Consider the following 54,854-nt stretch of genomic DNA (forward strand, 5'->3'; position numbering starts at 1 on the left):
CGTTGCGCACGCCCTGGCGCAGCCTTTCCAGGCCGGGGGGTAAAAGGGGGTCAGACATGCGAAGGTGTGTCCTTGAGTGCGCGTTGGTGAGCGGCCAGTTGCTGGCCCTGCGACGTGACCCAAGTGGCGAACAACGGCTTGAGGTAGAAGTGGCGCCCGAAAGTGATCGCCAGCAGGATGTGCCCCAGCATTGGGTTGGGGCGCCAGAGCATGAACAGCACGGGCTGTTCGAGCAGTTGGCCGAAGACGAAGCCGTCTTCTTCGCTAATCCGCTCAAGGCTGAGTTGGAACGGGGCGCTCAGGCCCTCGTCGAGGGGGAAGGGCAGCAGTTCGAAAATGAGTGGCTGGCAGCTGTAATGCAGGTCGGGTTGGCTGGGCATGCGAAGTCCTTGTCCGCCGTTTCGAGGTACCGAGCGTGCTCCGCAGAGGTTCCCTATTGCGGAGGCGTGCCGGTCGAAATGTCCAAGCCAATCTCAGGGTTGGCATGGCTGAAGGCTCGAATACTAGGCGGCGAAGTCCCAATGGACGTGCCATTAACTTCCCAAGAGTGCGTAGGAAACTTCTCTGCTTTTAATGTCTGGATTTTTCAAAGGCGGGGCGGTGTGCACGCATGAACGTGCACACTTGCTCATTGCGGTGATGGTGTCTGCTATGCGGGTAAGCCAGCGCGACCTAATGCGCAGTACCTGTGGGCCAGCTTGCCATCGATGGCGCCAGCCCAGGCACCCTCGAATTCAGCGCATCATTCCCAGCTCCGCATCGTCCATCAGCGCTTTGGCCAGCGCTGCCAAGTAGTACGACGCCCAAATCAGCTGGGGCTTGTCTTCCATTACCCCCGTGATGGTCATATCGCGCACGTACCCCATCAACTCCGAAGCCTGTTCGCGGGCGTATCGGCAAGGGATACCGGGTTCGATGCAAAACAGCGGGTCTGTCAGGCCTTTGCCCTGATAGAACTTTGTCTTGCCGACAGTCGTTTTGGCCCTGGTGTCATCTGTGGTCATTGCTCAATCTCCCTGAAATGGCCGGTGCTCATCCTCCGTCGCTGGGATGATCATGTTTTCGAGAGAGTGGGGGCGGGGTGGGTCGGGGACGATCTTCAACATCACGATTTTTCCTCTATGACGCGGCCACCTGCCTGCTGTCAAACAGAAGGGTGGCAGCTGTACGTGGGTTGACAGACCGGCGAAAATCGTAAAATTCCGGCGCACGCAAGCGTGCCCGCACGTACAGCCGCCATAAAGGGCGAGCCGTATACGATTTCCGTCACAGCCTGTCAAAGCTGTATCGTTGATGTGCAACGACTCGCCGAGACTAGAGCGCTGCCAGGGCGACCGCAACGGAAAAAAGGCGGCAGGAGTATGTTTGGGAAATGGACTACAGGGAAGGTGTTAAATCTGATTTTTTACTGTTTCACACCGGTCCTTCGGCCAGCCCTAACTATCAAGCAGCGCTCGGCCGTTACCCTATAAAACGTCAATCCCAAATACACCCTCGCTGGTTTCCAAATCCCCACCCCTAAGCAATCGACTCCGGCTCCAAGAACGCCGCCTCCAGCAACTGCCGGGTATACGGATGCTGCGGCGCATGAAAGATCGCCTGCGCATCCCCCTGTTCCACCACATGCCCATGCTTGATCACCATCAACTGGTGACTCAGCGCCTTGACCACCGCCAGGTCATGGCTGATGAACAGGTACGTGAGGTTGTACTTGCGTTGCAGGTTGCGCAGCAGCTCCACCACCTGCCGCTGTACCGTGCGATCCAGCGCCGAGGTGGGTTCGTCGAGGAGGATCAGCGCCGGCTTGAGCACCAGGGCGCGGGCAATGGCGATGCGCTGGCGCTGGCCGCCGGAAAATTCATGGGGGTAACGATGGCGGGTGCGTGGGTCGAGCCCCACTTCCTCGAGCGCCGCGATGATCGCTGCCTCCTGCTCCGCCGGTGTGCCGATGCGGTGGATGCGCAGGCCCTCGCCGACGATGTCGGCCACGCACATGCGCGGGCTGAGGCTGCCGAACGGGTCCTGGAACACCACCTGCATTTCACGGCGTAGCGGCCGCACTTGCTTCTGGTTGAGCCCTTCCAGCGCCTGGCCGTGGAAGCGGATGCCGCCCTGGCTGGAAATCAGCCGCAGGATGGCCAGGCCGAGGGTGGACTTGCCCGAACCACTTTCGCCGACGATGCCCAGGGTCTGGCCCTGGGGCAGGCTGAAGTCGATGCCGTCCACGGCCTTCACATGGTCGACGGTGCGCCGCAGCAGGCCTTTCTTGATCGGGAACCACACCCGCAGGTCAGAGACTTCCAGCAGCGGTGCGCCGACCGGGTTGTCCGCGGGGCCGCCGCTGGGTTCGGCGTTGATCAGCATCTGCGTGTAGGGGTGCTGGGGCGCGCCGAACAGGGTGGCGCAATCGGCCTGCTCGACGATCTTGCCGCTCTGCATCACGCACACCCGGTGGGCGATGCGCCGTACCAGGTTGAGGTCGTGGCTGATCAGCAGCAGGGCCATGCCCAGGCGTGCCTGCAGTTCCTTGAGCAGGTCGAGGATCTTCAGCTGCACGGTGACGTCCAGCGCCGTGGTGGGCTCGTCGGCGATCAGCAGTTCTGGCTCGTTGGCCAGCGCCATGGCGATCATCACCCGCTGGCGCTGGCCGCCGGACAGTTCGTGGGGCAGGGCCTTGAGGCGCTTGCGCGGCTCGGGGATACCGACCATCTCGAGCAGTTCCAGGGTGCGTGCGGTGGCTTCCTTGCCCGTCAGGCCCTTGTGCAGCAGGAGGATCTCGTTGATCTGCTTCTCGATGCTGTGCAGCGGGTTCAGCGAGGTCATCGGCTCCTGGAAGATCATCGCGATACGGTTGCCGCGGATATGCTGCATGGGCTTCTCGCCCAGTTGCAGCAGGTCCTTGCCGGCGTAGCGGATGCTGCCGCTGGGGTGGCGCGCCAGGGGGTAGGGCAGCAGGCGCAGGATCGAGTGGGCGGTGACCGACTTGCCCGAGCCGCTCTCGCCGACCAGGGCCAGGGTCTCGCCTTGGCGGATGTCGAAGCTGATGCCGTCGACCACGCGATTGACCTGCTCGCCGGTGACGAACTCCACCGCCAGATCACGGACTTCGATCAGGTTCTGTTCGCTCATGTCATTTCCTCGGGTCGAAGGCATCGCGGGCGGATTCGCCGATGAACACCAGCAGGCTCAGCATGATCGCCAGCACGGCGAAGGCGCTGATGCCCAGCCAGGGGGCCTGCAGGTTGGACTTGCCCTGGGCCACCAGCTCGCCCAGCGACGGTGCGCCCGGGGGCAGGCCGAAGCCGAGGAAGTCCAGGGCGGTGAGGGTGCCGATGGCACCGGTGAGGATGAAGGGCATGAAGGTCATGGTCGAGATCATGGCGTTGGGCAGGATGTGCCGGTACATGATCGCTCCGTTGCGCATGCCCAGGGCCCGGGCGGCACGCACGTACTCCAGGTTGCGGCCCCGCAGGAACTCGGCGCGCACCACGTCCACCAGGCTCATCCAGGAGAACAGCAGCATGATCCCCAGCAGCCACCAGAAGTTCGGCTGCACGAAACTGGCCAGGATGATCAGCAGGTACAGCACCGGCAGGCCCGACCAGATTTCCAGGAAGCGCTGGCCGGCCAGGTCCACCCAGCCGCCGTAGAACCCCTGCAGGGCACCGGCGATGACGCCGACGATGGAGCTGAGCACGGTCAGCGTCAGGGCGAACAGCACCGACACGCGAAACCCGTAGATCACCCGTGCGAGCACGTCGCGGCCCTGGTCGTCGGTGCCCAGCCAGTTGTCCGCCGAGGGCGGCGCCGGGGCCGGGACCTTGAGGTCGTAGTTGATGCTCTGGTAGCTGAACGGGATCGGTGCCCATAGCACCCAGCTGTCTTTCTGCGCCAGCAGCTCGCGGATGTACGGGCTCTTGTAGTTGGCCTCCAACGGGAACTCGCCGCCGAAGGTGGTTTCTGGGTAGCGCTTGAACGCCGGGAAGTACCATTGGCCGTCGTAGCGCACGGCGATCGGCTTGTCGTTGGCGATCAGTTCGGCGCCCAGGCTCAGGCCGAACAGCACGATGAAGATCCACAGCGACCACCAGCCGCGGCGGTTGGCCTTGAAGCGCTCGAAGCGCCGGCGATTGAGAGGGGACAGGGCCATGTCAGTGCTCCCGGCTGGCGAAGTCGATGCGCGGGTCGACCAGGGTGTAGGTCAGGTCGCCGATCAGTTTCACCACCAGCCCCAGCAGGGTGAAGATGAACAGGGTGCCGAAGACCACCGGATAGTCGCGGTTGATCGCCGCTTCGAAGCTCATCAGGCCCAGGCCGTCGAGGGAGAAGATCACCTCGATGAGCAGCGAGCCGGTGAAGAAGATGCCGATGAACGCCGAGGGGAAGCCGGCGATGACCAGCAGCATGGCGTTGCGGAACACGTGCCCGTACAGCACCCGTTGCCGGCTCAGGCCCTTGGCCTTGGCGGTGATCACGTATTGCTTGTTGATCTCGTCGAGAAAGCTGTTCTTGGTCAGCAGGGTCATGGTGGCGAAGTTGCCGATCACCAGCGCGGTGATCGGCAATACCAGGTGCCAGAAGTAATCGAGAATCTTGCCGGTGGTGGACAGCTCGTCGAAGTTGTTCGAGGTCAGCCCGCGCAGCGGGAACCAGTCGAAGTAGCTGCCGCCGGCGAACAGCACGATCAGCAGGATGGCGAACAGGAACGCAGGGATGGCATAGCCGACGATGATCGCCGAACTGGTCCAGACGTCGAAGTGGCTGCCATGGCGCACGGCCTTGGCGATCCCCAGGGGGATCGATACCAGGTACATGATCAGCGTGCTCCATAGCCCGAGGGAGATGGACACCGGCATTTTCTCGGCGATCAGGTCGATGACCTTGGCATCGCGGAAGAAGCTCTCGCCGAAGTCCAGGTGGGCGTAGTTCTTGATCATGATCCACAGGCGTTCCGGCGCCGACTTGTCGAAGCCGTACATGCGTTCGATCTCGGCGATCAGCGCCGGGTCCAGGCCCTGGGCGCCCCGGTAGTTGGAACCGGCCACCGAGACTTCGGCGCCGCCGCCGGCGATGCGGCTGGTGGCGCCCTCGAAACCCTCGAGCTTGGCGATCATCTGCTCCACTGGGCCGCCGGGCGCGGCCTGGACGATGATGAAGTTGATGATCAGGATGCCGAACAGGGTCGGCACGATCAGCAGCAGGCGCCGCAGGATGTAGGCCAGCATGTCAGTTGGCCTCGTCCTGTGCCGGGTCTTGGCTCGCTACCGGCGTGGCGGGCTTGACCTCGGGCTTGATCCACCAGGTGTCGATGCCGATGTCGTACTTGGGCGATACCTCGGGATGGCCGATGTGGTTCCAGTACGCCACGCGCCAGGTCTTGATGTGCCAGTTGGGGATCACGTAGTAACCCCATAGCAGCACGCGGTCCAGGGCGCGGGTGTGGGCGATCAGGCTCTGGCGCGAGTCGGCGTTGATCAGTGCCTCGACCAACTGGTCTATGGCCGGGTCGCGCAGGCCGATGAAGTTGCGGCTGCCGGGATTGTCGGCGGCGGCGCTGGACCAGAACTCGCGCTGCTCGTTGCCCGGCGAGTTGGACTGCGGGAAGCCGCTGACGATCATGTCGAAGTCGCGCGAGCGCAGGCGGTTGATGTACTGGGAAACGTCGACCCGGCGGATGTTCAGGTCGATGCCCAGGTCGGCGAGGTTGCGCTTGAACGGCAACAGGATGCGCTCGAACTCGGTCTGGGCCAGGAGGAACTCGATGGACACCGGCTTGCCTTGGGTGTCGGTCATCTTGTCGTCGACGATCTTCCAGCCGGCCTCCTGCAGCAGCCGGTAGGCCTTGCGCTGCTGGTCGCGGATCATGCCGCTGCCGTCGCTGACCGGGTTGCGGAATTCTTCGTTGAAGACCTGTTCGGGGATCTTGCCGCGCAAGGGCTCGAGGATCTTCAGCTCCTCGGCGCTGGGCAGGCCGCGGGCAGCCATCTCGGAGTTCTCGAAGTAGCTGCCGGTACGGGTGTAGGCGCCGTTGAACAGTTGCTTGTTGGTCCACTCGTAGTCCAGCAGCAGGCTCAGTGCCTCGCGCACACGCACGTCCTGGAACACCGGCCGGCGCAGGTTGAAGATGAAGCCCTGCATGCCGGTGGGGTTGCCGTTGGGCAGTTCCTCGCGGATCAGCCGGCCGTCGCGCACGGCAGGCACGTTGTAGGCGGTGGCCCAGTTCTTCGCGCTGGTCTCCAGCCAGTAGTCGAATTGCCCGGCCTTGAGCGCCTCCAGGGCGACGGTGTTGTCGCGGTAGGCGTCGAAGGTCATGACGTCGAAGTTGTAGAAGCCCCGGTTGATGGGCAGGTCCTTGGCCCAGTAGTCCTCGACCCGCTCGTAGCGGATCGAGCGGCCGGCCTTGACCCGGGCGATCTTGTACGGGCCGCTGCCTAGCGGGATCTCCAGGTTGCCACGGGTGAAATCGCGGCTCTCCCACCAGTGCTTGGGCAGCACCGGCAACTGGCCGAGGATCAGCGGCAGCTCGCGGTTGTTCTTGTGCTTGAACCTGAACAGCACGCGCAGTGGGTCTTCGGCGACCACCTCGGCAACGTCCGCGTAGTACTGGCGGTACAGCGGCGCCCCTTGCTTGATCAAGGTCTCGAAGGTGAACACCACGTCCTCGGCGCGAATCGGGTGGCCATCATGGAAGCGTGCTTGCGGGCGCAGGTAGAAGCGCACCCAGCTGTTGTCCGGTGCCTTCTCGATCTTGCCGGCCACCAGGCCGTACTCGGTGAAGGGCTCGTCCAGGCTCTGGCGCATCAGGGTGTCGTAGATGATGCTGACGTTCTCGGCCGACACGCCCTTGTTGATGAACGGGTTGAGGCTGTCGAAGCCGCCGAAGCTGGACTGGCGGAAGGTGCCACCCTTGGGGGCGTCCGGGTTGACGTAGGCGAAGTGCTTGAAGTCGGCCGGGTATTTCGGCGGCTCGTCGTACAGGGTCAGGGCATGTTGCGGCGCGGCGAGGGCGGGCAGGCTCAGGCAGGCGAGCAGCAGGCCGCAGGCCAGGCGCAGGCGGTGCGTTGGCATCATTTGGCTTTCTCCGAAGACTTGAGCCACCAGGTGTTCAGGCCCAGGGTGTAGGGCGGGGTGGTGACGAAGGCGAATCGGTTGCGATACGCCAGGCGGTGATTGTCGAGATACCAGTTGGGGATCATGTAGTGCTGCCAGAGCAGCACCCGGTCCAGGGCGCGGGCGGCGGCCACCTGGTCGTCGCGGGTGCGGGCGGCCAGCAGGGTGTCGAGCAGGTGGTCGACCACCGGGTCCTTGACCCCTGCATAGTTCTTGCTGCCCTTGGTCGAGGCCTGGCTGGAGTGGAAGTACAGCCACTGCTCCAGGCCCGGGCTGAGGGTCTGGCCCAGGGTCATGAGGATCATGTCGAAGTCGAACTGGTCCAGGCGCTGCTTGTACTGTGCGCGGTCCACGGTGCGCAGGCGCGCGTCGATACCGATGCTGACCAGGTTTTCCACGTACGGCTGGAGGATGCGCTCAAGGTTGGGGTTGACCAGCAGCAGTTCCAGGCGGAACTGCCGGCCCTTGGCATCCACCAGGCGCTGGCCGTCGAGCTTCCAGCCAGCCTGGGCGAGCAGGGCCAGGGCCTGGCGCAAGGTCTGGCGGCTGATGCCACGGCCCTCGGTGTGGCTGACCTGGTAGGGTTCGGTGAACAGCTTGGCCGGCAGCTCATCGCGAAAGGGCGCCAGCAGCAACCATTCCTTGCCCGTGGGCAGGCCGGTGGCGGCGAACTCGCTATTGGGGTAGTAGCTGGTCGAGCGGCGATAGGCGCTGCTGAACAGGGCGCGGTTGGTCCATTCGAAGTCGAACATCAGGCCCAGGGCCTGGCGCACCCGTGGGTCGCTGAAGCTGGTGCGGCGGCTGTTCATGAACAGGCCTTGGGTCTGGGTCGGGATGCGGTGCGGGATCTGCACCTTGATCACCTGGCCACGGCGTACCGCCGGGAAGTTGTAGCCGTTGGCCCAGTTCTTGGCCTGGTGCTCGATGTAGATGTCGAATTCGCCGGCCTTGAACGCTTCGAAGGCCACCGTGGCGTCGCGGTAGAACTCGTACTCGACCCGGTTGAAGTTGTACTTGCCGCGGTTGACTGCCAGGTCCTTGCCCCAATAGTTCTTCACCCGCTCGAACACCAGGCGCCTGCCCGGCTGCACCTCGGCGATGCGGTAGGGGCCGCTGCCCAGGGGCGGTTCGAAGGTGGTGGCCTTGAAGTCGCGGCCTTGCCAGTAGTGCTTGGGCAGCACCGGCATCTCGCCCAGGCGCAGGATCAGCAGCGGGTTGCCGGCGCGCTTGAAGACGAAGCGGATGCGCAGCGGGCCGAGGATGTCGACCCGCTGCACTTCCTGCAGGTTGGTGCGGTAGATGGGGTGGCCGTCCTTGAGCAGGGTGCGGTAGGAGAAGGCCACGTCCGCCGAAGTGATCGGCCGGCCATCGTGGAAGCGTGCCTCGGGGCGCAGGTTGAACACGACCCAGCTGCGGTCCTCGCTGTACTCCACCGAGCGGGCGATCAGGCCGTAGCTGGCGGTCGGCTCGTCGCCGGACGGGTCGTACTGGCCGGTGCCGACCATCAGCGGCTCGTTCAGCTCGTTGACCCCGTACTGGAGGAAGTTCGGCGTGGTCACCGGGCTGGTGCCCTTGAAGGTATAGGGGTTGAGCGTGTCGAAGGTGCCGAATGCCATGGCCCGCAAGGTGCCGCCCTTGGGCGCTTGCGGGTTGACCCAGTCGAAGTGGGTGAATGTAGCTGGATACTTGAGCGTGCCGAACTGCGCGTAACCGTGGCTTTCGCTCACCATCGCGCCTGCGGGAAAGCTCAAGGCCAGGCTGAGGGACAGCAGGAGGGGACGTATCAAGTCGGCATCCGATCCAGGGGCGTTGGGCTTTGGTCGGGCTACAGTAACAGCTTGTCAGGGATGGAAAAAGAGTGGGAAGCAGACGGCCTGGTTACGGGGCAAGTATGCGCTTGCGCAGGCGTGCAGAGGCCATATTTCGTGGCGGGGGCAGGCGGGCTTCAGGTCGGTCTTTGAGCGGCGTCTTGGGGGCTGCACAGCAGCCCCAATGATGCGTCGGATCAATGTGGCAGGTAGACGGTCAATGTCTGGCCCGGCTTGAGGGCATGGCCGCTGCGCGGGTTCCAGCGCTTGAGGTGCTTCATCTCGACGTTGAAGCGCTTGGCCACCAGGTACAACGAGTCGCCCTTGCGCACTTTGTACTGGGTCGAGCGCTGCTTGGACGCCGCCACCCGGTTGGCCGATGCGCTGCCGCCGCGCAGGGCGAGGACCTGGCCGGCCTTCAGGCGAGTACCGGACAGGCGGTTCCAGCGCTGGATGTCACGCACCGAGACCCGGTGCGCCCTGGCGATGCTGCTCAGGTTGTCGCCACGCTTGACCCGGTAGCTGCGTGCCGCCGGTGCCTTGGCCTCGGCCAGGGCGGCCTGGAACACGGCCTTGTTCGGCTGCAGGCTGAGCAGTTGCTCGGGCTTGAGGTTGGACAGGCTGTCGGACAGCAACTGCGCCTTGGCGGTCGGCACCAGCAACTGCTTGGGGCCGTCCACGGTCATGCGTTTCTTGAACGCCGGGTTGAGCTGGATCAGCTCGTCCTCGTCGATGTTGGCGAAGGCCGCGACCCGCGAAAGGTCCAGGCGGTCATTGATGGCGACGGCCTCGAAGTAGGGCTCGTTGGCGATCGGGTTGAGGTTCACGCCATAGGCCTGTGGGGTCATCACCACCTGCGACAGGGCCAGCAGCTTGGGCACGTAGTCGCGGGTTTCCTGGGGCAGGGGCAGGTTCCAGTAGTCGGTGGGCAGGCCGAGGCGCTCGTTGCGCTCGATGGCCCGGCTGACGGTGCCTTCGCCGGCATTGTAGGCCGCCAGGGCCAGTAGCCAGTCACCATTGAACATGTCGTGCAGGCGGCTCAGGTAGTCCAGCGCGGCGTTGGTCGAGGCGGTGATGTCGCGGCGGCCGTCGTAGAAATTGGTCTGGCGCAGCTTGAAGTGACGCCCGGTGGACGGGATGAACTGCCACAGGCCGACCGCGTGGGCGCGGGAGTAGGCCATCGGGTTGTAGGCGCTCTCGATGGCCGGCAGCAGGGCCAGCTCCAGCGGCATGTCGCGTTCTTCGAGGCGCTCGACGATGTAGTGCAGGTAGAGGCTGCCGCGTTCGCCGGCGTTCTCCAGGAACGACGGGTTGCTGGCGAACCACAGGCGCTGCTGCTCGATGCGCGGGTTGACGTCGATGCTGTCCTGCAGGGCGAAGCCCTGGCGCATGCGGTCCCAGACATCCTCGGGCGCCTGCTCGACCGGCTTGACCACCAGCGGGGCGGGCTTGGGCTTGATCCGCGCCTGGTAGTTGTGTGCGCGAACGCTGTCGGACGCGTCGAGCTGACGGGTGCTCTGGCAGCCCACCAGGGTGGTGGCCAGGGCCAGCGCACCGACCTGGGCCAGGCGCGTCAGGGCAACGGAATGAGAGGTTCTGCGGCTACGGGAAGACATCGGCTGGGACAGGTTTCCAGGCAAAAAATTTTCGCGATTCTAGAAACCGGTCCCCCCTCGGTCAACCTTTGATCACCCTTTGCGATATATCTTGGGGTTATCAGAAACTATCCTTCCAAGACCTCAAGGCAGCAAAAACAGCGGCTTGGCCGGTATTGGAATACCCCTTCCATTCGTCTGCTTTTTGTTTAACGGATGTTTCAGTCGTGCGCAGAAAGGGGTTGGTGAGGCACTCGAGGCCGATCGTTGATGGCAATGTGATGCGATCTTGCGCGCGCAATCGGGTAACGTCGGCGAACCGTTGGGCAACGTGCGGGTTGTCCGGCTCGACGGCCTTGGCAAAACGCAGGTTGCCCAGGGTGTATTCATGGGCGCAGAACACCTGGGTCGCGGCCGGCAGCGCGGCCAGCCGCTGCAGCGAGTGGTGCATCTGCTCCGGCGTGCCTTCGAACAGGCGCCCGCAGCCTGCGGCGAACAGGGTGTCGCCGCAGAACAGCAGCGGGGGCTGGGCCTGGCCGCAGTAGTAGGCGATGTGGCCGAGGGTATGGCCGGGCACGGCGATGACCTCGAAATCCAGGCCCAGTACCCGGACCTGCGCGCCATCGTCCAGCGCCAGGTCGCGGGCGGGGATGCGCTCGTTGGCCGGGCCGCAGACCCGCGCGCCGGTGGCGTGCCTGAGCGTTTCCACCCCGCCTACGTGGTCGTGGTGGTGGTGGGTCACGAGGATGTCTTCGAGCACCCAGCCGGGATTGGCTGCGAGCCAATCCAGCACGGGGCGGGCGTCACCCGGATCGACCACCGCGCAACGGCGTTTGGCAGTATCCTGTAACAGCCAGATGTAATTGTCGGAGAAAGCGGGAAGAGCATCGATCTGTATCATGGTGCGGAACCGAATCGCCTGGCGTGGACATGAAGGCATCTTAGCCGTGATGGCGCGGGCGGAGAACCTTCGAGGGAGATCGCAATGACCGACAAAGCCTTTGCCCAGGCCGATCCCGACTGGGTCGAACTGATCAGCCTGGCCCGCGAGTGGTTCGACGGACCGCTCGGGCAATTGATGTTGCGTGAGGAGCAAGCGCTGCTCGAGGACGAGCTGGGCCGCTTCTTCGGCGGCTTCCTGGTGCATTATGGCCCCTGCGCGCAGGTGCCTCCCAGCGCTCCCCAGGTGCAGCGCAACGTGCGCCTGGGTGCGCCGTTGCCGGGGGTGGAGATCGTCTGCGAGGAGCAGGCCTGGCCGCTTTCCGAGCATGCCGCCGACGTGGTGGTGCTGCAGCATGGCCTGGACTTCAGCCTGTCGCCCCACGGCCTGTTGCGCGAGGCCGCCAGCGCGGTGCGCCCCGGCGGGCACCTGCTGATCGTCGGGATCAACCCTTGGAGCAGTTGGGGCATGCGGCATTTCTTCAGCCACGGGGCCCTGCGCAAGGCGCGCTGCATCTCGCCGTCGCGGGTTGGCGACTGGCTCAACCTGCTGGGCTTCGCGCTGGAGAAACGCCGCTTCGGGTGCTATCGTCCGCCGCTTGCCTCGCCGGCCTGGCAACAGCGCCTGGCTGGCTGGGAGCGGATGGCCGCGGGCTGGCAAGGTGCTGGCGGCGGTGTCTACCTGCTGGTGGCGCGCAAGATGGTGGTCGGCCTGCGGCCGCTGCGCCTGGAACGCCGCGAGCCGATGGGCAAGCTGCTGCCGTTGCCGCTGGCCAAGGTCAACCGTCGGCGCAGCGAGCCGTGAGCCGTCATCCACGGTCGATAATACAGAGCGAAAAGGCGGTACATGAGCGATAGCGTCGAGATCTACACCGATGGTGCCTGCAAGGGCAATCCCGGCCCAGGTGGGTGGGGGGTGCTGATGGTCTACAAGGGCGTCGAGAAGGAGCTGTGGGGCGGCGAGCGCGAAACCACCAACAACCGCATGGAACTGATGGCGGCGATCCAGGGGCTGATGGCCCTCAAGCGCGAATGCGAGGTGCTGCTGGTCACCGACTCGCAGTACGTGATGAAGGGCATCAACGAGTGGATGGCCAACTGGAAGAAGCGTGGTTGGAAGACCGCCGCCAAGGAGCCGGTGAAGAATGCCGACCTCTGGCAGCAGCTCGACGAGCAGGTCAACCGTCACAAGGTGACCTGGAAATGGGTGCGCGGGCATATTGGCCACCCCGGCAACGAGCGTGCCGACCAACTGGCCAACCGAGGCGTCGACGAGGTCCGCGCCAAGCGGTGACGGGGAGGGCGGCTACAAGCTGCAAGTAAGAACAGGGCGTGCGCCAGTGCGTCGGTGCTTTTTCTTGCCGCTTGAAGCTTGTCGCTTGAGTTACAATCCCCGTTTTCCCTTAGATAGATGCAAAGTTGGAGCCCCCGCGTGGAGCAGCAGAACAACAGACTGGTCGTTCTGGATACCGAAACCACCGGTATGCCAGTCAGCGAAGGCCACCGGATCATCGAGATCGGTTGCGTCGAGGTCATCGGCCGGCGCCTGACCGGGCGTAATTTCCACGTCTACCTGCAGCCGGACCGCGAGAGCGACGAGGGCGCCATCGGCGTCCACGGCATCACCGATGCCTTCCTGGTCGACAAGCCGCGCTTCGCCGATGTCGCCGAGGAGTTCTTCGAGTACATCCGCGGTGCCCAGCTGGTCATCCACAACGCGGCGTTCGACGTCGGCTTCATCAACAACGAGTTCGCCCTGCTGGGCCAGCACGACCGCGCCGACATCTCGCAACACTGCACCATCCTCGATACCCTGATGCTCGCCCGGGCTCGCCACCCGGGGCAGCGCAACAGCCTCGACGCGTTGTGCAAACGCTACGGCATCGATAACTCCGGCCGTGACCTGCACGGCGCCTTGCTCGACTCGGAGCTGCTGGCAGACGTCTACCTGGCGATGACTGGCGGCCAGACCAGCCTGTCGCTGGCTGGGCACGGTGCCGACGAGGAAGACGGGCAAGGCGGGACCGGCAGCGAGATCCGCCGCATCGTCGGGCGCCAGCCGGGCCGGGTCATCCTGGCTTCGGCCGAAGAGCTGGAGGCCCATGCCGAGCGCTTGGCGGCGATCGCCAAGTCGGCGGGGGCGCCGGCGATGTGGCAGGCGTTGAGCGAGGGCTGACCTGCTTCGATGGCCGCATTGGGGCCGCTTCGCGGCCCATCGCCGGCAAGCCGGCTTCCACAGATCGCACTGCTCTTGAGGTCGGCGCCGAACCTGTGGAGCGACCACGGCAAAAAAACGCACCCGCGCCCTGCAGCTTCTACCCTGAAAGGACGGACCCGTCCTTCGGAGGTAGTGCCGAGCCATGTACAAGGACCTGAAGTTTCCCATCCTCATCGTGCATCGTGCGATCAAGGCCGACAGCGTCGCCGGTGAGCGGGTGCGTGGCATCGCCGAGGAGCTGGCCCAGGACGGCTTCGCCATCCTCGCCGCAGCGGACCATGCCGAGGCGCGCCTGGTGGCTGCCACCCACCATGGGCTGGCCTGCATGCTGATCGCTGCCGAAGGCGCCGGCGAGAACACCCACCTGCTGCAGAACATGGCGGAGTTGATCCGCCTGGCCCGCCTGCGCGCACCGAACCTGCCGATCTTCGCCCTGGGCGAGCAGGTGACCCTGGAAAACGCGCCCGCCGAGGCCATGAGCGAGCTGAACCAACTCCGCGGCATCCTCTACCTGTTCGAGGACACCGTGCCCTTTCTCGCCCGCCAGGTGGCCCGGGCCGCGCACAACTACCTGGACGGCCTGCTGCCGCCGTTCTTCAAGGCCCTGGTGCAGCACACCGCGCAATCCAATTATTCCTGGCACACGCCGGGCCACGGCGGTGGCGTGGCCTACCGCAAGAGCCCGGTGGGCCAGGCCTTCCACCAGTTCTTCGGCGAGAACACCCTGCGCTCGGACCTGTCCGTGTCGGTGCCCGAACTCGGCTCGCTGCTCGACCACACAGGCCCCCTGGCCGAGGCCGAAGCCCGGGCGGCGCGCAACTTCGGCGCCGACCACACCTTCTTCGTGATCAACGGCACCTCCACGGCCAACAAGATCGTCTGGCATGCCATGGTCGGCCGCGACGACCTGGTGCTGGTGGACCGCAACTGCCACAAGTCGGTGGTCCACGCGATCGTCATGACCGGCGCCATCCCTCTTTACCTGTGCCCGGAACGCAACGAGCTGGGCATCATCGGGCCGATCCCGCTCAGCGAGTTCAGCCCGGTATCGATCCAGGCGAAGATCGACGCCAATCCGCTGACCCGTGGGCGTAAGCCGCGGATCCGCATGGCGGTGGTGACCAACTCCACCTACGACGGCTTGTGCTATCACGCCGGGTTGATCAAGCAGATGCTCGGCAGCAGCGTCGAGGTGCTGCATTTCGACGAGGCCTGGTTCGCCTATGCGGCGTTCCATGACTTCTTTGCCGATCGCTACGCCATGGGCACCGCGCGCAGTGACGACAGCCCACTGTTGTTCAGCACCCATTCCACCCACAAGCTGCTGGCGGCGTTCAGCCAGGCGTCGATGATCCACGTGCAGGACGGCAGTCAGCGGCAACTGGACCGCGATCGTTTCAACGAAGCGTTCATGATGCATATCTCCACCTCGCCGCAGTACAGCATCCTGGCCTCGCTGGATGTGGCCTCGACCATGATGGAAGGGCCGGCCGGGCGCTCGCTGCTGCAGGAGATGTTCGACGAGGCCCTGAGCTTTCGCCGTGCCCTGGCCAACCTGCGCGAACACATTGCCGCGCATGACTGGTGGTTCAGTATCTGGCAGCCGCCTGCGACGGAAGGGGTCCATCGCCTGTCGGCGCAGGACTGGCTGTTGCAGCCGGGCGCCGAATGGCATGGCTTTGGTGATGTGGAGCAGGACTACGTGCTGCTAGACCCGCTCAAGGTCACCCTGGTGATGCCTGGGTTGACGGCGGATGGGGCGTTGGGCGAGCACGGCATCCCGGCGGCCGTGGTGAGCAAGTTCCTCTGGGAGCGTGGGCTGGTGGTGGAGAAGACTGGGCTCTACAGCTTCCTGGTGCTGTTCTCCATGGGCATCACTAAGGGCAAGTGGAGCACCTTGCTCACCGAATTGCTGGAGTTCAAGCGGCACTACGATGGCAATACCGCCTTGGCCCAGTGCCTGCCCAGTGTGATGGCGGTGGACCCGCTGCGTTACCAGGGGTTGGGGCTGCGCGAGCTGTGCCAGCAGTTGCACGACTGCTACCGGGCCAATGCCACGGCCAAGCAGCTCAAGCGCCTGTTCACGCGTTTGCCGGAGGTGGCCATGAGCCCAGCCCAGGCCTATGACCGCCTGGTGCGTGGCGAGGTGGAGGCGGTGCCGATCGAGGCCCTGCTGGGCCGGGTCGCGGCGGTGATGCTGGTGCCTTATCCGCCGGGCATTCCCTTGATCATGCCGGGCGAGCGCTTTACCGAGGCCACCCGTTCGATCATCGACTACCTGGCCTTCGCCCGGGCCTTCGACAGCGGCTTCCCGGGCTTCGTCGCCGATGTCCATGGTCTGCAGAGCGAGGATCATGGCCAGGGGCGGGTCTACACCGTCGATTGCATCAAGGAATGCGGATGAGCTCCACGCCGCTGTGCGCCAGCTCGAAGCGGTCATCGCCCAGGTGCTTGACCCGGTCACCGACAGGCAGGCGGTAGGTCACGATCGGCTCGCCGAGGCAGCTACCGTCGGCCTGGAGGGTGGACTCCTGGTATTCATGCACGGGATAGATCCGACCTTCGGCGTCACGTGCGTGGAATTGGCCGACCAGTATTGCTGCCATTTGAGCGAAAACCTCTGAAATTTGGGGAAATATCTGTAGGCATAGACCAGCGGAGCAGGGGGGAAGTTTTCCGCAATCAGGAAAAAAACTCTGGGGGCAGGACGCAGTCATCTATAACTACAACGTCTTATTTCCAGCAGAGGTTGCAAATCGCCATGAGTCAGGTCTATTCGGTAGCGGTCGTCGTCGGTAGCTTGCGCAAGGACTCCTACAACCGCAAGGTCGCCCGTGCCCTTGCAGAGCTTGCACCCTCCAGCCTTGCCCTGAAAATCGTCGAGATCGGCGACCTGCCGCTGTACAACGAGGATGTCGAGGCCAATGCGCCCGATGCCTGGAAGCGTTTTCGCGAGGAGATCCGCCGCAGCGACGCGGTGCTGTTCGTCACGCCCGAATACAACCGTTCCGTACCCGGGGGCCTGAAGAACGCCATCGACGTGGGGTCGCGACCCTATGGGCAGAGTGCCTGGAGCGGCAAGCCGGCGGCGGTGGTGAGTGTCTCGCCGGGCGCCATTGGCGGTTTCGGTGCCAACCATGCCGTGCGCCAGTCGCTGGTGTTCCTAGACATGCCGTGCATGCAGATGCCCGAGGCGTACATTGGTGGGGCGGCCAGCCTGTTCGAGGATTCCGGCAAGCTCAACGACAAGACCCGGCCGTTCCTGCAGGCGTTCATCGACAAGTTCGCAGCCTGGGTGAAGCTCAATCGCGCGGTCTGACTGGCTCAGGCTGCTGGGGCCGCTTTGCGGCCCCGGCATGCCTTGCGACGCTTACGACGCCTGCGGCATCTCGCCCTTGGCCAGGCGCCGGTTGATGTCGGCGATCACCTCGGGCAGCTCATTGATGGTGTCGATCAGGTAGTGCGGGCGCGAGCCTTCGAACAGCGCGTGGATGCGCTTGCGCTCGCTCTCCAGTTTTTCCGCGCTCAGGGCCCGGTAGCCTTCCCAGGTCAGGCCCAGGGCATTGCCCGAGCACACCAGGGCCACAGTCCACATGCCCGCGCGACGGCCTTCGAGGATGCCCGGCACGGTGTCGTCGACCTTGACGCAGGCGGCCACGTCGTCGATGCCCAGGGCGATCACGTTGGCCAGGGCCTGGGCCGGCCAAGGGCGGCCGTTCGGGGTTTCGTCGGTGGCCACCACGTGGTCGGCGACATAGCCGTTCTGCTTGGCCAGTTCCACCACCTTGTCCATCACCACCTTCGGGTAGCCCGAGCAGGAGCCGATCTTCAGGCCGTCCTTGCGCAGGCCGGTGAGGGTCTCCAGGGCGCCAGGGATCAGCGCCGAGTGCACGGCGATCTTCTCGATCTGCAAGGGCATGAAGCGTTCGTAGATGGCGGTGACGTCATCGTCGGTCGGGGTGCGGCCGAACACCTTGCGGTAGCGTTCGGCGATTTCCGGCTGGTTGCACAGGGTACGGATGTGGTCCCACTTGCCCATGCCCATCGGGCCGCGAGCTTCGTCGATGGAGACTTCGACATCGAACTCGGCGAAGGCCTCGACGAAGATCTGGGTCGGGGCGAAGGAGCCGAAGTCGACCACGGTGCCGGCCCAGTCGAGGATGGCGGCTTGCAGCTGGGTGGGGTTGCTGTAGTTCATGTGCGCGATTTCCTTGGGGTTCGGGTCGAGGGCGAAACTCAGATGTCCAGTACTTCCATTTCCCGCAGCACTTCGGCCACGGCATCGACGGCGGCCTGCATGCCATCGGGCCCGACCACGCCGATGCAACCGACGCGGAAGGTTTCCACCTGGGTCAGCTTGCCCGGATAGAGAATGAAGCCCTTGGCCTTGACCCGCTCGTAGAAGTCCTTGAACTGGTAGCGGGCATCGCGCGGGGCATGGAAGGTGACGATGATCGGGGCCTGGATCTCGGCCGGCAGGAAGCTGCGCAGACCAAGCTGGGCCATGCCGTCGAGCAGGGTCTTGCAGTTGTCGGCGTAGCGCTGGTGGCGGGCCGGCAGGCCGCCTTCCTCGCTGTACTGCAGCAGGGCCTCGTGCAGGGCGGCGACCACGTGGGTCGGCGGGGTGAAGCGCCACTGGCCGGTCTTGGCCATGTACGCCTGCTGGTCCTGCAGGTCCATCGCCAGGGAGTGGGCGTTGCCTTCGGCGGCGGCCAGCGCGTTCTTCTCGGCGAAGACGAAGCCCATGCCCGGTACGCCTTCCAGGCATTTGCCGGAGGCAGCGATCAGCGCCTCGAACGGCACCTCGCGGGCATCGATCGGCAGGGCGCCGAAGGAGCTCATGGCGTCGATGACAAGGCGCTTGCCGTGGCGCTGGACTACCTGGGCGATCTCGGGCAGCGGGTTGAGGATGCCGGTGCTGGTCTCGCAGTGGATCAGCGCCACGTGGGTCACGGCAGGGTCGGCGGCCAGCAGGCGGTCGACGTCGGCAGCGGTGGTGGGTTGATCCTCGGCGGTCTCGAAGGTGCTGTAGGCGCGGCCCAGGACTTTGCAGATCTTCGCCAGGCGCTGGCCGTAGGCACCGTTGATCAGCACCAGGACCTTGCCGTCACGCGGTACCAGGGTACCGATCGCCGCTTCCACGGCGAAGGTGCCGCTGCCTTGCAGGGGGACGCAGTGGTGGCTGGCACTGCCGTTGATGATGGCCAGCAACTGCTCGCAGACGCTGGCGGTCAGTTGGTTGAAGTCGCGGTCCCAGGAACCCCAGTCCACCAGCATGGCTTGGCGGGTGCGGGACGAGGTGGTCAGTGGGCCGGGGGTCAGCAGGATCGGGGCATTGCTCATTCCGTTTTTCCTCGCAAGCGGGTGGGCTGAATCTACGGTGTGTAAGTTGCAATTTGCCGCCCCATCATTCAAATTGTTTGTCGTTATGCCAGCCATAAGTCAGGCCGATAGATATGAACTTGTTCCAGTTGCGTGCCTTCGATGCCGTGGCCCGCGAGGGCAGCTTCACCCGCGCTGCGGCGCGCTTGTTCATCAGCCAGCCGGCGGTGACCGGGCACGTCAAGGCCCTGGAAGAGCACTACCAGATCACCTTGCTGCGGCGCACCGCGCGCCGGGTCGAGCTTACCGAAGAGGGTACGCGGCTGGCGGCCATCACCCGCGCCATGTTCAGCCTGGCCGAGGAGGCCCAGGCCATGCTCGAGGCCAATCGCCAATTGCTCACCGGACGCCTGGAAGTCGCCGCTGATGGCCCGCACTGGATCATGTCGATGCTCGGCCTGCTGCGGGCGCGTTACCCGGGCATCACCGTCAACCTGCGCCTGGGCAATGCCCAGGAGACCCTGGCCGCATTGCTTTCGGAGCATGCCGACGTGGCCGTGCTGACCGAGGCCGAGCCGCGCAAGGGGCTGTACCTGCAGAGCCTGGGCGAGTCGCGCCTGTGTGCCCAACTGCCGGTCGGGCATCCCTGGGCGAGCGAGACGGGCGATCTGCCCATGGCTGAGCTGGATCGGCAGATCATGGTGTTGCGCGAGCCCAGCTCCATCACCCGGCGGACCTTCGACCAGGCCTGCGCACTGGCCAAGGTGCAGCCGCGGGTGCTGCTGGAGCTGGACAGCCGCGAAGCGGTCACCGAGGCGGTGGCGGCGCAGCTCGGTATCGGCATCGTCTCGTCGGTGGAGGTGGCCCATGATCCGCGGGTGGTGGCGCGGCCGCTGGCGGGCGATGGGCTGGTCAACCGGCACATGATCGGTTGCCTGGAGCGGCGTCGTGAACTGCGCTTGATCCAGACGTTCCTGGGGTTGGCTGCCAGCCTGTGAAGTGCCTGCAAGAGCGTGTGTGAGTGGACTTGCCCCAATGAGTGACACTGGGGCGCGGCTCCAGAGCACTCACCGGCTGGCGTTTTTCCATGGCGGGCCTAAGATGGCCGGCTGAAACCACTGGCGCTGGATGGCCGATGAGCGAGAAAGACACCATTTCCATGCAACTGGTGCGTGAAGCCCTGTTGCAGACCTGCCCGGCGGGGCAAGCCGATGCGCCGCTGCTGGCCAGGGCGGGCATCGATGCATCCCTGCTCGACCTGCCCGAGGCGCGGGTGAGCGCCGAGGCCTATGCCCGGCTCTGGCGCTTGCTGGCGCGGCGCTGCAATGACGAATTCTTCGCCATGGACCCGCGTGGCCTGCGCAGTGGCAGCCTGGCCTTCCTGTGCCGTGCGAGCATGGCCCAAGCGACCCTCGGCGAGGGCCTGGAAACGGCCCTGGCGTTTCTCTCGCTGATGCTCGAGGACCTGCAGCCAAGCCTGGTGCGCCAACAGAGCCTGGCCGAGATCGTCATCGGCGAGCCTCGCGATACGCCGCGCCGCGCTTTCACTTACTTCACCCTGTGGATGATCATCCATGGCGTGACCTGCTGGCTGGCCGGGCGCCGTATCCCGATCCTCGCCATCGACCTGCGTTGCGCCGAGCCGCCGTTCTGCGACGACTACCGGGTGATGTTTTCCGAGAACCTGCAGTTCGACCGCCCACGCACACGCATGATCATCAGTGCCGACTGCCTGGGCCTGCCGCTGCGGCGCACCCAGGAGGAGCTGCAGCGTTTCCTCGCCGAGGCGCCCGGCAACATCCTGGTCAAGTACCGCGACCCGGCCAGCCTGGCCTGGCGCATCCGTGAGCAACTGCGGCGCGCCGACCCAGGCGCCTGGCCCGATGCCGAAGGCCAGGCCAGCGCCTTGTGCATCTCGGTCTCGACCCTGCGCCGTCGCCTGGGCGAGGAAGGCCAGACCTACCAAGGGCTCAAGGACAGCGTGCGGCGCGAGTTGGCCATCGCCTGGCTGGCCGATGTCGACCTGGGGCTTACCGAGATAGCCGAGCGTCTCGGCTTCGCCGACAGCAGCTCGTTCTACAAGGCCTTTCGCAAGTGGTTCGGTTGCAATCCTGGCCACTACCGTCATGTGATCCTGCAGGGGACTGCGCCCTAGGCCTGGCCGAGGATGTTCCCTTTCCCTCTGCTGCGCAGTGGGCGATTGCATCAGTGTCGAGCCTCCTTCGACCTGCGAGGATGCAGACATGACGCAACCCACTCCACCTTCACTTCCGCCAGCGCTTGCCAGCAAGCTGGCTTCCGCCACCGATGATTTCATCGCCGCGAAACTGCCGGACTGGTTGAAACGCGCATCCGCCGCACAGATCAATGCATTGCGCGATTGCTTCGAGGCCCACCGCCATAGCCAGGCGCAGGTGGCGGCGGCAACCGCCGGCCTGGTATCGCCACGGCAGTTCGCTGCCCAGCGGTTCACGGCCCTGTTGGCGGCCGATATCCCGCCGGGGTTCTCCCTCGATGATCTTGAATGGCTGGATGTAAGGCGTCGCTTCACGGTGAGCCCGGGCGGTGGCCTGCCCGAGGATGAGCCGCGTTATGTCCGCTTCCCGGCGTTGTTGCGACTGATGCAGGGCTTTCCCTCGGGCAACCCTTTCTACGAGGGCAGCGGCCTTGTCAAGAAGGGCGAAGAGACCGTGCTTTTCAGCTCGCTGGAGGATTTCACGCAACGTTGCCATGCCGAGGACGTGGGCAAGCAGTACCACGACCTGCTCGAGCGTCTGTTCACCCCGGTAGCCCAGCGGGCCCTGGCCCGCCACCAGCGTACGGCCTTCGCCCTGGCATGCGAGTTCGCCTCGCTCAAGGCACAGCTCGAGACGGTGCACCTGGCCGCCTTGCGGCGGTTGCTGGACGATGGGGCTGGCCAGGAGGAAGGGCTCGCACAGGCGTATGCCGGTGAGCTGCACATGTTGGGGGCCTCCGTTGCGCAGAGCTTGAAGATCCAGTTGCGCAGTGCCGATGGGGATAGTCTCGGGGTCGTGCTCTACCTGCCGAGTGACACTGAGCAGCCCCTTCGCCATTTCGACTCGGTGTCAGGGATGAACGATTTCCTGGCGGCCGAGTTGCTCAAGGCGGATGGCCGCCAACGTTTCGCACGACTGATCGCCTTGAAGGACCGCCCAGGGTTCCTGGGGACGCTCGACAAGCGCCTGCTCGACGATGAGCCCGACCTGCAGTTGGAAGGTACGGTGGTCCATGGCGATATCTTCGCCACACTGGCGGCAAGCCAGGTCAAACGCATCGAGGACGATGTCCGCCTGCAGCTCGTTTCGAGCGCGGATGCCGATCATCTCGCCGCCGAAGCACGGCTCAACCAATGGAAGGAGATCGGCCTGGTCGCGCTGGGGCTGGCGGGTTTGGCCATTCCTGCGGTGGGCATGGTGCTGTTCGGCGAGTTGGTCGTGCAGACCCTCGGCCACGTCTACGAAGGGGCCGTCGATTGGCATGAAGGGCACCAGCACGAGGCGCTGGAGCATATGCTCGGGGTCGCGGAGGCCGTCGTCGTCACGGCGGCAACGGTTGCTGGTGTGAGCCTGGTGGCGCGCGGGTTCGCCCGCAGTGCTTTCGTCGACGCACTGGAGCCGGTGGGCACCGGGGAGGAGTCATCGCGCCTGTGGCATCGTGACTTGCAGGTCTACGCGTCGACCCCGGAAGACGCCACCCTTGGGGATGATGGGCTCTATGCCAGCGATACGCGCCGCTGGCTGCGTGTGGGCCAATGCTACTACGAGGCCCATCGCCCCGACGAGCACCAGGCCTGGCGTTTGCGCCATCCGCGAGGCGACGACGCCTTCGGGCCGCAGCTCGCGTTCAATGGCGAGCGTGCCTGGCGTCTTCGCCTCGAGCAGCCCAGGCAGTGGGATGACCGTGCCGACATGCTCGATCGCCTGTGGCCGCAGGACCCGCCCTTGGCTCCAGCCCGGGCCGAGCAGGTGTTGCGTGTGGCGGGCGTCGACAAGGAGGAATTGCGGGGTGTGCTGGTGGAGATGCGGCCTGCGCCGTTCAACCTGCGTGACACCTTGCTGCGATTCGCTGCGGATGCCCGGATCAGCCGCGAGCTCGATGCCCTCGATCAATCCGGCGGAGCTATCCAGGATCCGGCCATTCACCAGTGGTGCGTGGCGCATCCGCAAGCGCAAGGGCTGGACGAGCAGGCGCTGGGCGCCTGGCTACGGGGGGACGCCTCGCACCTGCGAGGTGAATTGCTGGAGCACCTGGCGGCGCCTCTGTCGGCACAAGACGCCTTGGTGACGCTGGTTCGGCGCGATTTCCCCGGGCTCCCCGAGCGCTATGCCCGGGAGGCGGTACGTGACGTGGATCCCGCCCTGCGCGAAGTGGCCCAGGTCGAGGCGCGTGTGCCACTGGCGGTCGCCAGGAAGGCACGGACCCTGCTGCGGCTGACCAGGGTGAACCGCGCCTTGGAGGGCCTGTTCCTGCGCAGCACCTACACCAATGGCACCGGGGAACTGGTCATCGCCTTGCTGCGGCGACTGTCCAGATGGCCGCGCGCGATCAACCTCGAGTTGCGTGAAGGGTCGGAGAGTGGCCGTCTTTTGGCCGTACTGAACCCTCAAGGCGCACCCGAGGGGCGCGTGGTCCTGGTTCACCGGCAAGGCCGCTTCCACCTTTACGACAGCCATGGGCTGGAGCATGAAGCGCAGGTAGGCGAGCCTGCGGGCATCTTCCAGGCATTGGTGGCACTGCTGCGCCCGACCGACCTGCAGCGGTTGGGCCTTTCTGGCGACGACCCGGCAGAAGGCTTGCGGTTGAAGCTGATCGAAGGCTTGCCCGGCGAACGCAAGGATATTCTGAACCTGCTTGGCTGGCGCGACGGCACGCCTTGGTTCAACCCCGGCAAGCGCCTGCCCGATGGGCGCGTGGGTTATCCGCTCGGCGGCAATGTATCGAGACGGGAAACCTCTACCAGTGTGCTCAGGGGCCGCATCCGTGCCCTTTACCCACGGCTCAATGACCGGGAGGTCGATCGCTACCTGGAAAGGCTGCTGTTGCAAAGTGGCTCGCCTTTCGAGAGCTTGCTTGCCCAGGAGCGCAACTACGCGCAGCTCGAAAGTGCCTTGTCGCAGTGGATGGCGGATGGGCGCACAGCGGAGCGGTATGCCTCGCGGCGGCAGTTCGCGGCTCGCCTGCTGGCGGCGTGGCGCTACGAGGGGGCCGGTGGGCTGGCCAGCGACATGACCCTGGAACTGAGCGGTTGGCACATTGGCCAGTTGCCGGAATTACCGGCGGGCAGCGACTTTTCCCATATCACCGAATTGGTGATGGCGGGGGCGGCGCTGGAAGAGGTTCCCGCGGGTTTCCTGCAGTGCTTCACCTCCTTGCGCACTTTGAGCCTGGGCAACAACCGTTTGACCTCCATCCCCTCGGCCATTGGCCAACTGACCCAATTGCGTACGTTGCGCCTGATGTCCAATCGAATCCGCATGAGCCCCTCTGGCGCCGATGCCTTGTCTGCGTTACCGAACCTGCGCGTGCTCGACCTGAGTCGCAACCCTTTGCGTTCAGCGGCACTGCGCTTCCAGTCGTTGCCCAACCTGTCGGTACTGCGTTTGAAACACTGCCGGTTGATCAGCGTGCCCAGGGGGCTGGAGCGGTGCAGGCTGTTGACGGTCGTCGACCTCAGCGACAACGAGATCGATACATTGCCACCTGAGCTGCTGCAAGCGCCCTGGTCTTTCAGAAGCCGCTTCAACCTGCTGCGCAATCCCTTGGCGCACCAGGAGTACGCGCGGTTGTATACGAGCGACCCGTATGACGCTGTCCGGGCCAGCGAAGTGGACGTGGCCAGCGCCAGGAGCCTGTGGCTTGCCGTCGGCGATCCCGACCAGTTCGCGGCACGTTCGGCGCTGTGGAACCGCTTGGTGCAAGACCCCGACAGCACGGACCTGCTGCAGTTGCTGGCCAATCTCACCCAAACCAGCGACTTCACCCACGCCAGGGCCTACCTCACCGAGCAAGTCTGGGGTGTGCTTGACGCCGTGGAACAGGATACCGACCTTCGCCAGGCGGTGTTCGCCCACGCTCGCGAGCAACTGGGTTGCCATGACAGTACCGCGGAGCGCTTCAGCCGCGTGCAACTGCAGATCCTGGTGCACAACGCCAACCTGCAGGGCGCTGCCGGACGATCGGGGCAAGGATTGCTGGACCTGGGGCGGCGTCTGTTTCGCCTGGAGGCCTTGGAAGGCTTCGCTCACCAGGATGCCGCGCAGCGGCTGGCGAGCGACCCGGATACCGATGTCCTGGAGGTCATCCTCGGCTACCGGGTGCGTCTGGCCCATGCCCTCGACCTGCCTTCCCAGCCGCGTACGATGAGGTTCGAGCGCCTTGCCGAAATCACTCCCGAACTCGAGCAGGCAGCGCTCGCCTCGGTCCGGGGCGCGGAGGCGACCGATGCCCTGGCCGAAAGCATCGCTGAACGGGACTTCTGGCGTACCTACCTGGAGCGACGGCACGCGGCAGCCTTCGCTGCGATCGGCGAGGACTTCGCCGCGCGGGGTTCCGAGCTCGACAGCCTGAGCACGGCCCTGACGAGCCAGGACTACACGGATCGATGGCAGGTACTGATGATGGAGCGGCAATCGGCCGAGCATCGCCTGGTCCTGCAACTGACCCGTGAGGCCCTGGAGGAGGGCGTGCCCGAGGCAGGCCAATTCGCTCAAGCCGTTTGACAGCTTTGGCCATTGCCCCCAGCGCCGACCGGCGCGAACATCGTCAGACCGAGGGTGCCACTCCAACAATAAGAAACCAGGAGTCTGACGATGCGCGATTACGCCGAGGCCGTCCGTTCGTTCAACCATCGCAGTGCCGTCGAGGCGGCACTGCATGGCACGCTGGACGCGCTCAATGCCTGTGTCGAATGCTGCGACCGCCATGCCGGCAGTGGCCGGGTCGCGCTGATCTGGGAAGACCGCGAGGGTAACAGCACACGCTACACCTTCGAGCAACTGCAAGGGCTGGCGGCGCGCTTCGCCAATGTGCTTGGCCAGCAAGGCGTAGGCCCCGGCGACCGAGTTGCCGGCCTCATGCCACGCACTCCAGAGCTGCTGGTGACCATCCTTGCCACCTGGCGCCTGGGTGCGGTGTACCAGCCGCTGTTCACCGCCTTCGGCCCCAAGGCCATCGAGCACCGGCTCGAACAGTCCCATGCGCGCGTGGTGGTCACCGACCGCGGCAACCGCCACAAGCTCGACCAGGTCACGGGGTGCCCGACCCTCATCACCGTCGGGGCCAGCGCTGGCGAGCTGGACTTCCACCAGGCGCTGGAGAGTGCTGACAGCACATGCGAGCCCGTGCCACGCAAGGGCGACGATCCCTTCCTGCTGATGTTCACCTCGGGTACCACCGGGCCTGCCAAGCCACTCGAGGTACCGCTCAAGGCCATCGTCGCCTTCCAGGGCTACATGCGCGATGCCATCGACCTGCGTCCCGAGGACAACTTCTGGAACCTGGCCGACCCGGGATGGGCCTACGGGCTTTATTACGCCGTCACCGGCCCGTTGTCCCTGGGCCACGCCACCACCTTCTACGACGGGCCGTTCAACGTCGAGAGCTGCGCGCGGATCATCGACAAGCTGAACATCAGCAACCTGGCCGGATCGCCTACCGCCTACCGTCTGCTGATCGCCGCCGGCAGCGAGTTCTCGACACCGATCAAGGGCCGCCTGCGGGTGGTCAGCAGCGCCGGCGAGCCGCTCAACCCGGAAGTGATCCGCTGGTTCGCCGACGAGCTGGGGGTGACCATCCATGACCATTACGGCCAGACCGAACTGGGCATGGTCTTGTGCAACCATCATGGCCTGAAGCACCCGGTGCACCTGGGTTCGGCCGGCTTCGCCATTCCCGGCCACCGCATCGTCGTGCTGGACGAGCAGGCCAACGAACTGTCCGCCGGGCAGCCGGGCATCCTCGCGGTGGACCGCGAGCAATCGCCGCTGTGCTGGTTCGCGGGTTACCACGGGCTGCCGACCAAGGCCTTCGTCGGCAAGTACTACCTCAGCGGCGATACCGTCGAGCTCAACGATGACGGCAGCATCAGCTTCGTCGGCCGCAGCGACGACGTGATCACCACCTCTGGCTACCGGGTCGGGCCGTTCGATGTGGAAAGTGCGTTGATCGAGCACCCGGCGGTGATCGAGGCGGCGGTGATCGGCAAGCCCGATCCGGAGCGCACCGAGCTGATCAAGGCCTTCGTGGTGCTCGCCCCGGGCCATGTCGGCAGCGCCGAGCTGGAAGAGACCCTGCGCCAGCATGTCCGCCAGCGCCTCTATGCCCACGCCTATCCCAGGGAAATCGAATTCGTCAGCGACTTGCCCAAGACCCCGAGCGGCAAGCTGCAACGCTTCATCCTGCGCAACCAGGAAATCGCCAAACAACAGGACGCGCCGGCCCCGCGTGCCAGCGCCTGAAGGAAAAACATCATGCAGATAGCCAACAAACATTTCATCGTCAGCGGCGCGGCCTCCGGGCTTGGCGCTGCCACCGCGCAGATGCTGGTCGAGGCCGGCGCCAAGGTGATGCTGGTCGACCTCAATGCTGCGGCAGTCGAGGCCAAGGCCCGCGAGCTGGGTGAACAGGCGCGTTTCGCCGTGGCCGACATCAGCGACGAACAGGCCGCCCAGGCGGCGGTGGATGCCGCCGTCAGCGCGTTCGGCAGCCTGCACGGGCTGGTCAACTGCGCCGGCATCGTCGGCGCCGAGAAGGTTCTGGGCAAACAAGGACCCCATGGCTTGGCGAGTTTCGCCAAGGTCATCAATGTCAACCTGCTGGGCAGCTTCAACCTGCTGCGCCTGGCGGCGGCAGCCATGGCCGAAGGCGCGGCCGACGAGGAGGGCGAGCGCGGCGTGATCATCAACACCGCGTCCATCGCCGCCTACGACGGGCAGATCGGCCAGGCTGCCTATGCCGCCTCCAAGGGCGCCATCGCCAGCCTGACCCTGCCGGTGGCGCGGGAGCTGGCGCGTTTCGGCATCCGCGTGATGACCATCGCCCCAGGCATCTTCGAGACGCCGATGATGGCTGGCATGCCCCAGGAGGTGCGTGACTCCCTGGCCGCCGGCGTACCGTTCCCGCCGCGTTTGGGCCGTGCGCAGGAGTACGCCGCGCTGGCCCGTCATATCATCGAGAACAGCATGCTCAACGGCGAGGTGATCCGCCTCGACGGTGCCCTGCGCATGGCTGCCAAGTAAGGAGTAAGCGAACATGACTCTCGCCAACGACCCGATCGTCATCGTCAGCGCCGTGCGCACGCCCATGGGTGGCCTGCAGGGCGACCTGAAAAGCCTGAGCGCCCCGCAACTGGGCGCCGCCGCCATCCGTGCCGCGGTCGAGCGTGCCGGCATCGACGCCGGCAGCGTCGAGCAGGTGCTGTTCGGCTGCGTGCTGCCGGCCGGCCTCGGCCAGGCACCGGCGCGCCAGGCCGCCCTGGGCGCGGGCTTGGACAAGCACACCACCTGCACCACCCTGAACAAGATGTGCGGCTCGGGCATGCAGGCGGCGATCATGGCCCATGACCTGCTGCTGGCCGGCAGTGCCGAGGTGGTGGTGGCCGGCGGCATGGAAAGCATGACCAACGCGCCTTACCTGCTGGACAAGGCCCGTGGCGGATACCGCATGGGCCATGGCAAGATCATCGACCACATGTTCATGGACGGCCTGGAGGACGCCTACGACAAGGGTCGCCTGATGGGCACCTTCGCCGAGGATTGCGCCCAGGCCAACGGCTTCAGCCGCCAGGCCCAGGACCAGTTCGCCATCGCCTCGCTGACCCGCGCCCAGGAGGCGATCAGCAGCGGCCGTTTCGCCGCCGAGATCGTCCCGGTGGAAGTCACCGAAGGCAAGGACAAGCGCATCGTCAAGGATGACGAGCAGCCACCGAAGGCGCGCCTGGACAAGATCCCGCAACTGCGCCCGGCCTTTCGCGAAGGTGGCACGGTCACGGCGGCCAACTCCAGCTCCATTTCCGACGGCGCCGCGGCGCTGGTGCTGATGCGCCGCTCGCACGCCGAGCAGCGTGGCCTCACGCCCCTGGCGGTGATCCACGGCCATGCGGCTTTCGCCGACGCACCGGCGCTGTTCCCCACCGCCCCCATCGGAGCCATCGACAAGCTGGTCAAGCGCGTCGGCTGGAACCTGTCGCAGGTGGACCTGTTCGAGATCAACGAGGCCTTCGCCGTGGTCACCCTGGCCGCGATGAAGCACCTCGACCTGCCCCACGAGAAGGTCAACATCCACGGCGGCGCCTGCGCCCTGGGCCACCCGATCGGCGCCTCGGGTGCACGGATCCTGGTGACCCTGCTTTCGGCCCTGCGCCAGAACAACCTGCGCCGTGGCGTGGCGGCCATCTGCATCGGCGGTGGCGAGGCCACGGCCATGGCCGTCGAATGCCTGTATTGAGGTGAGACCATGCTGGTATCTGACGAACAACAACAGATCGCCGACGCCGTTCGCGCCTTCGCCCAGGCGCGCCTGAAACCGTTTGCCGAGCAATGGGACAAGGCGCACAGCTTCCCTCGCGAGGCCATCCGGGAAATGGCCGATATGGGCCTGTTCGGCATGCTGGTGCCGGAGCAGTGGGGCGGCAGCGACACCGGCTACGTGGCCTATGCCATGGCCCTTGAAGAGATCGCCGCGGGCGACGGCGCCTGCTCGACCATCATGAGCGTGCACAACTCGGTGGGGTGCGTGCCGATCCTGCGCTTTGGCAGCGACCAACAGAAGGCGACCTTCCTCGCCCCGTTGGCCAGCGGCGCGATGCTCGGTGCCTTCGCCCTGACCGAGCCCCAGGCCGGCTCCGATGCCAGCAGCCTGAAGACCCGGGCGCGTCTGGACGGTGACCACTACGTGCTCAACGGCAGCAAGCAGTTCATCACCTCCGGGCAGAACGCTGGCGTGGTGATCGTCTTCGCCGTCACCGACCCGGATGCCGGCAAGCGTGGCATCAGCGCCTTCATCGTGCCGACCGACTCGCCCGGCTACCAGGTGGCGCGGGTCGAGGACAAACTTGGCCAGCATGCCTCCGACACCTGCCAGATCGTCTTCGACGAGGTGCGCGTGCCGGTGGCCAACCGCCTGGGCGATGAGGGCGAGGGCTACAGGATCGCCCTGGCCAACCTCGAAGGTGGGCGCATCGGCATCGCTGCCCAGTCGGTGGGCATGGCCCGCGCTGCCTTCGAGGTGGCGCGCGACTATGCCAACGAGCGGCAGAGTTTCGGCAAGCCGCTGATCGAACACCAGGCCGTGGCCTTCCGCCTGGCCGACATGGCCACGCGCATCGCCGTGGCCCGGCAAATGGTGCTGCATGCCGCGGCGCTGCGCGACGCTGGGCGTGCGGCGCTGGTGGAAGCCTCCATGGCCAAGCTGTTCGCCTCGGAAATGGCCGAAAAGGTCTGTTCGGACGCCTTGCAGACCCTCGGCGGATATGGCTATCTGAGCGACTTCCCGCTGGAGCGGATCTACCGCGACGTCCGGGTCTGCCAGATCTACGAGGGCACCAGCGACATTCAGCGCATGGTCATTGCGCGCAATCTTTGAAGGAGCAGTCTGCATGGCATTCGAAACCATCCTGTTGGACATCCACGGCAAGGTCGGCCTGATCACCCTCAACCGGCCCCAGGCGCTCAATGCCCTGAACGCGCAGATCGTCGGCGAGATCAACCAGGCCCTGGACCAGCTCGAACGTGATCCGAACATCGGCTGCGTGGTCATCACCGGTTCTGCCAAGGCGTTCGCCGCGGGTGCCGATATCAAGGAGATGGCCGAGCTCAAGTATCCGCAGATCTATGTCGATGACCTGTTCAGCGACGCCGACCGCATCGCCAACCGGCGCAAGCCGATCATCGCCGCGGTATCCGGCTTCGCCCTGGGCGGTGGCTGCGAGCTGGCGATGATGTGCGACTTCATCCTCGCCGCCGACAACGCCAAGTTCGGCCAGCCGGAGATCAACCTCGGCGTGCTGCCGGGCATGGGTGGTACCCAGCGCTTGACCCGCGCGGTGGGCAAGGCCAAGGCCATGGAGCTGTGCCTGACCGGTCGCCTGATGGGCGCCGAGGAAGCCGAGCGCGCCGGCCTGGTGGCCCGCGTGGTGCCCCAGGCCGAACTGCTGGAGGAGGCGTTGAAGGTCGCAGCGACCATCGCCAGCAAGTCGATCCCGGTGAGCATGATGGTCAAGGAAAGCGTCAACCGCGCCTTCGAGGTCACCCTGAGCGAGGGTGTGCGCTTCGAGCGCCGGGTGTTCCACGCCGCTTTCGCCACCGAGGACCAGAAGGAAGGCATGGCCGCCTTCATCGCCAAGCGTGAGGCGCAGTTCAAGGACCGTTGAGGTCACGGCGCGGGTAAATGAACGCTGGGGCCGCTACACGGCCCTGTCGCGACACAAGGCCGCCCCCACATCTATGGCGCTCGATTGTAGAACAGCGCCGTAGATGTGGGGGCGGCCTTGTGTCGCGAAAGGGCTGCGCTCCCCTGCGGGGCGAGAAAGCCCAAGGCACGCTTACCCCACGCCCATTCGCCGCCCCGTAGACTGCCGATGGGCGGAATCCAGGCCATTTCGGTCAAATTCCCCCGTCGTGCCTGTTGCCCCATGCGACGCAGCGTCTTAGACTGCCGCCCCCTGTAGAAAAGTGCCGGTTGGCGCTTGAAGAATTCCGCTGCCGGCGAGCCATCGCCGGCGGCACCCGAATCGCCCAAATGCACATATTTTCATAGAGAAATCGATGACCAAGGAACAGTTGCTGGCCATGTCGGCCGATGACTACATGAACGCCGATCAACTGGCGTTCTTCGCTGAGCTGCTGCAGGCGATGAAAGTCGAGACCCAGGAGCGCATCGAGCTGAGCCGCAATACCATCGAGAGCCTGGATACCCCTTCGGATCCGGCCGACGTGGCTTCGGTGGAAGAAGAACGCCACTGGCTGGTCAATGCCATCGAGCGCGACCAGCGCCTGTTGCCGCAGCTGGAGATGGCCCTGGGCCGCATCGCCGATGAAAGCTTCGGCTGGTGCGACGACAGCGGCGAGCCGATCGGCCTGCAGCGCCTGCTGATCAGCCCGATCACCAAGTACTGCATCGAAGCCCAGGAGCGTCACGAGCAGCTCGACCGCCACCAGCGCCAGATCTGACCGACACCCCGGTGCCAGGCCCCACGGAGCGATCCGTGGGGCCTTTGCGTTTCCGATGCCTGCATCAGGCTTCGGCCTTTATTGCCGTGGATGCAATACAGCTATACCCAAGTAGGATTTTTCCGCGATCTGGGCAGGCGTATGATGACGACATAGTTAGGCAGCTAATTAAATTCCGGAGGGGATGATGAGTAGCCGAATCGATGTCGCCGTGATGATTGGCTCTGGCGTGCCTGCCACCCTGCAGGCCCTGGGCAAGCGCGTCTGCTGGGTCGTGCTGGTCGATGGCGAGCGCCGTGGTACGGCGTTCGCCACGCGCGGGGAGGCACTGGAGTGCCAGGCGGCCTGGTTGGCACAGCTGGAAAAAGGGCAGGCGGCCTGAGTCGAGGCCCTAGGTTGCGTGCCAGAGGCAAGAAATGTGTTGGGCCTCTCGACGGATTTCGGTGTTTTCGTGCATATTCCTTCCCCTGTAATGCGCTGATGAATACCGGACCCATTCTGCCGAGGGGCCTGGAACTTTCTATTGCATCTTTTCTGGCAGTTCGGTTGTCAGTTATTACGTGTCCCGGTTGGGAAACAGCCGAAAAACCGTCTTGAGGCCTTGGCTGGCACGCTGGAGTAACGATTCCTGCCTGTCGCGTCGCCTGCCTGCACAGACGTTTCGCGCATCGCTTCATTAGTCTTTTCAGACAACGACTTGAAATGAGTGTGTCTCCCCGGCGTTCGGGTGGGCGCGTGTAACCGATTTGAGGAACTCTTCATTGGCAGTCAGTACTCTGGATACCCACGCATTGTTTGCCCTGGGCGATTTGCGGGCCAAGTTGGTCAAGCTGTTCCAAGGGCGTTTCGTGTATGTCACCGAGCAGGGACCCGACGGCCTGTACATGGCCGAGATCGATACGGGTAATGCCTTGGTGGTCGATGACAAGCAGCGCCTGGAGCTCAAGGTGGGCGATCACTTCCGCGCCGCGGTGTTGCCCAGCCGTGAAGGTGGCAAGCTGGAGCTGCGTTTTCGTGAAATAAAGCTGAATGTCTACGGTGTTGGCGACTATGCCTTCGTCTCGGTGCCGGAGGGTGAGGGCATCGTGTTCCGTGAAGGCCACGGCGTGATGCTGGTGTTCGCGGCCCGGCAGCAGGTGCAGGAAGGCCTGGGCAAACTGCTCAAGGCGGTGACGGGCAAGGTCGCCAAGTGGCGCAAGGGCGAGTTGACCACCTTCAAGGCCAGCGAATGAGCGACGAGTTGCCTGTGGGGCGGGCGGCCTTCCATCGCCGGCACCAGGCCCAGGCGAGCGCGTTGGCCGAGCGACTGTTGGCGCAGCGTGAGGCGCTGGGCAGCACCTGGCTGGCCTGGGTAGCCGGCCAGCTGTATCGGCTCAGCCCGCCCGAATATGCGGCCATGGTGCGGCGCGAATTGCAGCGCCTGAGCCAGGGATAGGGTTGCCAGCGCATCGTTGCAGTGCCAGGGCTGGCCTATTGGCGGTCCTAAGCCCACACCCACATCGTTCAGCTCCCACCATTGCGCCCGCTGCTGACCTCCGCAGGCACATCTTCGCCCGCGGTGCGCTTGCGAAACAGCGCCGCCCGGGCCAGCAGCAAGGTGGTGACCGGCACCGTGATCGACAGCAGCACGGGGATCAGCCAGGCATGCAGCACCGGCCCTTGCTTGAGCCATGAGAAATACAGGATCGACGCCAGGCAGACGCTCCAGGCGCCGATGGTCGAGGCCAGTGCCGGTGGATGCATGCGCTGGAAGTAGTCTTTCAGGCGAACCAGGCCAATGGCGCCGATCAGGGCGAACAGGCTGCCGGTGAGCAGCAGCGCGGCCGTGGCCAGCTCCAGCCAGAAGGGTAGTTCGATGGTTTCGCTCATTCGATCACCTCGCCACGCAGGAGGAACTTGGCCAGGGCGAAGGAGCCGACGAAGCCGAACAGGGCGATCAGCAGGGCGCCTTCGAAATAGGTGTCGCTGGCATAGCGGATGCCCAGCACCAGCATCATCAGCATGGCCAGGATGTACAGGTAGTCCAGCGCCAGGACTCGGTCCTGGGCGGAGGGACCGCGGAACAGCCGGACCAGCGCCAGGGCCATGGCGCTGGCGAAGATGAACAGGCTGGCGAGGACGGCATTGGCAAGCAGGCCTGTCATTCGAAGATCTCCATCAGCGGGCGTTCATAGGTGTTCTTGAAATGCTCGATGAAGGCCGCTTCGTCCTCCAGGTCGAACACATGGATCAGCAGGACGCTGCGGTCCAGGGCCAGCTCCGACCAGACCGTGCCGGGCACCACCGTGGTGATCATCGACAGCGCCGCCAGGCCGTGGGCATCGCGCAGGGCCAGGGGAATGTGGACGAAGGCAGAGCGCGGCGGGCGCCGCTTGGCGCACAGCACGCCACGGGCGACCTGCAGGTTGGAAAGGATCACGTCGAGGCCGACCAGGCAGATCAAGCGGGCGACGACCAAGGGCCGCCGCACATGGGCATGCTTTGGCCGCAGCGGCGCCATCAGCAGCGGGGCGAGAAAGCCCAGTGCAGCGCCGAGCAGCAGGTTGCCGGGGCTGACCGAGAGATTGAGCAGCAACCACAGCGCGAACAGCGACAGGGACAGCAGCGGGGCGGGGAACAGTCGTCTCATGGCTGCACCTGTTCGTCGAGCGTGGTAGGGCCGGGTACCGGGCGGGTGGCCATCACCGCCCGGATATAGGCGTCGGGTGCCTGCAGGCTGGCTGCCGTGTCCTGGGTGTAGCGCAGCAGCGGTTCGGCCCGCACGCTCAGGACCATGCACAGGCCCAGGAGGATCACGATCGGCAGGCACTCGTAGCGCCGCAGCAGGGGCGAGGGGCGCTCCTCGGGTTTCCAGAAGCGCTGGATGCCCACTCGCCCGAAGGCGATCATCGAGGCCATGCCCGAGAGGATCAACAGCGCCACCAGGCCCCAGCCGGAGAGCGACAGCGCTTGTCCGGCCGGCATGCCCAGGCCTTGTGGGTTGAACAGGGCGCTGATCAGGCTCAGTTTGCCGATGAAGCCCGACAGCGGCGGCATGCCGATGATCAACAGGGCGCAGGCGATGAAGCTTAGGCCGAGGAACGCCATGGTCCAGGGAATGATCTGGCCGATCACTGCCTTTTGCTCGTCGTCCAGGTTGATGCCCTTGGGCGGGTGCAGCGATTCCAGCGGTGGCGGGATCGCGTCTTCCTCATCGTCCAGCGGCGCCTCGTTGGCCGAGCGCGAACGTTCGATCAGCTCGGCGAGCAGGAACAGGGCGCACAGGGCCAGGCTCGAGCTCACCAGGTAGAACAACGCACCGCCGGTCAGGATCGGTTGGCCGAAACCGATGGCCCCCAGCAGGGTGCCGGCGGAAACCAGGATGCTCAGGGCGGCCAGGCGCTCCAGGCGCTGGGCGGCGAGAATGGCGATCGCCGCGACGGCCAGGGTGGCCAGGCCGCCATAGACCAGCCACTGCCCACCGAAGTGCGCCGAGGCGCCGGCCTGCCCGGAGAACAGCAAGGTCCATAGGCGCAGCACCGCGTACAGGCCGACCTTGGTCATGATGGCGAACAGCGCCGCGACCGGCGCGCTGGCCGAGGCATAGGCCGGCACCAGCCAGAAGTTCAGCGGCCAGATGCCGGCCTTGACCAAAAAGGCCATGGCCAGGATCGCCGCGCCGGCGTGCAGCAGGCCGCGATCGGCCTCCGGTACCAGGGGGATCTTCAGGGCCAGGTCGGCCATGTTCAGGGTGCCGGTCACGCCGTAGAGCATGGCGGCCCCCACCAAAAACAGCGACGAGGCGAACAGGTTGACGGCAATGTAGTGCAGGCCGGCCTTGACCCGTGCCCGCCCCGAGCCGTGCAGCAGCAGGCCGTAGGAGGCCGCCAGCAGGACTTCGAAGAACACGAACAGGTTGAACAGGTCGGCGGTCAGGAAGGCGCCGTACAGGCCCATCAGCTGGATCTGGAACAGCGCATGGAAGCTGGCGCCGGCGCCATCCCAGCGGGCTCGGGCGAACAACAGTGCGCTGACGCCGATGATCCCGGTCAGGCTCAGCAGCAGCGCGGACAGGTGGTCCAGCACCAGCACGATGCCGAAGGGCGCCGGCCAGTTGCCCGGCAGGTAGACGCCGATCGACTCGGCCTGACCCTGGCTGCGTACCCACAGCAGCAAGGTGATGGCGATGCACAGACCGGCCAGGGTGGACAGCAGGTTCAGGCGCGCCTTGAGCGGGCGGTGCTTTTCGCCGAGCAGCAGCATCAGGGCCGCGGTCACCAGCGGCAGCAGGATGGGGGCGATGATCAGTTGGTTCATCCCGCTCATTCCTCACGCTCCCGGCCGTCGACATGGTCGGTACCGGTGAGGCCGCGCGAGGCGAGCAATACCACCAGGAACAGCGCGGTCATGGCGAAGCTGATGACGATGGCGGTCAACACCAGGGCCTGGGGCAGCGGGTCGGTGTAGTGCAGCAGGTCCTGGGGCACGCCGTCCTTGATGATCGGCTCTTTGCCGATGAACAGGCTGCCCATGCTGAAGATGAACAGGTTGACGCCGTAGGAGAGCAGGCACAGGCCCATGATCACCTGGTAGGTGCGCGGGCGCAGGACCAGCCAGACCCCGGAGGCGGCCAGGACACCGATGGCGATTGCGATGACTTCTTCCATCAGGCGGCTCCTGCTTGGCTGGACTTGGGCGCGGTGCCCGGGCGGTGGGCGCGCACCGACTGGTGCGCCAGGGCGGTGAGGATCAGCAGGGTGGCACCGACCACCACGGTGTAGACGCCGACGTCGAAGAACAGTGCGCTGGCCACGTGCACGTCACCCAGCAGCGGCAGGTGCAGGTGGGCGGTGTGGGTGGTCAGGAACGGATAGCCCAGGGCCATCGCGCCGCCGCCGGTCAGGGTCGCGCAGAGCAGGCCCGTGCCCATCCAGCGCAGCGGGCGCAGGCTCATCTGCGCCTCGACCCACTGGGTGCCGGCGACCATGAACTGGAGGATGAACGCCACCGACATCACCAGGCCGGCGACGAAGCCGCCACCCGGCTGGTTGTGGCCACGCATGAACAGGTACATCGACACCACGAAGGCGATCGGCAGCAGCAGGCGCACCAGCGCGGCCGGCACCATCATGAAGCCCAGCGCGGTGTCGGTGGCGTGGCGCGGGTTGATCAGGTCGGTGACCAGGTCTGGCGCCAACTGGCGCTGCTGGGCAGGCAACTGCATGCTTTCCTTCGGAGGGCGGAAGCGTCGCAGCAGGGCGAACACGGTCAGGGACACGGCCACCAGCACGGTGATCTCGCCCAGGGTGTCGAAGCCGCGGAAGTCCACCAGCATGACGTTCACCACGTTGGTCCCGCCGCCCTGGGGCAGGGCCCGGCTCAGGTAGAAGGACGAGATGTCGTTGGGCGTCGGCCGGGTCAGCATGGCATAGGAGAGCAGCGCCATGCCGCCGCCGACCAACACCGCCAGCAACAGGTCGCGCAGGCGCCGCAGACGGGCGCGGTCCTGGCTGCCGGGCAGGGGCGATACGCCTTCGATACGCCGTGGCAGCCAGCGCAGGCCGAGCAGGATCAGCACTGTGGTCACCACCTCCACCACCAACTGGGTGAGGGCCAGGTCCGGAGCGGAGAACCAGACGAAGGTGATGCAGGTCATCAGGCCACAGACACTGACCATGATCAGCGCCGCCAGGCGGTGGTACTTGGCTTGCCAGGCAGCCCCGATGGCGCAGGCGATGGCGATCAGCCAGAGCGCGACGAACACCCCGGAGCCCGGGATCTTCGGGCGATCGCCCCAGGTGATGCCGCTGTACAGCATGGGCAGCAGGCCGGCCAGGAACGCGGCGACCACCAGCATGAACAGCTGGCTCTGCAGGCGTCGGCTGGTCAGCAGCCCCTCGATGCGCCGGGCCAGCAGCATCAGGCGCACCAGGCCCTGTTCGAACAGGCGCTTGCCGTTGAAGCGCTCGATCAGCGGCGGATGGGGGAAGCGGCCGCGGCGCAGTTGCTTGCGCAGCAGCAGGTAGAGCACGATGCCGCCGCTCATGGCGATCAGGCTCATGATCAGCGGGGCGTTCCAGCCGTGCCAGATGGCCAGGCTGTATTCCGGCAGGGTGCCGCCGACCACCGGCAGGGCAGCGGCGGCCAGCAGCGGGCCGACCGACTGGGCCGGGAAGATGCCCACCACCAGGCAGGTCAGTACCAGCAGTTCCACTGGCGCGCGCATCCAGCGCGGTGGCTCGTGGGGGATGTGCGGCAGGTCCTGGGCGGTGGGGCCGAAGAACACGTCGACGGTGAAGCGCAACGCGTAGGCCACGCTGAAGGTACCGGCCAGGGTGGCGATGACCGGCAGGGTGGCCTCGACCCAGGCCGTGGAGGAGATGAACACCGTTTCGGCGAAGAACATCTCCTTGGACAGGAATCCGTTCATCAGTGGCACCCCGGCCATCGAGGCACTGGCCACCATGGCCAGGGTGGCGGTGAACGGCACCAGCCGGAACAGCCCGCTCAGGCGGCGGATGTCGCGGGTGCCGCTCTCGTGGTCGATGATGCCGGCGGCCATGAACAGCGAGGCCTTGAAGGTGGCGTGGTTGAGGATGTGGAACACCGCGGCCACCGCCGCCAGCGGGCTGTTCAGGCCGAGCAGCAGGGTGATCAGGCCCAGGTGGCTGATGGTCGAGTAGGCCAGCAGGCCTTTGAGATCGTTCTGGAACATGGCGGCGAAGGCGCCCAGCAGCAGGGTCAGGGCGCCGGCACCGCCGACGATCCAGAACCACTCCTCGCTGCCCGACAGCACCGGCCACAGGCGCGCCAGCAGGAATACCCCGGCCTTGACCATGGTCGCCGAGTGCAGGTAGGCGGAGACGGGGGTAGGCGCCGCCATGGCATGGGGCAGCCAGAACTGGAAGGGGAACTGGGCGCTCTTGCTCAGGGCGCCGATCAGGATCAGCGGCAGCAGCACCGGGTACAGCGCATGCTGGCGGATCGTCTCGCCGGCTGCCAGGACCTTGTCCAGGTCGTAGCTGCCGACCACGTGGCCGAGCAGCAGCGCGCCCACCAGCAGGCACAGGCCGCCGGCACCGGTGACCATCAGCGCCATGTAGGCGCCGCGGCGGGCGTCGGCGCGGTGGTGCCAGTAGCCGATCAAGAGGAAGGAGAACAGGCTGGTCAGCTCCCAGAAGAACACCAGCTGGATCAGGTTGCCGGAGATCACCAGGCCGAGCATGGCGCCCATGAACGCCAGAAAGAAGGCGAAGAAGCGCGGCACCGGGTCCTGCGGCGACATGTAGTAGCGCGCATAGAGCGAGACCAGGGTGCCGATGCCCAGCACCAGCAGGGAGAACAGCCAGGCGAAGCCGTCCATGCGCAGCACCAGGTTCAACCCCAGGCTGGGCAACCAGAGGAATTCCTCACGGATGACGCCCCCATGGGCGACCTGCGGGTACAACAGGGCGACCTGGACGGTACCGACCAGGGCGACGAGCCCGGCGAGAATGGACTCGGCATTACGTGCGTTGTGCGGCAGGGCGGCTGCCAGGCAACTGCCCACGAAGGGCAGAAGCAATAGCACTATCAATGACATAGCGTTCTAATCTGGAGAAATTTGCCAAGGATCATACGTGCCGAGCTGTTGATCACCAACACGCAAGCTGTCGCAGAATCCTACAAATGTGGCGTGACAAGCTGTTTTTTTATAACAGTTTTTTTCAGAGCATAGTCGCTGTTCGACGCTTCACAGGCCCGCTTCACGCTCACGAGGCTCGGCCTCTTCCTGCACTGGCGACGCTTCGCTGGCGCGGCGGATCTTCAGTTCGCTGACCACCACGGCGACGACGATCAGCAGGCCGCCCAGCAGCGCCACGCCCGGCAGACGCTCCCCGGCGATGCGCCCGACGATCCCGGCCCAGACCGGCTCGCCGGCATAGATGAGGGTGGCCCGGGTCGGCGATACCGATTTCTGCGCCCAGTTCATCGCCACCTGGATCACCGCGCTCATGGCGCCCAGGCCGATGGCGCTGGTCAGCAGCAGCCAGGAAAAATCAGGCAGGCGCTCCTGGGTCGGGACGATCATGAGGAACGACAGCACCGAGGCGGTCGCCAGCTGTACCACGGTGACCCGGCGCACATCGACCTGGCCGGCGTAGCGGCTGATCAGGATGATCTCGCCGGCGATGGCCACGGCGCTGACCAGGGTGACCAGCTCGCCTTCGCTGAAGTGCAAGGCCCCGCCTTCCGGACCAGCCAGCAGCACCAGGCCGACGAAGGCCAGGCAGATCCCCAGGGTGGGCATCAGGCCGGGGCGGCGGCCGAGCACCAGCCACTGCAGCAATGGCACGAAGGGCACATAGAGTGCAGTGATGAACGCCGACTGGCTGCTACTGATGGTCTGCAGGCCCATGGTCTGCAAGCCGTAGCCGAGCATGATCGTTACACCGATCAGCATGCCGGCCTTCAGTTCGGTGAAGGTCAGCCCCGCCAGCGCCCGTGCCGAGACCAGGCCGACGAACAGCGCCGCCGCGGCGAAGCGCAGGCCGACGAAGAACATCGGGCCGCTCACGGTCATGACGTTGTGCACCAGCAGGAAGGTGCCGCCCCAGAGCATGGTGATGAACACCAGCACCACCTCGGCCTTGCTCAGGCGGAAGGAAACGGACGGCTGCGGCGTAGGGTTGGATCGGCTCATGGTCTTGCACACTCGGAGGGGGCGGCGCACAATCGCCGCAAAAGTGGGCAGTATACTGCGCAACCCCTACCCGTGAGCAATATAGTGCACAAAGATTCCACCTACCGCGCCTCGGTGCTCCAGCATGTCAGCCAGAACGTTCGCCAACTGCGCAATACCGCCGGGCTGAGCCAGACCGCCCTGGCCGAGCGTTCCGGCGTCAGCCGGCGGATGCTGGTGGCCATCGAGGCCGGCGAGAAGAACGTCAGCCTCACCACCCTGGACCTGATCGCCGAAGCGCTCGGTGTGGCTTTCAGCACGCTGATCCAGGCCCCCGAGCAGCGCGACTCCAGCCGTATCGACGAACTGGCCTGGGCCGGCGAGCATCCCGGCAGCCGGGCGGTGCTGCTGGGCAGCAGCCCGGCCCGGCGCGAAGTCGAGCTGTGGGAGTGGACCCTGGCACCGGGCGAATGCTATGTCAGCGAGGCCGATGCCGAGGGCTGGAGCGAGCAGATCTACGTGGCCGAGGGCTGCCTGACGCTGGTCATCGAAGGGCGTGAACATCGCCTGCGGGCTGGCGAGTTCCACGTGTTCCCCAGCAATTGCCGGTACGCCTATCGCAACGACGCCCGCGAGCCCACGCGTTTCGTGCGCAACGTGGTGATCTGAGCGCTCAGCGGCCGTATTCGCCGAGCAGGGTATCGGTGTTCTCGACCCGGGCGTAGGCGAAGGCCAGCGCGGCCATGGAGGCCGCCTGCACTTGGGCGGCTGGCACCTGCTGGCCGGCGAAGTCCAGGGGCAGGGTGGCGCAGGCGTCGTGGGCCACCGCGACCTGGTAGCCGTGATCGGCGGCGGCGCGGGTCGCGGCGTCGATGCACATGTGGCTCATGCTGCCGACGATGGTCAGGGCCTGGACGGCGTGCTGGTCGAGCAAGGCCTTGAGGTCGGTATCGCGGAAGGCATTGACCTGGTGCTTGAGCACCACGGGCTCGCCTGGCGCCGGGGCGACCTTGGCGTGGATCTGCGCGCCTTCCGAGCCCGGGGCGAAGAAGGGGGCTTCGGCGCTGTCGAACTCATGCCGCACGTGCACCACCAGGTCGCCCCGTTCGCGGGCCGCGGCCAGCAGCCGGGCGGCGTTGTCGGCCGCTGCGTCGGCGCCGTCGAGTGTCCATTTGCCGCCGGGGAAGTAGTCGTTCTGGATGTCGATGATGACCAGGGCCTGCTTGCTCATGCTGCCTCCTGTGGCAGTAGTGGTTGGATGCGGATAGTTATAGGCTTGGGCGATCTTCCCTGGGATTGGCGCGATCGACAGAATGACGGCAAGAACTGACAGCACTGGCACCCTGGAAATCGGCGTGCTGGTCTATCCGGGGGCCCAGAGCGCGGCGGTGCATGGGTTGACCGACCTGTTCCGGGTGGCCAATCGGGTCGCCGCCGAGCTGGGCGCGGGCGACCTGCCGCCGCTGCGCGTGAGCCATTGGCAAGTCGATGCGCATGGGCACCTGCAGGTGATCCACGACAGCCAGCCCCAGGCCAGCCACCAGGTCCGAGCCTTGGTGATCCCGCCAAGCCTGGAGTCGGTGCCGGCAGCGCCGCTGCTCGAGCGACATCGGGCCCAGTTGCTCCAGTGGCACGGCCAGGGCACGGTGCTCGCCTCGGTGTGCATCGGGGTGTTCTTCATCGCCGCCAGCGGCCTGCTCGATGGGCGCGGGGCGTGCACCCACTGGAACTATGCCCAGGCCTTGGCAGAGCGCTTTCCCAAGGTCCGGGTCGAGGCCGGTCAGCCGCTGCTGGACGACGGCGACATCATGACTTCCGCCGGGCTGATGGCCTGGACCGAGCTTGGCTTGCGCCTGCTGGAGCGTTTTCTCGGCGCGACCCTGGCCAGGGAGACCGCTCGCTACCTGGCGGTGGAGCCGATGGCCACGGCATTGCCTGGCGCGCAGTTCAACCCCCGCCTGGACCATGGCGACGAGGCTGTGCTCAAGGTCCAGCACTGGCTGCAGGGCAACGGTGTGCTGGAGGCCAGCCTGGCGACCATGGCCAGCTGCGCGGGCCTGGAGCAACGTACCTTCCTGCGTCGTTTCCGCGCCGCCACTGGTCTGCGGCCGACCGAGTACTGCCAGCAGGTCCGGGTCGGACGGGCCTGCCGCCTACTGGAGTTCACCCGGCGCAGCGTCGACCAGATCGCCTGGGGCGTGGGGTACCAGGACCCGGGGGCGTTTCGCAAGGTGTTCCAGCGCATCACCGGCCTTACGCCCAGTGACTATCGGCGACAGTTCGCTGTGGCGGGGTGATGCATTTGGGGGCCGCGTAAAGCCACTATCAGTTCTCTGCGTGACAGCGCAGCCCAAAGGCTGGGTAATCTCCCACAGGTTCCGTATCGCTCTTATGAGTGAACAGGCGGTTCGGGCGGATGGGGCCCTGGCCCTTCGTCGGCCAGGCGATCATGGTGGTTGCGCAGGGGACATTCCTTCAGCGACAGGCAGCCACAGCCGATGCAGCCGTCCAGTTGGTCGCGCAGCAGGGTCAATTCATCGATGCGCCGGCTCAGGTCCTCGCGCCAGCGGGCAGAAAGCCTGCCCCAGTCCTCGGCGGTGGGGGTATGGTCCTTGGGCAGGGTGTCGAGGGCCAGTGCGATGTCCGCCAGGGCGATACCCAGGCGCTGAGCCATCTTGATCACCGCCACCCGACGCAGCATGGCCCGTGCATAGCGGCGCTGGTTGCCAGCGTTGCGGGTGCTGTGGATCAGCCCCTTGGCCTCGTAGAAATGCAAGGCGGTGACCGCCACCCCACTGCGCGCTGCCAGTTGGCCGACGCTCAGCAACCGGTCCTGGGGGTGGGAGGAGGGCGTCTTGCTCGGCATGGTAAAAAGTCCTTGACCTTGACTTAACTCGAGGTTTTACCCTCCTGGCCAACACGCTGCAAGTACCCGGAGCAAGGAGACTGTCCATGACGGCCAAGGCCCATTCCCTGTGGTTCACCCAGATGATCGAGTACGAGGTGCCGGCATCCCGGCAGGAGGCGCTGGCCCAGGCGCTGGTGCTGCGCAGCGAGGAGCTGGCTGCGCGCTGCGACGGGCTGCTGTCCGTCAGCATCCAGGCCAGCGACGATGGCTGCCGGGTGCTGCAGTACCTGCAGTGGCAGTCGCGCCGTGAATGGGCCGCGGCGGCGGAGCGCTTCGTCGAGGAGCCCTTTCTCGAACTGCTGTGCCAGCACCAGGCGCGTGGCGTGAACTTCGCTGCCTACCAGGCCCTGCGCAGCCTGGTGCGCGGCGCCGATGGCGGCCTGCACTGCCAGGTCGGCGAGTCTCAAGCATACCAGGGCGCATAGTGCGGGTAGCGGTCCAACCGCGCGCCGATCACCATTTCGCCGATCCAGGCGGCGAGGATCGAGCTGTAGGCCTTCTGGCTTTCCTCGCTGGACAACGCATGATCGGCACCGTCGACGATGCGGTGGGTCAGCGAGTGCGCCCCGACGAAGGCCGAGCGGTAGCTCATCAGGGTGTTGTGCGGCACATAGTCGTCTTGCTCCGACTCCACCAGCAGCACATCGCCGCCGAACTCCGCGCAGGCTGCCAGGGCACGATTGTCGCCCGGCCCGAGGATGCGCTGGCGGTAGACGTTCAGGCGCTGGCGGTCGAGGGCCTGTTTGGGGGTGTCCCAGTCGTCGTCCCAGTACAGGGCCGGCACGCGCAGGGCCAGCCACTTCACGGGGCGCTGGAGGGTCAGCAGGGTCGCCAGGTAGCCGCCATAGCTGCTGCCGATCAGGGCGATGGCGCTGGGGTCCACCGCAGGGTGGCTGGCCAGCCGGTCATAGGCGGCAACCAGGTCGCCTAGGTTCTGCTCGCGGGTGACGGTCAGGCGCTGGCTCTCGGTCTTTTCGTGGCCGCGCAGGTCGAAGGTCATGCAAACGCAGCCCAGCCCGGTGATGTGCCGGGCCCTGGCCAGGTCGCGCTGCTGGCTGCCGCCCCAGCCGTGGACGAAGAGGATCCCTGGCATCTTGCTGCCAGGGCTCACCAGGGTGCCGCAGATGCGGTCGTCCTCGACCTGCAGTTCAACGGTTTCACTCTCGATGGTCATGGTGGCGAATCCGCGCAAATTTGCTGAGTTGTCCAAGTTCACTGTCGTGTCCCTGATAGAAGAGTGTGGCATCGGCGGGCAGCTCGACGGGGCCGAACACTTCATGGCTCGAGGCGCGTACCCGCTGCAGCGCCGGGTCGTCGGCGAAGGCTTGCAGGGCCAGGACTTCGGCACTGCTGGCGCCACCCAGGCGCCAGGATTGCTCCAGCACGCCGCTGCGCAGGTGCTGGTGCGCATCCAGGCCGCGGGCGATGTCATAGTTGCGACGCGAGGCGATGAAGCCGGGAAAGTGCTGCTGCGCCGCGCGTTCATAGGTCATGGCCTGGGTGATCGCCAGGCGCAGGTGGTCTTCCAGGGGCAACTGCAACAGCGCCTCGTAGCCCCCGCGCACCACCAGCAGGTCAGAGCCGCCATAGACCTCGGTACCCTGGTGGTCGTGGGTCAGCTGTTGGGTGCCGTAGTAGCTGCAGACCAGGCCCGCGACGTGGACCTGGCCAACGCTGAAGGTCTGCACGTCGTCGAGGTGCTCCTCCAGCACCAGGCCACAGGTGGCCAAGGCTTGGTCGTCGAGCTGCGCGAGCGCCGGCTCCAGTTCGTCGATATGGGCGACGACCTGCTGGCCGCGCCCGGCGCAGGCCAGTACCGGCTTGACCCGTACGGGGCCCTCGCGCAGCAGCGCTTGCGCCGCGCGGCGCGCATCGACCCGACTGAACACGGTATAGCCGCGCAGCAGGGCATCGCCTGCCTGGTGGGCGAAGGCATCGGTCCAACCCACAGGGAAGCTGGCGCCGGCGAGCAAGGGATGGGAAATCGCCTTGGTCGCCATGTAGGGGTGCGCCACCAGGCCGCCGAACAGGTCCTGTTCATCGAGGATGCCCAGGCGACGATAGCGCTGCGGGTCGACCAGGGTGTCGGTCGGCAGGTAGTAGTAGCGGTCGGCGGCGGTAGGTGGCCTGGTGGGTTCTGCACGGTCGATACCCAGCAGTTGGGCCAGGCAGTCGGCGAGCTTGAGGTGGACCGCATGTTCATGGTCCGGGCTGTGCTCGCGGGTATCGAGCAGTACGACGGCGGTTTTCGGCTCGCGGGAGTGGGGCATGGGCGTGCCTTTGCGCTGTGGGTGTATGGGGTGTGAAGCCGCCCGGGCGGCGAAGTTCAGCGCAATTGATCGGTGGTTGCCGGCGTTCGGAGCCTGCGCCCTGCCGGGCTCGAGGCTGTGAACCTGGTGCACCGGGATACCATAAATTGACGCTCCCATCCTATTTCCGCGCTGTAGAGGGGGCTACAGTGCGCCAAGCCCTCCGATGATGACGCCCTTTGCAACCCGCGCCGGGCGGCACAAGGCTGTCCGAGGCTTACCGTCCATTGCGTCGCACACTCAATAACAAGAAAAGGTACGCGAAGATGCACGAGTCCAGGTTCACCCGCCATTTCGTTCGCTATGCGTCAGCCGCGCTGTTCACCGTGGCTTCCCTGTCTGCCAGCGCTTCGGCGGACAAGCCGGGGGAGGGGGTGAAGATCACGCCGGCCTTCCCCTCGGTCGAAGAGGAGCGCTTTCGCGGCGAGATCGCCATGCAGGGCCTGCGCGAGCTGGGCTACAAGGTGCAGAAACCCAAGGAAACCGAATACGCCACCATGGTGCTGGCGGTCGGCTACGGCGATGCCGACTTCTCCGTGAACCTATGGGACAAGCTGCACGAAAGCTTCTACGAGAAGGCCGGGGGCGACCAGAAGATGGTCAAGGCCGGTGACATCCTGCCGGGTGTGTTGCAGGGCTACCTGATCGACAAGAAGACCGCCGATGCGCACGGCATCAAGTACATCACCGACCTGAAGAAGCCAGAGATCGCCAAGCTGTTCGACACCGACGGCGATGGCAAGGCCGACCTGACCGGTTGCAACCCGGGCTGGGGTTGCGAGCTGGTGATCGCCCACCACATGAAGGCCTACGACCTGGAGAAGACCGTGCACGTCAACCAAGGCTCGTACTTCGCACTGATGGCCGACACCATCACGCGCTTCAAGGAGGGCAAGCCGGTGCTCTATTACACCTGGGTACCTCAGTGGGTCGCCGGTGTGCTGGTCGAAGGCCGCGACGTGGTCTGGCTGGAGGTGCCCAGGACCGACCTGCCGGGTGGCGACAACGCGGTCGACACTACCTACCAAGGCAAGAATCTGGGCTTTGCCGTGGACAAGGTCGAAGCCGTGCTGAACCGGGACTTCGCCGACAAGAACCCGGCGGCGCTGAAGTTCCTCTCGCTGATGCAGATCAGCGCCGCCGACGAGAGCGCGCAGAACCTGAAGATGCAGCAGGGTGAGAAGAGCCCCGCCGACATCCAGCGCCACGCCAAGGCGTGGATCGCCGCTCACCGCCAGCAGTTCGACCAATGGCTGCAGGCTGCAAGGGCCGCGGCCACCCAGGCCCGCAACTGAGCCTGCCGGGGCATCGTTCATCTACCAGCAATACAGGGAAATCCCTCACATGCAGATCATTGGCGCCGAACAGATAAACGCCGTGCTGGGCTGGGGAGGCGTGCTCGATGCGCTTCGCCGGGTGCACCTGGGGCCACGTCCGGTCAGCGGCGCCTATTTCCTCGGCGACAGCGAGTATGGGCTGTTCAGCCGGGGAGTGGTGCTGCCGGGGCAGGGCGCGGGGGTGAAGATCGCCTCGATCTTTCCTGCCAACCTCGACGCGAGGCCACCCTTGCCCTCGGAGCAGGCGGCCTTCGTGGTGGTCGATGAGCGTACCAAGGCCATCAGCGCCATCTTCGATGGCCCGGCCATCACTGCCTGGAAGACGGCCGCAGACTCGGCGCTGGCGGCCGAGCGCCTGAGCCGGCCGGACAGCGCCGTGCTGTTGGTGCTGGGGGCTGGGCCGATCGCCCGAGCGCTGGTCGAGGCCTACTTGCATATCCGTCCCGGTATCCGCCAGGTGCTGCTATGGAACCGCACCGCCTCGAAACTCCAGCAGAGCGTCGCGCAACTGCAGGATCGAGGCATCGAGGCCAGCCTCGTCACGCAACTGGACGAGGCCGTTGGCCGCGCCGACATCATCGTCTGCGCCACCAGCGCTGCGCAGCCCTTGGTCAAGGGGCTGCATGTGCGTCCTGGGAGCCATATCGACCTGGTGGGTGGCTTCCGCCCGGACATGCGGGAGGCCGACAGCGCTGCGGTGGCGGCCGCACGCCTGTTCGTGGACGACCGTAACAGTGCGCTCGAGGCCGGCGACCTGCAGGTACCGCTGCAAGCGGGCCTGATCAGCGAAGCCAGCATCGAGGCCGATCTGTTCGAACTCTGCCAGGCGCCTTCGATCTTGCGCAGGGCCGACGACATCACGCTGTACAAGAACGCCGGTGGTGCGCACCTGGATCTGGCTGTATGCCAGCATGTGCTACGTCTCCTCAAGGGCTGAGACCAGGGCGTCGCGCAAGATGAATACAGCGGCGCAACGCCTGAGTGCGGTTGACCAGGCGAGGGGCACACGGATCGGTATCGGCCTGTGTCTGCTCTCGATGTTCGTGTTCGCAGCCCAGGACGGGATCACCAAGATACTGGTCAAGGACCTGCCGATCGCACAGATGGTCATGGTGCGTTACTGGTGCTTCCTGTTGTTCGCGGTGTGCTTCGTGTCGATGAAGGGCGGGGTGGGCAATGCGCTCAGGAGCGCCCATCCCTGGCTGCAGATGGCGCGCTCATTGCTCGGCGTCTTCGAGATCGCCGTGTTCGGCCTGGCGTTGCGGTACCTGGGGCTCGCCGAAACCCATGCGATCTACGCCATCTTCCCCTTGCTGACGATGGCCTTGGCCGCCGTCGTGCTGCGTGAGCATGTCAATCTGCGCCAGTGCCTGGCGGCGATCGTCGGCTTTGGCGGAACCTTGATCATCCTCAAGCCTGGCATTGGGGTGTTCAGCCTGGCCTCGTTGATCCCCCTGCTGGCGGCCTTGATGTTCGCGTCGTTCAACATCTTGACGCGCAAGATCAGCACGGCCGACTCCTTCGCCACGAACATGCTGTACATGGGGTTCTGGGGCGCCGTCGCGTCGACCGCTATCGGCCTTCCCCAATGGGTTGCGCCTTCCCCGGTGCAGCTCGGCCTGATGCTGGTGCTCTCGATGACGGGGGTGGTAGCACAACTGTTGCTGCTGCAGGCGCTGAAGTTCGCGCCTGCGGTGACCTTGCAGCCGTTCAACTATTCGTTGCTGGTGTTCGCTTCGTTGATCGGTGTCGTCTGGTTCGGGGAACTGCTCGATGTGTTCCTCGTCGTGGGCGCGGGGCTGGTCGTCCTGGGCGGGATGTTTTCGGTCCGGCGGCAGAAGGGGGTGGGGTGACAGGGCATGCGCGCTACTCCATTATCGACGGTCTGGAATGGTCAACGATGATGTGTCCGCAGGAGTGCGCATGAATAGTCAGTCCCCGATTCAGGAAAGCGTTCCGGCCCGCCTGGCGCGCGTGCGTGAGGTGATGGCCAGGGAAGGGGTGGATGCCCTGCTGGTGCCCTCGGCCGACCCGCACCTGTCCGAATACTTGCCTGGCCACTGGCAGGGGCGGCAATGGCTGTCCGGCTTCCATGGCTCGGTGGGCACCCTGGTGGTGATGGCGCGCTTCGCTGGACTGTGGGTCGACAGCCGTTACTGGGAGCAGGCGCAGAAGGAACTGGAGGGCAGTGGCATCGAACTGATGAAACTGCTGCCTGGCCAGCCAGGCGCGCTGGAATGGCTCGGCGAGCATGTCGAACACCACGGCGTCGTGGCGGTGGATGGCGCGGCCATGGCGCTGGCTTCGGCACGCCAACTGCGCGAGCGCCTGGAGGCCAGGCAGGTGCGCTTGCTGACTCACCTGGATCTGCTGGGGCAGGTATGGGACGAGCGGCCGGCCCTGCCCGGCAACCCCGTCTACCAGCACCTGCCACCCCATGCGACCGTCAACCGTGCGCAGAAACTGGCCGGATTACGCCAGGCATTGCAGGCGCAGGGGGCCGACTGGCACTTCATCGCCACCCTCGACGACATCGCCTGGTTGTTCAACCTGCGTGGCAGCGATGTGTCCTATAACCCAGTGTTCGTTTCCTTTGCCTTGGTCGGCCAGACGCAAGCGACCCTGTTCGTCGGCCTGGACAAGATCGACGATCATCTGCGCCAGGTATTGCAAGTCGATGGCATCGAGGTGCGTGATTACGCCGAGGCTGGGCCGGCCCTGGCGGCACTGACACCGGGCAGCCGCCTGCTGGTGGATCCGGCACGGGTGACTTGTGGGCTGCTGGACAACCTCGACGAGCAGGTGCAACTGCTCGAAGGGCTCAACCCAACCACCTTGAGCAAGTCGCGCAAGGGCGAGGAGGAGCTGGTGCATGTTCGCCAGGTCATGGAGCAGGACGGCGCCGCGCTGTGCGAGTTCTTTGCCTGGTTCGAGGCGAACCTGGGCAAGGAAGTCATTACCGAGCTGACCGTCGATGAACGCCTGAGCGCGGCGCGTGCCCGCCGTCTGGGGTTCGTGTCACTGAGTTTCTCCACCATCGCGGCCTTCAACGCCAATGGCGCCATGCCGCATTACCGGGCCACCGAGCAGTCGCATGCGGTGATCGAGGGTGATGGACTGCTGCTGATCGATTCTGGTGGTCAGTACCTGGGCGGTACCACCGACATCACCCGGATGGTGCCGATCGGCAATCCCAGCCGCGAACAGCGCGAGGATTGCACGCGGGTGCTCAAGGGCATGATCGCGCTGTCGCGGGCCACATTCCCTCGCGGTATTGCCTCGCCGTTGCTCGATGCCATCGCCCGGGCGCCGATATGGGCCGACCAGGTCGACTATGGGCATGGCACCGGGCATGGCGTGGGTTATTTCATGAATGTCCACGAAGGGCCGCAGGTCATCGCCTACCAGGCGGCGACCTTGCCACAGACCGCCATGCAGCCGGGCATGATCAGCTCGATCGAGCCTGGTACCTATCGCCCGGGCGCCTGGGGCGTGCGCATCGAGAACCTGGTGGTCAACCGCGAGGCTGGCAAGAGTGCGTTCGGCGACTTTCTGGCCTTCGAGACCTTGACGCTGTGTCCGATCGATACCCGCTGCCTGCTGCCCGAGTTGCTCGGGGCACAGGACATCCAGTGGCTCAATGGCTATCACGCCATGGTGCGGGAACGGTTGGCGCCATTGCTCAAGGGCGAGGCCCTGGCCTGGCTGGAGACGCGCACCGCGCCGGTTTGAGCCTGGCGGGGAGGGCAGCGACCGACTTTACGGGGTCACTTGCAGAGGACGATCATGCTGCGGCTGGTATAGCCTGCGGGATTGATACCGAACAGGTAGTCCCCGGGCTCCTCGTCCGCATCGCCGGAGCGGGCGACGACCTTGTAGCCGCGGTTGCCACAAGCGCTGGCTGCCTTGCTGTAGCACTTCTCCCACGAGGAGGAGAGCCCCGAGCAGTTGATGTGCAGGCCTTTTTTCCCCCGCTTCACCTCGGTCTTGGCGGTGGCGGCGCATCCAGCAATGGCCAAGATGGCCAGGATGAGCAAAATACGTTTCATTCCTGTCCTTAAATACGGAGCCGACCAGCATGCCTGACCCCGATGTCGTCGCTTCGTTTCTTCCTGAAACTTTCCTTGCATCCGTGTTCGGCACAGTAGATAGCGTAAAGATTATGGTCGTGTGACAGCTTAATCAGCCCGGCGAGTGGGGACAATGGTTTATAGCGGTTCAAATGAAAATATTTCTCATATCAATCGGCCGCTACCGGAGGCGGGCTCTCCCGTCGCATCGACAGAGTGGCACCTACCGACGCGCTGATGATGGCGAGAATCGCCAGCCATTGCGTCAGGCTCAGGACCTCGCCCAGGAACAGTAGGCCCGACAGGGCGCCGAATGCTGGCTCGATGCTCATCAAGGTACCGAAGGTTCGTGCCGGCATGCGCGTCAGCGCCACCATCTCCAGGCTGTAGGGCAGTGCCGTCGACAGGATGGCGACACCCAGGGCGACCGGGATCAAAGCTGGAGTGAGCAACGCGCTGCCAGCATGGACGACCCCGATGGGGGCGACGAACAGCGCCGCGATCACCACGCCGAGGGCAGCGCTCTGTATACCGTGCTCCGCGCCTGCTCGTTGGCCAAAGAGGATGTAGAGTGCCCAGCACACCCCGGCACCCAGGGCATAGCCGGCGCCGAGCAGGTCGATGGCACTGCCGGTCTGGCCCACCGGAATCAGCAGCAACAGCCCGGCGACGGCCAGGGCGATCCAGAGAAAATCCAGGGCCCGGCGCGAGGCGAGGATCGCGACGGCCAAGGGGCCGGTGAACTCCAGGGCGACAGCGATGCCCAGCGGGACCGTGCGCAAGGACATATAGAAGAGGAAGTTCATGCCGCCCAGCGCCATGCCATAGATGATCACGCTGCGCAGGGTGTTGGCGGTCATGCGTACCCGCCATGGTCGCAGCAGGAGCAACATGATGATGCTGGCGAACACCAGGCGCAGGGTGGTGGTGCCCTGGGCGCCGACGATGGGGAACATGCTCTTGGCCAGGGAGGCGCCGGACTGGATCGAGGCCATGGCGATCAGCAGCAGGCCGATGGGGAAGAGGGTAGCGGCCAGGCTGCGGGGGTGGGTGTTCATTTCAGGGGGGGGCTGTCCTTGGATCGGGTGAGCACTATAGTGCGCAATAGGTGGGGCAGCTCGCAAGTGGGGACAGCGGCCCGGTGCTTGTGGAAGCGGGCTTGCTGGTGATGCGCTCGGGCACATTGTTGAAGTTTATTAAGGATTTATGAAAATAACGGTTGACGGGGTTTCGAATCCCCTTATAATGCGCCCCACTTCCGACGTAGTCGAAACGAAAAACTCCTTGAGATTCAACGAGTTGAAATCGCCGATGGTAGTGTGGGGTTTCCCCATGTGAGAGTAGGTCATCGTCAAGATTCATTTCGCAAAACCCCTATCTGCGCGAGCAGGTAGGGGTTTTGTCTTTCTGGCGCCTGGCTGGGATCGGCGATGGGCCGTGAAGCGGCCCCACTGGCGACATATCAAGGGCACTCACCCCCGAGCCAGCTCCGCCAGGTGTGCGCTCGCCTCTTCACTCTTGAGGACCAGTACATCCCCTTCCAGAGAGTCGAGCACCACCTCCGACGTATTGCCGATCAAGGCACCGGAAATGCCTGTCCGGCCCACGGTACCGATGATGGTCACCACCGCATCCAGTGCCTTCTCGCTATAGGGAATCAGCACGTCCGCTGGCCCTTCGGCGATATGCAGGTGTTCATCGTCAATGCCATATTCGGCCTGGAAGGCCGTGCAGGCTTCGCGGTAACGCTGCTCGATGGTTTCCGAGAGTTGGTAGGTCGGGTCTGACGCCGACAGCATGGGAGAAGGATGAGCAGTGGCCACGTGCAGCTCACCCTTGGCCAGGGTGGCGATGGCATGACCGTGGTCGATGATGCTGGCATGCAAGCGGCGGTGGTCTTCATCGTTGTTGCCCACATCCACTGCCGCCAGGATCACGCCACCGGTCCAGGGGCGCTCGCTCTTGACCATCAGCACCGCACACGGGCAATAGCGCAGCAGTTTCCAGTCGCCGGGCGTCAGCAGGGCCTTGCGCAACGGATTGTCCGGACGATGCTCCTTGATCACCAGTTCGCAACCTTCGGCCTGCTGTACGGCGATGATCGATTCGTACAGGCTGTCATGCCACGCCTGTTCCTGAGTGACGTTATCGTAACCGTCGTCATGCAACTGGCTGGCGAGCAGGCTGAGCAGGGCACTGTGGTCCTGTTTCTTGTCGCACATCAGCAGGTGCAGACGTGCACCGGTCACACCCGCAATGAGCTTGGCCCGGGTCAGGGCCCGGCTATGGGCATGCTCGGGATCGAGAACGACGAGGATGCTGCGGACGGCTTGCATGGGCAGGGCTCCCTTGGGAAAAGACGGCCAATGTCTGACTATAGTCGGCGTCCCGCACGGTGCTGCTTGACATGCATCAAGCATAGCTGCTGGCGATCGGCGCCGCCCCCGGTATAATCGCCGGTTCTGCCGTTGGCCTGTGTAGCTGTGAGTTTATGTCCCTGATTCCCGAAATCGACGCCTTCCTGGGCTGCCGTACCCCTGATGCCTGGATCGAGGCAGCGCTCGCCGACCAGGAAACCCTGTTGATCGATCACAAGAACTGCGAATTCAAGGCGGCCAGCACGGCCTTGAGCCTGATCGCCAAGTACAACACCCACCTTGACCTGATCAACATGATGTCGCGCCTGGCCCGTGAGGAACTGGTGCACCACGAGCAGGTGCTGCGCCTGATGAAGCGTCGTGGCATCACCCTACGACCGGTCTCGGCGGGGCGCTACGCTTCCGGCCTGCGGCGTCTGGTGCGCGCCCACGAACCGGTCAAGCTGATCGATACCCTGGTGGTCGGTGCCTTCATCGAGGCCCGCAGTTGCGAGCGCTTCGCCGCCCTGGTGCCGCACCTGGACGAGGAGTTGGGTACCTTCTACCACGGTCTGTTGAAAAGCGAAGCCCGTCACTACCAGGGCTACCTGAAGCTCGCCCACCAGTATGGAGACGCGGCAGACATCGCCCGTGTCGTGGAGCAGGTGCGTGAAGCGGAAGCCGAACTGATCCGCTCCCCTGACCAGGAGTTCCGCTTTCACAGCGGTGTTCCACTGCAGGCAGCCTGACCCCTAGGACATCAGTGACGCCGTCCCAGCAGCAGGCCCACCACCAGGCCGAGCCCGGCACTGATCGCGACGGTCTGCCACGGATGGCCGCCGATATAGTCCTCGGTGGCCTCCACCACCGGTTGCGCCTTGTCGCGCAGCTTGCTCGTCGCCTGCTGGGCCTGGCGCAGCTTCAGGCTGATCTGGGCACGCAGGGTGTCGGCTTCCTCGCCCACCAGCGAGGCGCTGTCGTTGAGCAGCCGCTCGGACTCCTCGATCAGTGCCTGCAGTTCGCTGAACACCTGGTCCTTGATCTGTTCGCTGT

General features: G+C 65.3%; 52 protein-coding genes (1 of these 52 only partly in view). 25 read left to right on the plus strand and 27 right to left on the minus strand.

Annotation, left to right across the window (positions count from 1 at the left end; all coding sequences use genetic code 11):
* Positions 1–50: 50 nt before the first annotated feature.
* The 9 genes from ABFA30_RS12610 to gloB all read right to left on the minus strand — a co-directional run bounded on the left by ABFA30_RS12610 (position 51) and on the right by gloB (position 11,414).
* On the minus strand, positions 51–380 hold the full coding sequence (locus tag ABFA30_RS12610; RefSeq protein ID WP_410045516.1) for a hypothetical protein: 330 nt from the start codon (positions 378–380) through the stop codon (positions 51–53).
* A 354-nt stretch (positions 381–734) separates the two neighbouring features.
* Positions 735–1,004 carry a DUF3077 domain-containing protein gene (locus ABFA30_RS12615; protein WP_225790469.1) on the minus strand — a complete coding sequence of 90 codons (270 nt, stop codon included), beginning with the start codon at positions 1,002–1,004 and terminating at the stop codon, positions 735–737.
* 514 nt (positions 1,005–1,518) lie between these two features.
* A complete protein-coding gene (locus ABFA30_RS12620) occupies positions 1,519–3,129 on the minus strand; it encodes an ABC transporter ATP-binding protein (RefSeq protein WP_225790468.1) in 1,611 nt (536 codons plus the stop codon).
* A 1-nt stretch (position 3,130) separates the two neighbouring features.
* Complete coding sequence (locus ABFA30_RS12625) at positions 3,131–4,150, minus strand: ABC transporter permease (protein WP_225790467.1); 1,020 nt, start codon at positions 4,148–4,150, stop codon at positions 3,131–3,133.
* A 1-nt stretch (position 4,151) separates the two neighbouring features.
* Positions 4,152–5,225 carry a microcin C ABC transporter permease YejB gene (locus tag ABFA30_RS12630; protein WP_225790466.1) on the minus strand — a complete coding sequence of 358 codons (1,074 nt, stop codon included), beginning with the start codon at positions 5,223–5,225 and terminating at the stop codon, positions 4,152–4,154.
* A gap of 1 nt (position 5,226) precedes the next feature.
* Complete coding sequence (locus tag ABFA30_RS12635) at positions 5,227–7,071, minus strand: extracellular solute-binding protein (RefSeq protein ID WP_253091470.1); 1,845 nt, start codon at positions 7,069–7,071, stop codon at positions 5,227–5,229.
* The gene (locus ABFA30_RS12640; protein ID WP_225790464.1) at positions 7,068–8,897 is read right to left on the minus strand and encodes an extracellular solute-binding protein; all 1,830 of its coding nucleotides are present in this window, start codon (positions 8,895–8,897) and stop codon (positions 7,068–7,070) included. Before ABFA30_RS12640 ends, ABFA30_RS12635 begins: the two co-directional genes overlap by 4 nt.
* Before the next feature lie 218 nt (positions 8,898–9,115).
* Positions 9,116–10,534, minus strand: a complete 1,419-nt coding sequence (locus ABFA30_RS12645; protein WP_225790463.1) for a lytic transglycosylase domain-containing protein — start codon at positions 10,532–10,534, stop codon at positions 9,116–9,118.
* A gap of 100 nt (positions 10,535–10,634) precedes the next feature.
* Positions 10,635–11,414: a hydroxyacylglutathione hydrolase gene (gene gloB, locus ABFA30_RS12650; RefSeq protein WP_225790462.1), complete on the minus strand. Its 780-nt coding sequence runs from the start codon at positions 11,412–11,414 to the stop codon at positions 10,635–10,637.
* A gap of 84 nt (positions 11,415–11,498) precedes the next feature.
* On the opposite strand from gloB, the gene ABFA30_RS12655 reads away from it, so the two are divergent.
* The 4 genes from ABFA30_RS12655 (at position 11,499) to ABFA30_RS12670 (ending at position 16,074) form a co-directional block, all read left to right on the plus strand.
* A complete protein-coding gene (locus tag ABFA30_RS12655; RefSeq protein WP_253081582.1) occupies positions 11,499–12,257 on the plus strand; it encodes a class I SAM-dependent methyltransferase in 759 nt (252 codons plus the stop codon).
* Between the two features lie 42 nt (positions 12,258–12,299).
* A complete protein-coding gene (rnhA, locus tag ABFA30_RS12660; protein ID WP_225790460.1) occupies positions 12,300–12,746 on the plus strand; it encodes a ribonuclease HI in 447 nt (148 codons plus the stop codon).
* A gap of 138 nt (positions 12,747–12,884) precedes the next feature.
* On the plus strand, positions 12,885–13,628 hold the full coding sequence (dnaQ, locus tag ABFA30_RS12665; protein ID WP_225790459.1) for a DNA polymerase III subunit epsilon: 744 nt from the start codon (positions 12,885–12,887) through the stop codon (positions 13,626–13,628).
* A gap of 184 nt (positions 13,629–13,812) precedes the next feature.
* On the plus strand, positions 13,813–16,074 hold the full coding sequence (locus ABFA30_RS12670; protein WP_253091468.1) for an Orn/Lys/Arg decarboxylase N-terminal domain-containing protein: 2,262 nt from the start codon (positions 13,813–13,815) through the stop codon (positions 16,072–16,074).
* On the opposite strand, the gene ABFA30_RS12675 is transcribed toward ABFA30_RS12670, so the two are convergent.
* Positions 16,058–16,276: a hypothetical protein gene (locus ABFA30_RS12675; RefSeq protein WP_225790457.1), complete on the minus strand. Its 219-nt coding sequence runs from the start codon at positions 16,274–16,276 to the stop codon at positions 16,058–16,060. The genes ABFA30_RS12670 and ABFA30_RS12675 overlap by 17 nt on opposite strands.
* A gap of 155 nt (positions 16,277–16,431) precedes the next feature.
* On the opposite strand from ABFA30_RS12675, the gene ABFA30_RS12680 reads away from it, so the two are divergent.
* The gene (locus tag ABFA30_RS12680) at positions 16,432–16,989 is read left to right on the plus strand and encodes an NADPH-dependent FMN reductase (protein ID WP_253091467.1); all 558 of its coding nucleotides are present in this window, start codon (positions 16,432–16,434) and stop codon (positions 16,987–16,989) included.
* A 51-nt stretch (positions 16,990–17,040) separates the two neighbouring features.
* On the opposite strand, the gene phnX is transcribed toward ABFA30_RS12680, so the two are convergent.
* On the minus strand, positions 17,041–17,868 hold the full coding sequence (gene phnX / locus ABFA30_RS12685; protein WP_253091466.1) for a phosphonoacetaldehyde hydrolase: 828 nt from the start codon (positions 17,866–17,868) through the stop codon (positions 17,041–17,043).
* A gap of 38 nt (positions 17,869–17,906) precedes the next feature.
* Entirely contained in the window at positions 17,907–19,013 is a 1,107-nt protein-coding gene (locus ABFA30_RS12690) for a 2-aminoethylphosphonate--pyruvate transaminase (protein WP_253081576.1), read from the minus strand.
* Between the two features lie 113 nt (positions 19,014–19,126).
* Here ABFA30_RS12690 and ABFA30_RS12695 point away from each other — a divergent pair, with 113 nt between their 5' ends.
* The 12 genes from ABFA30_RS12695 to ABFA30_RS12750 all read left to right on the plus strand — a co-directional run bounded on the left by ABFA30_RS12695 (position 19,127) and on the right by ABFA30_RS12750 (position 33,614).
* Positions 19,127–19,990, plus strand: coding sequence for a LysR substrate-binding domain-containing protein (locus ABFA30_RS12695; RefSeq protein WP_225790453.1), 864 nt, complete (start codon positions 19,127–19,129; stop codon positions 19,988–19,990).
* Between the two features lie 137 nt (positions 19,991–20,127).
* A complete protein-coding gene (locus tag ABFA30_RS12700) occupies positions 20,128–21,147 on the plus strand; it encodes an AraC family transcriptional regulator (RefSeq protein WP_225790452.1) in 1,020 nt (339 codons plus the stop codon).
* An 88-nt stretch (positions 21,148–21,235) separates the two neighbouring features.
* The gene (locus ABFA30_RS12705; protein WP_410045517.1) at positions 21,236–25,732 is read left to right on the plus strand and encodes an NEL-type E3 ubiquitin ligase domain-containing protein; all 4,497 of its coding nucleotides are present in this window, start codon (positions 21,236–21,238) and stop codon (positions 25,730–25,732) included.
* 90 nt (positions 25,733–25,822) lie between these two features.
* Positions 25,823–27,469 (plus strand): AMP-binding protein, encoded by a 1,647-nt coding sequence (locus ABFA30_RS12710; RefSeq protein WP_410045518.1) that lies wholly within the window; start codon positions 25,823–25,825, stop codon positions 27,467–27,469.
* 12 nt (positions 27,470–27,481) lie between these two features.
* Complete coding sequence (locus ABFA30_RS12715; RefSeq protein ID WP_225790449.1) at positions 27,482–28,249, plus strand: SDR family NAD(P)-dependent oxidoreductase; 768 nt, start codon at positions 27,482–27,484, stop codon at positions 28,247–28,249.
* Positions 28,250–28,262: 13 nt separating this feature from the next.
* Complete coding sequence (locus ABFA30_RS12720; protein ID WP_225790448.1) at positions 28,263–29,456, plus strand: acetyl-CoA C-acyltransferase; 1,194 nt, start codon at positions 28,263–28,265, stop codon at positions 29,454–29,456.
* A 9-nt stretch (positions 29,457–29,465) separates the two neighbouring features.
* Positions 29,466–30,593: an acyl-CoA dehydrogenase gene (locus ABFA30_RS12725; protein WP_225790447.1), complete on the plus strand. Its 1,128-nt coding sequence runs from the start codon at positions 29,466–29,468 to the stop codon at positions 30,591–30,593.
* Between the two features lie 13 nt (positions 30,594–30,606).
* Entirely contained in the window at positions 30,607–31,380 is a 774-nt protein-coding gene (locus ABFA30_RS12730; protein WP_225790446.1) for an enoyl-CoA hydratase, read from the plus strand.
* A gap of 394 nt (positions 31,381–31,774) precedes the next feature.
* Positions 31,775–32,179 carry a TraR/DksA family transcriptional regulator gene (locus tag ABFA30_RS12735; protein ID WP_225790445.1) on the plus strand — a complete coding sequence of 135 codons (405 nt, stop codon included), beginning with the start codon at positions 31,775–31,777 and terminating at the stop codon, positions 32,177–32,179.
* A 187-nt stretch (positions 32,180–32,366) separates the two neighbouring features.
* On the plus strand, positions 32,367–32,561 hold the full coding sequence (locus ABFA30_RS12740) for a hypothetical protein (RefSeq protein WP_225790444.1): 195 nt from the start codon (positions 32,367–32,369) through the stop codon (positions 32,559–32,561).
* Positions 32,562–32,940: 379 nt separating this feature from the next.
* The gene (locus tag ABFA30_RS12745; RefSeq protein ID WP_410045519.1) at positions 32,941–33,411 is read left to right on the plus strand and encodes a hypothetical protein; all 471 of its coding nucleotides are present in this window, start codon (positions 32,941–32,943) and stop codon (positions 33,409–33,411) included.
* Positions 33,408–33,614: a hypothetical protein gene (locus ABFA30_RS12750; protein WP_410045520.1), complete on the plus strand. Its 207-nt coding sequence runs from the start codon at positions 33,408–33,410 to the stop codon at positions 33,612–33,614. Before ABFA30_RS12745 ends, ABFA30_RS12750 begins: the two co-directional genes overlap by 4 nt.
* Positions 33,615–33,682: 68 nt before the next feature.
* Here the strand turns inward: ABFA30_RS12750 and ABFA30_RS12755 are convergent, their stop codons facing one another.
* The 7 genes from ABFA30_RS12755 to ABFA30_RS12785 all read right to left on the minus strand — a co-directional run bounded on the left by ABFA30_RS12755 (position 33,683) and on the right by ABFA30_RS12785 (position 40,841).
* Positions 33,683–34,048, minus strand: a complete 366-nt coding sequence (locus ABFA30_RS12755) for a Na+/H+ antiporter subunit G (protein ID WP_225790441.1) — start codon at positions 34,046–34,048, stop codon at positions 33,683–33,685.
* Positions 34,045–34,323: a K+/H+ antiporter subunit F gene (locus ABFA30_RS12760; protein ID WP_225790440.1), complete on the minus strand. Its 279-nt coding sequence runs from the start codon at positions 34,321–34,323 to the stop codon at positions 34,045–34,047. Before ABFA30_RS12760 ends, ABFA30_RS12755 begins: the two co-directional genes overlap by 4 nt.
* A complete protein-coding gene (locus ABFA30_RS12765) occupies positions 34,320–34,808 on the minus strand; it encodes a Na+/H+ antiporter subunit E (protein ID WP_225790439.1) in 489 nt (162 codons plus the stop codon). The genes ABFA30_RS12760 and ABFA30_RS12765 overlap by 4 nt, the downstream gene beginning before the upstream one ends.
* A complete protein-coding gene (locus tag ABFA30_RS12770; RefSeq protein ID WP_225790438.1) occupies positions 34,805–36,484 on the minus strand; it encodes a monovalent cation/H+ antiporter subunit D in 1,680 nt (559 codons plus the stop codon). Before ABFA30_RS12770 ends, ABFA30_RS12765 begins: the two co-directional genes overlap by 4 nt.
* Complete coding sequence (locus ABFA30_RS12775; RefSeq protein WP_225790437.1) at positions 36,481–36,825, minus strand: Na+/H+ antiporter subunit C; 345 nt, start codon at positions 36,823–36,825, stop codon at positions 36,481–36,483. The genes ABFA30_RS12770 and ABFA30_RS12775 overlap by 4 nt, the downstream gene beginning before the upstream one ends.
* A complete protein-coding gene (locus ABFA30_RS12780) occupies positions 36,825–39,740 on the minus strand; it encodes a monovalent cation/H+ antiporter subunit A (protein ID WP_225790436.1) in 2,916 nt (971 codons plus the stop codon). The genes ABFA30_RS12775 and ABFA30_RS12780 overlap by 1 nt, the downstream gene beginning before the upstream one ends.
* A 150-nt stretch (positions 39,741–39,890) precedes the next feature.
* Complete coding sequence (locus ABFA30_RS12785; RefSeq protein ID WP_225790435.1) at positions 39,891–40,841, minus strand: DMT family transporter; 951 nt, start codon at positions 40,839–40,841, stop codon at positions 39,891–39,893.
* Positions 40,842–40,925: 84 nt separating this feature from the next.
* Between ABFA30_RS12785 and ABFA30_RS12790 the strand changes: the two genes are divergently transcribed.
* Positions 40,926–41,489 (plus strand): helix-turn-helix domain-containing protein, encoded by a 564-nt coding sequence (locus ABFA30_RS12790; protein WP_410045521.1) that lies wholly within the window; start codon positions 40,926–40,928, stop codon positions 41,487–41,489.
* Between the two features lie 4 nt (positions 41,490–41,493).
* Here ABFA30_RS12790 and ABFA30_RS12795 read toward each other — a convergent pair whose 3' ends face one another.
* Positions 41,494–42,051 carry a cysteine hydrolase family protein gene (locus tag ABFA30_RS12795; RefSeq protein WP_253081655.1) on the minus strand — a complete coding sequence of 186 codons (558 nt, stop codon included), beginning with the start codon at positions 42,049–42,051 and terminating at the stop codon, positions 41,494–41,496.
* 82 nt (positions 42,052–42,133) lie between these two features.
* On the opposite strand from ABFA30_RS12795, the gene ABFA30_RS12800 reads away from it, so the two are divergent.
* On the plus strand, positions 42,134–43,117 hold the full coding sequence (locus ABFA30_RS12800) for a GlxA family transcriptional regulator (protein ID WP_253081656.1): 984 nt from the start codon (positions 42,134–42,136) through the stop codon (positions 43,115–43,117).
* Positions 43,118–43,209: 92 nt separating this feature from the next.
* Here the strand turns inward: ABFA30_RS12800 and soxR are convergent, their stop codons facing one another.
* A complete protein-coding gene (soxR, locus tag ABFA30_RS12805; protein WP_225790431.1) occupies positions 43,210–43,686 on the minus strand; it encodes a redox-sensitive transcriptional activator SoxR in 477 nt (158 codons plus the stop codon).
* An 86-nt stretch (positions 43,687–43,772) separates the two neighbouring features.
* Here soxR and ABFA30_RS12810 point away from each other — a divergent pair, with 86 nt between their 5' ends.
* On the plus strand, positions 43,773–44,153 hold the full coding sequence (locus tag ABFA30_RS12810; protein ID WP_225790430.1) for an antibiotic biosynthesis monooxygenase: 381 nt from the start codon (positions 43,773–43,775) through the stop codon (positions 44,151–44,153).
* Here ABFA30_RS12810 and ABFA30_RS12815 read toward each other — a convergent pair.
* Positions 44,132–44,902: an alpha/beta hydrolase family protein gene (locus tag ABFA30_RS12815; RefSeq protein WP_225790429.1), complete on the minus strand. Its 771-nt coding sequence runs from the start codon at positions 44,900–44,902 to the stop codon at positions 44,132–44,134. The genes ABFA30_RS12810 and ABFA30_RS12815 overlap by 22 nt on opposite strands.
* Positions 44,886–45,998, minus strand: a complete 1,113-nt coding sequence (locus ABFA30_RS12820; protein ID WP_225790428.1) for a DUF3182 family protein — start codon at positions 45,996–45,998, stop codon at positions 44,886–44,888. The genes ABFA30_RS12815 and ABFA30_RS12820 overlap by 17 nt, the downstream gene beginning before the upstream one ends.
* A gap of 305 nt (positions 45,999–46,303) precedes the next feature.
* Here ABFA30_RS12820 and proX point away from each other — a divergent pair, with 305 nt between their 5' ends.
* From proX to ABFA30_RS12840, 4 genes are all read left to right on the plus strand, one after another.
* Positions 46,304–47,332, plus strand: a complete 1,029-nt coding sequence (gene proX, locus ABFA30_RS12825; RefSeq protein ID WP_225790427.1) for a glycine betaine/L-proline ABC transporter substrate-binding protein ProX — start codon at positions 46,304–46,306, stop codon at positions 47,330–47,332.
* 49 nt (positions 47,333–47,381) lie between these two features.
* Entirely contained in the window at positions 47,382–48,311 is a 930-nt protein-coding gene (locus ABFA30_RS12830) for an ornithine cyclodeaminase family protein (RefSeq protein WP_225790426.1), read from the plus strand.
* Entirely contained in the window at positions 48,256–49,227 is a 972-nt protein-coding gene (locus ABFA30_RS12835; protein WP_225790425.1) for a DMT family transporter, read from the plus strand. The genes ABFA30_RS12830 and ABFA30_RS12835 overlap by 56 nt, the downstream gene beginning before the upstream one ends.
* 70 nt (positions 49,228–49,297) lie before the next feature.
* Entirely contained in the window at positions 49,298–51,106 is a 1,809-nt protein-coding gene (locus ABFA30_RS12840; protein WP_253081662.1) for an aminopeptidase P family protein, read from the plus strand.
* 35 nt (positions 51,107–51,141) lie between these two features.
* On the opposite strand, the gene ABFA30_RS12845 is transcribed toward ABFA30_RS12840, so the two are convergent.
* From ABFA30_RS12845 to ABFA30_RS12855, 3 genes are all read right to left on the minus strand, one after another.
* The gene (locus tag ABFA30_RS12845; protein WP_225790423.1) at positions 51,142–51,423 is read right to left on the minus strand and encodes a hypothetical protein; all 282 of its coding nucleotides are present in this window, start codon (positions 51,421–51,423) and stop codon (positions 51,142–51,144) included.
* A 191-nt stretch (positions 51,424–51,614) separates the two neighbouring features.
* The gene (gene rhtA, locus ABFA30_RS12850; protein ID WP_225790422.1) at positions 51,615–52,502 is read right to left on the minus strand and encodes a threonine/homoserine exporter RhtA; all 888 of its coding nucleotides are present in this window, start codon (positions 52,500–52,502) and stop codon (positions 51,615–51,617) included.
* Between the two features lie 414 nt (positions 52,503–52,916).
* Complete coding sequence (locus ABFA30_RS12855; RefSeq protein WP_225788482.1) at positions 52,917–53,780, minus strand: universal stress protein; 864 nt, start codon at positions 53,778–53,780, stop codon at positions 52,917–52,919.
* A gap of 155 nt (positions 53,781–53,935) precedes the next feature.
* Here ABFA30_RS12855 and ABFA30_RS12860 point away from each other — a divergent pair, with 155 nt between their 5' ends.
* Positions 53,936–54,550, plus strand: coding sequence for a tRNA-(ms[2]io[6]A)-hydroxylase (locus ABFA30_RS12860; RefSeq protein ID WP_225788481.1), 615 nt, complete (start codon positions 53,936–53,938; stop codon positions 54,548–54,550).
* An 11-nt stretch (positions 54,551–54,561) separates the two neighbouring features.
* On the opposite strand, the gene ABFA30_RS12865 is transcribed toward ABFA30_RS12860, so the two are convergent.
* Positions 54,562–54,854 carry the 3' portion of a YqjD family protein gene (locus ABFA30_RS12865; RefSeq protein ID WP_225788480.1) on the minus strand. 28 nt of this gene lie beyond the right edge of the window, so 293 of the gene's 321 nt are visible here — the last part of the coding sequence; its start codon lies beyond the right edge, outside the window; its stop codon occupies positions 54,562–54,564.

Origin of the sequence: Pseudomonas sp. HLMP, assembly GCF_046365545.1 — a bacterium.
In the GTDB taxonomy this organism is placed as follows: Bacteria; Pseudomonadota; Gammaproteobacteria; order Pseudomonadales; family Pseudomonadaceae; genus Aquipseudomonas; species Aquipseudomonas guariconensis_B.

What these genes read in the sequence shown, in the direction of transcription:
- ABFA30_RS12625 (WP_225790467.1), bottom strand. Translation starts at nt 4,150, where the DNA reads ATGGCCCTGTCCCCTCTCAATCGCCGGCGCTTCGAGCGCTTCAAGGCC.
- ABFA30_RS12630 (WP_225790466.1), bottom strand. Translation starts at nt 5,225, where the DNA reads ATGCTGGCCTACATCCTGCGGCGCCTGCTGCTGATCGTGCCGACCCTG.
- ABFA30_RS12700 (WP_225790452.1), top strand. Translation starts at nt 20,128, where the DNA reads ATGAGCGAGAAAGACACCATTTCCATGCAACTGGTGCGTGAAGCCCTG.
- ABFA30_RS12720 (WP_225790448.1), top strand. Translation starts at nt 28,263, where the DNA reads ATGACTCTCGCCAACGACCCGATCGTCATCGTCAGCGCCGTGCGCACG.
- ABFA30_RS12810 (WP_225790430.1), top strand. Translation starts at nt 43,773, where the DNA reads ATGACGGCCAAGGCCCATTCCCTGTGGTTCACCCAGATGATCGAGTAC.
- ABFA30_RS12855 (WP_225788482.1), bottom strand. Translation starts at nt 53,780, where the DNA reads ATGCAAGCCGTCCGCAGCATCCTCGTCGTTCTCGATCCCGAGCATGCC.
- ABFA30_RS12785 (WP_225790435.1), bottom strand. Translation starts at nt 40,841, where the DNA reads ATGAGCCGATCCAACCCTACGCCGCAGCCGTCCGTTTCCTTCCGCCTG.
- ABFA30_RS12845 (WP_225790423.1), bottom strand. Translation starts at nt 51,423, where the DNA reads ATGAAACGTATTTTGCTCATCCTGGCCATCTTGGCCATTGCTGGATGC.
- ABFA30_RS12775 (WP_225790437.1), bottom strand. Translation starts at nt 36,825, where the DNA reads ATGGAAGAAGTCATCGCAATCGCCATCGGTGTCCTGGCCGCCTCCGGG.
- ABFA30_RS12800 (WP_253081656.1), top strand. Translation starts at nt 42,134, where the DNA reads ATGACGGCAAGAACTGACAGCACTGGCACCCTGGAAATCGGCGTGCTG.
- ABFA30_RS12760 (WP_225790440.1), bottom strand. Translation starts at nt 34,323, where the DNA reads ATGACAGGCCTGCTTGCCAATGCCGTCCTCGCCAGCCTGTTCATCTTC.
- ABFA30_RS12680 (WP_253091467.1), top strand. Translation starts at nt 16,432, where the DNA reads ATGAGTCAGGTCTATTCGGTAGCGGTCGTCGTCGGTAGCTTGCGCAAG.
- ABFA30_RS12675 (WP_225790457.1), bottom strand. Translation starts at nt 16,276, where the DNA reads ATGGCAGCAATACTGGTCGGCCAATTCCACGCACGTGACGCCGAAGGT.
- rnhA (WP_225790460.1), top strand. Translation starts at nt 12,300, where the DNA reads ATGAGCGATAGCGTCGAGATCTACACCGATGGTGCCTGCAAGGGCAAT.
- proX (WP_225790427.1), top strand. Translation starts at nt 46,304, where the DNA reads ATGCACGAGTCCAGGTTCACCCGCCATTTCGTTCGCTATGCGTCAGCC.
- ABFA30_RS12670 (WP_253091468.1), top strand. Translation starts at nt 13,813, where the DNA reads ATGTACAAGGACCTGAAGTTTCCCATCCTCATCGTGCATCGTGCGATC.
- ABFA30_RS12750 (WP_410045520.1), top strand. Translation starts at nt 33,408, where the DNA reads ATGAGCGACGAGTTGCCTGTGGGGCGGGCGGCCTTCCATCGCCGGCAC.
- ABFA30_RS12615 (WP_225790469.1), bottom strand. Translation starts at nt 1,004, where the DNA reads ATGACCACAGATGACACCAGGGCCAAAACGACTGTCGGCAAGACAAAG.
- ABFA30_RS12830 (WP_225790426.1), top strand. Translation starts at nt 47,382, where the DNA reads ATGCAGATCATTGGCGCCGAACAGATAAACGCCGTGCTGGGCTGGGGA.
- ABFA30_RS12735 (WP_225790445.1), top strand. Translation starts at nt 31,775, where the DNA reads ATGACCAAGGAACAGTTGCTGGCCATGTCGGCCGATGACTACATGAAC.
- rhtA (WP_225790422.1), bottom strand. Translation starts at nt 52,502, where the DNA reads ATGAACACCCACCCCCGCAGCCTGGCCGCTACCCTCTTCCCCATCGGC.
- ABFA30_RS12710 (WP_410045518.1), top strand. Translation starts at nt 25,823, where the DNA reads ATGCGCGATTACGCCGAGGCCGTCCGTTCGTTCAACCATCGCAGTGCC.
- ABFA30_RS12705 (WP_410045517.1), top strand. Translation starts at nt 21,236, where the DNA reads ATGACGCAACCCACTCCACCTTCACTTCCGCCAGCGCTTGCCAGCAAG.
- ABFA30_RS12620 (WP_225790468.1), bottom strand. Translation starts at nt 3,129, where the DNA reads ATGAGCGAACAGAACCTGATCGAAGTCCGTGATCTGGCGGTGGAGTTC.
- ABFA30_RS12765 (WP_225790439.1), bottom strand. Translation starts at nt 34,808, where the DNA reads ATGAGACGACTGTTCCCCGCCCCGCTGCTGTCCCTGTCGCTGTTCGCG.
- ABFA30_RS12730 (WP_225790446.1), top strand. Translation starts at nt 30,607, where the DNA reads ATGGCATTCGAAACCATCCTGTTGGACATCCACGGCAAGGTCGGCCTG.
- ABFA30_RS12780 (WP_225790436.1), bottom strand. Translation starts at nt 39,740, where the DNA reads ATGTCATTGATAGTGCTATTGCTTCTGCCCTTCGTGGGCAGTTGCCTG.
- soxR (WP_225790431.1), bottom strand. Translation starts at nt 43,686, where the DNA reads ATGCCGAGCAAGACGCCCTCCTCCCACCCCCAGGACCGGTTGCTGAGC.
- ABFA30_RS12655 (WP_253081582.1), top strand. Translation starts at nt 11,499, where the DNA reads ATGACCGACAAAGCCTTTGCCCAGGCCGATCCCGACTGGGTCGAACTG.
- ABFA30_RS12645 (WP_225790463.1), bottom strand. Translation starts at nt 10,534, where the DNA reads ATGTCTTCCCGTAGCCGCAGAACCTCTCATTCCGTTGCCCTGACGCGC.
- ABFA30_RS12740 (WP_225790444.1), top strand. Translation starts at nt 32,367, where the DNA reads ATGAGTAGCCGAATCGATGTCGCCGTGATGATTGGCTCTGGCGTGCCT.
- ABFA30_RS12755 (WP_225790441.1), bottom strand. Translation starts at nt 34,048, where the DNA reads ATGAGCGAAACCATCGAACTACCCTTCTGGCTGGAGCTGGCCACGGCC.
- ABFA30_RS12725 (WP_225790447.1), top strand. Translation starts at nt 29,466, where the DNA reads ATGCTGGTATCTGACGAACAACAACAGATCGCCGACGCCGTTCGCGCC.
- ABFA30_RS12690 (WP_253081576.1), bottom strand. Translation starts at nt 19,013, where the DNA reads ATGAGCAATGCCCCGATCCTGCTGACCCCCGGCCCACTGACCACCTCG.
- ABFA30_RS12795 (WP_253081655.1), bottom strand. Translation starts at nt 42,051, where the DNA reads ATGAGCAAGCAGGCCCTGGTCATCATCGACATCCAGAACGACTACTTC.
- ABFA30_RS12820 (WP_225790428.1), bottom strand. Translation starts at nt 45,998, where the DNA reads ATGCCCCACTCCCGCGAGCCGAAAACCGCCGTCGTACTGCTCGATACC.
- ABFA30_RS12695 (WP_225790453.1), top strand. Translation starts at nt 19,127, where the DNA reads ATGAACTTGTTCCAGTTGCGTGCCTTCGATGCCGTGGCCCGCGAGGGC.
- ABFA30_RS12715 (WP_225790449.1), top strand. Translation starts at nt 27,482, where the DNA reads ATGCAGATAGCCAACAAACATTTCATCGTCAGCGGCGCGGCCTCCGGG.
- ABFA30_RS12840 (WP_253081662.1), top strand. Translation starts at nt 49,298, where the DNA reads ATGAATAGTCAGTCCCCGATTCAGGAAAGCGTTCCGGCCCGCCTGGCG.
- ABFA30_RS12860 (WP_225788481.1), top strand. Translation starts at nt 53,936, where the DNA reads ATGTCCCTGATTCCCGAAATCGACGCCTTCCTGGGCTGCCGTACCCCT.
- ABFA30_RS12610 (WP_410045516.1), bottom strand. Translation starts at nt 380, where the DNA reads ATGCCCAGCCAACCCGACCTGCATTACAGCTGCCAGCCACTCATTTTC.
- ABFA30_RS12815 (WP_225790429.1), bottom strand. Translation starts at nt 44,902, where the DNA reads ATGACCATCGAGAGTGAAACCGTTGAACTGCAGGTCGAGGACGACCGC.
- ABFA30_RS12770 (WP_225790438.1), bottom strand. Translation starts at nt 36,484, where the DNA reads ATGAGCGGGATGAACCAACTGATCATCGCCCCCATCCTGCTGCCGCTG.
- ABFA30_RS12635 (WP_253091470.1), bottom strand. Translation starts at nt 7,071, where the DNA reads ATGATGCCAACGCACCGCCTGCGCCTGGCCTGCGGCCTGCTGCTCGCC.
- gloB (WP_225790462.1), bottom strand. Translation starts at nt 11,414, where the DNA reads ATGATACAGATCGATGCTCTTCCCGCTTTCTCCGACAATTACATCTGG.
- phnX (WP_253091466.1), bottom strand. Translation starts at nt 17,868, where the DNA reads ATGAACTACAGCAACCCCACCCAGCTGCAAGCCGCCATCCTCGACTGG.